Genomic DNA, 57671 nt, shown 5'->3' with positions numbered 1-57671 from the left:
ATCACCGACGATGCATTAAGTAGTAAATGTGCCGCATCTTCAGGGCAGCTTGTTTTTGCTATTTTATCGTCGTCTATATCCTTGTTAATTCCAGTAGGTGCAGGCAAAAACGCCCCAAAAATAACCTTAATTAATGAGCGATTCATCGCTTTGCACATTATATAGCTAAGTATAGCTCCGCTACTACCGACCAATGCCCCGGTAATAATAAGTAGGCTATTACTAAGCGTAAAGCCAATACCTGCTGCTGCAAAGCCTGAATATGAGTTTAGCATCGATACTATAACCGGCATATCTGCACCGCCTACCGGTATTATTAGTAATACTCCGATTAACAGCGATAAAAAAACTATTAGATTAAATAAAAATATATTTTCTGAACGAATAAATAATATAATCAGAAGAACTAATATTATTGCTGTTAATAGGCATATATATTGCTGACCGTAGAATTTTAGTGGGCTACTTTTCATTAAGCCTTGTAGTTTTAGGAAAGCTATTACCGAGCCGCTAAAAGTTAATGCTCCTATAGAAACTCCAAGCGATATTTCTATTAGCGAATTAATAGGTAAACTTCCTGCTATTCCTATAGAAAAATTTTCAGGAGCAAGTATCATAGCGTAAGCTACAAATACCGCAGCAAGACCAACGAAAGAGTGAAATCCAGCAACTAATTGAGGCATTGCCGTCATGGAGATTTTAAGTGCAATAATCCCTCCGATTATACCGCCTAATAATATAGTTGTTATAATGGGTAATTTATGAGTAAAATCCGGTAGGAAAAAAGTAATGCCGACTGCTATCGCCATCCCCAAAATACCTATGGTACTGCCTAAACGTGCTTGCTTTTGTGAGGATAAGAATTTGAGTGATAGAATAAAGCAAACAGCCGCAACTAAGTATAATAACTGGATAATTTGTAGGGACATAGGTGAATTTATTTAATAATTTGGAAACGTCATTGCGAGGAGGTTAGCCTGCGTGGCAATCTCATGAAATAATAACAAACTCCTGAGATTGCTTCGTCAATTACTTCGTAATTTCCTCGCAATGACGGCTCAGTTATCCATACAACAATGTCTCTTCGCAATGACGAGAGATTTTTAAAAAGTAAATCCTATACCTACGGAAACTATTAAAGGATTAAGTTTAACTTTAGAGATCACGGTTTTATTACCTACTAAATTCGGTTTATACTCAAGTTTAGGATTTAAGAAAAATTGTCTTACGTCAATATTGATTAAAGTATCATCTTTAGCATAAAAATCTACACCTATTTGTCCTACGGCACCGTGTCCGTTTCTAATTTTAAGACCGGTAGCTTGTGTAAGCATATAAGAACCGTGATAACCTATACCTATATATGGTCTTATTCCACCGTAAGGAGCTATATGAAATTGTCCGGTAACTGTTGCAGGAATCATATAAATAGGTTTGTTTTTTCCTATTTTGACATTATCCACGCCATAATTATGAGCAACGGCTGCAAGGGATGTATATTTAGTGTGTAAAACATTAAAGCCAAGCGATAATTCAGTAGCTAAATAATTATTAAAGAATATAGTAGTGGACGTATCACCTCCATAACCGTTTTTTGCAATTTCTCCTACTGAAACAGGTTGAGGAGAGGTAGGAGTAGGTAATCCTTTTTGCTTAGTACTTGAAAAAACACCACCTAGACGCATCTTGAAAACTAAACTTCCTTCATTTTCGTAATACGGTGTACTATCATAGTCAGGAGCAGAATCTACATCATCATACATGCTTTTAGCAAAACTATTAATACTTATGCTGGACACAAACAAAATTATCCCTAATTTTTTCACTATTCTTAACATATAATTATAACCTTTACTTGCTTAAAATTGATTACCGTATTATTATATAAAGTTTTTGTTTATATATTTATACCATTGTCATAAAAAATAGAATTCTTTTATGCTAAAAGTCAAGACATTTAAGTAAAATTATAGAAATTATTAGAGCATATTAATGAATGATGCATTAAAAACATATTTAACCGGTATAGGTTGGTTTTTACTTAGTTTAGTAAGTAGTAGTGCCAATGATGTAATGTCTAAATATCTTGGGACTCGTTTACATAGCTTTGAAGTAGCTTTTTTCCGCTTCTTTTTCAGTAGCATAGTGTTACTACCTTTTGTTGTTTATTACGGTAAAAATACCTTAAAAACAAGTTGTCCTTTTGTACATATATTAAGAGGGTTATTATTATTTTTTGGCATGACTTCTTGGACTTACGGTCTGACTATAGCTCCCGTTACTACTGCAACCGTTGTAAGTTTTTCTATTCCTTTATTTACTTTAATACTTGCCGTATTTTTTCTGAACGAAAATATTATTTGGCAAAGATGGGTAGTTACCGTAGTAGGATTTATAGGACTTGTTGTTACGCTTAAACCGCATGCCGAGGATTTTAACCCCGAAATTTTGTATTTTGTATTAGCGGCTATTTCATTTGCTATGCTTGACATTATTAATAAAAAATTCGTAATAAAAGAATCGATGATTAGCATGCTGTTTTATTCGGCAATAGTAACTGCTATAGTGTCGCTACCTGTAGCATCGCAGTATTGGCTAACTCCTAGTAGTTTTGAATTAGCTTTATTGTTTGTACTTGGTAGTAGTGGAAGCTTAATATTATTCTTCCTACTTAAAGCTTTTTCCATGGTAGATGCAACCGCTACCGCTCCTTATAGATATTTAGAGCTGGTGATTTCGGCAATAGCGGCATATTTCATATTTAACGAGTTTCCCGATAAAAGCACACTTCATGGAGCAGTAATAATAATTCCTGCCACCTTATTTATAATATACTCCGAAAAAAAAGCTATGAGTAAAAAACATGAATCGCAGTAAGCTAGTATTTTCAAGCGGTATCGCTAACACTTTTGAATGGTATGATTATGTATTATTCGGTTATTTTGCACCCATAATAGGAGCAAAATTTTTCCCGAATGATGATGCTAATACTTCTTTACTGCAAGCTTTTTTAGTCTTTGCTATAGGTTATTTGGCAAGACCGTTGGGTGGCATATTTTTTGGTGTTATCGGTGATAGATTTGGACGCAAAGTAGCCTTAACTAGTGCGTTATTTTGCATGTCTGCCCCAACCGTATTAATAGGAATATTACCAACTTACCATACTATCGGTATAACTGCGACTATATTAATGATTTGTGTACGAATTCTACAAGGATTATCAATGGGAGGAGCTTTGACCGGCTCTATTTCCTTTGTTATTGAGCATACTAGCCATAAACACCGAGGCTTCACCGGTAGTATTTCAATGTCTAGTATATGCTCCGGTTTATTGCTTGGTTCTTTTGTTTCTTATATAGTCAAGAATATTCTAACAGCTTCACAATTTGATAGTTTTAGCTGGAGAATACCTTTTTTACTTGGTTTTTTTATTCTTTTTGCAGCATTTTATATTAAAAAAAATACACACGAAACACCGAATTTTAAAAATCTAAGAGAGCAGAAAAAGATTTTACAATCACCGTTAAAAAAAGTCATTACCAATCATTGGTTTGATATATTAATCTCGATTTTTATCAATGCTCCCGGTTCAATAATATTCTATCTAACTACAATTTACTTGGTATCGTTTTTAAAAATCAGCCGCAACTTTACTGAAAATGAGGTAAATAGCCTCGCTAGCGTGTGTTACGTGATTATGATAGCCGTAACTTTATTAAGCGGTTATCTATCCGATATTATAGGTCGCAGGAAAATTTTCGTAATTAATCTGATAATAATTATTGTAACAACGCCGTTTTTACTTAATAATTTTGAGAACGGGGACTTCACAAGCGTAATTATCTCACAATTTATACTCGCTATACTTGCCGCTAGCTATATCGGTCCTGAACCGGCATTACAAGCAGAATTTTATCCTACAAATATACGTAACACTGCTCTCTCTATTTCATATAATACTGCTACAAGTATTTTTGGCGGTACTACGCCTCTTGTCTTTGAATATTTAGTACAAAAAACAGGGCATGTAACCTCGGCAGTTTATTATGTCATATTAAGCTGTATTTTTGCATTGATTGCCTTATCTTTTTACAAAAATAGAAGTTTAGATAAAATATGAAAAAAATTACAAAACCTGCAAACCTAGTTGAATTTAATGATAAAATTGTAGTCTTGACACCTAAGAGTTCTTACTATGGCAATGCTTACGAACACAAAATAACTAAAAAAGGATTAGTTTTTGCTAGTATCTCATAGGATAGCATAAATCACTCCAAAACTGTTGAAAAAATAGTAACGAGGCAATTTCAAGGATAGATATAGACTTATTCGGTACGTGCCATAGAGTTACTACGACTGTAACGACTGACCGACTACAGCAAGAAGAAAGCGGATCTTTAGAAATGAGACCTGCTTCTGCAAAAGAGATAGCCCAATTACAAAAGTTAGTACAAGATAATAAAATGATATTAGCATGCCAAACCAAAGAAAAAACACTAAAGATTTTAAGTAATTATTTACAGAAAGAATTTGGGATGCATGCTAATGAAACTACAGTAGCATCTTATGATGAGGTACATATAAGTGGAGCGAATGAAGAGCTAGAATAAGAGCTTTTTTGTAAATAGTAAACGAATTTCCAAAATTCTTCTTGATTTAATAACAAATATATGACAAAAAGAGTTTGAAATAATCTTGCTACTATAGCTCAGGGGTGGAGCACTTCATTGGTAATGAAGAGGTCGGGGGTTCAATTCCCCCTAGTAGCACCACCACACATCCTAAGCTTTGTGAGTTTTTAACCTTTCTTGAAAAGCTCATATGCTGATTTTAGTCTAGTTTCTGTCAGATACTATTAGTATTACGTTTATTTTATAAAGCTAAGTTGCAAATAATATAAAACTAATGTATGATTTACATTTAAAATACGGTAACGATTATTTTATTATATGATAGACATCCTTCTTTTTGTACATATTACTATTGCAATATTGCTAATTATAGTTATTCTGATGCAGCGTAGCGGATCGGATGGAATTAGTAGTATAAGCGGCGGTAATAATATGGGAGTAGTCAGTGCTAAAACAGTCGGTAATTTTCTTACTAAAAGCACTATAATACTTACAACATTATTTTTAATAAACGCAATAGTACTTGCTAACCTTTCCTCAAAAAAGAAATCTGATTTAGTTTCTAAGATTAATGCAATTGAAGAAAATCAAGCAGAAAATAGTTTACCTATAGCTAAATAGTTACAGCTGTAGTAATATCTCTAGTACTTGTCATTGTCTACCTTTGTTGGCATTGTTGCGTGGATCGGTAAAATACACTGTGTCACCCCGTGGCTTGACCCAATGGCATTCGGTTAAGCAAATTTACGTCTACTACGAGATGTAACCCACCTATTAATAGATTTACGCGATATTTTAGGATAGTGTCTATTTAACCTTACCTTTTGCCGTACTTTAGCTATAGAACTTATAATTTTTTGTAATGTATTATTAGTTAAAATACACCCTGTCATCACTAGATTTTCTAACTGCCTCGTTACGATTAGTAAACAGTTTTTAAAATTGATTTTTATCATTGAGATAGGATCAAAAGTATTGGTTATGTATTTATTATCTTCACTTTTGTTAGATGGAATTAATTTTTCTGCTTCAAACTCAAAAAACCTAGATAAATTGATTAATAATATATGAGCGTATAAAGCGTATAATTCTTGTTTAATACCTCTAGCTGATTTTGCATGAAAATCTTCTATTTCTATAAACCTCTTTGAGATTTTATAAAGTTCTTTTATACTCCATCTAGAGTGATAAATTTCATAAAAACATTCTTTGGGAAAAATATACTTATCTGTTAGAGTTGTAGCATATATATAAGTTGTATCATTTATTTTATGTTTAATTAAGCGTACCTTTAGCGGTCTAAATTTTAAATTATAACCATCCTTCTTTAGATCATGCATAACAGTTGTAGATGGCATATAATCTATAGTACTATCTTCTTGATCTGTTTCTATAAAATTCATAATCTCATTATTGGTATTATTTCTAATACCAAAAGGTATTCTAAAAATAACATGACAATTTTGTTCTATGATTTTATAAAGCATTAAGTAACTAAAATATCCCCTATCCAGTACTACAATATCTTTACTACCTAACTGTTGAATGTGTTCTAGAGCAGATAATCTTTCATTCAAATGTGCTTGCAAACTAAAGTCATATACCACCTTTTCTTGTATGTTATAAAGACAACTCATTAAACCTGGTGGATAGTAATTACCTTGATCTGCTGAACACACTATAAATCCTTCATTAATTAATTCTCTTGGTAAACTTACCCTTGATCCATCTATTGTAAATATTCTATAACCCTTTCAATTTGGTAAATCTTGAATCTTGTGCCAAAGAACCAATAAATTTTGATTCAATTCTATAAAAACATCTTCTGGTAATTTTTGTCTTGCCTCACATAATGAAGATGCAGCTACTGTTTTAGTTTAGGGTAATATAATATTTTTATCTAAACATGACTCCCAAAATTGAATAAGACTACTATACCATACCCTTGTTTATTATAACTTTGTACTAGTTTAAATAAAAATGTTACTAATATTTGTGTATTTAATACTCGTTTTCTTGTTTGCCACTTAGAATCAAATTTATCACTTACTTTTTTAAATATTTCGTTGACTTCAGACCAAAAAATTAATGATTTTGCTACCTCCATCTCAATATTCCTCTCTTTGTTATTACAATGAAAGTCATTATATCATATTTTTTATCTTAACCGAATGCCATTGGAGGAAAGATTGCTCCTAACATGTATGGTTGGTCTGCTATTCACTAGCAATAAAAATCGGTAATGTGTAGAAATGGTAGAATATTTATATGAGAATACGGAATTTCAAAAGTACGATAAATATGGCTATACTTTACATGATTGGGCAAGAGCAATAGGGAATGGTAAAATAGTACAATTTTTTCAGGATAAAAATCATAATAATAAAACGCCTCTAGAGCTAGCCGTAGAATCGAAAAATATCTCGTCAGTAAAAGCGTTAATTAGCAAAGGTGCTAAATTTGATATTAAAAGCGAACTCTGTTATAAGATTTTTGAACTTGCTATTGATTCTGAAGATTTGAGATTAATAGAGTATCTAGTAAATCATACGCTAGTCGGTAAAAACACGGGGCAGCAAACACTTTTAGAAAAAGTAACTCAATTTTATGACAAGAATATAAACACCTCAAAACTAGTAAAAATTTTGATTAAAGATTACGCCGAATTTGATAAAGCTTTAGGACAAAAGCTTTTACAAAAAGCAATATATGCCGGTGATTTAGAGTTAGTAGAAACTTTATATAGTAAAGGTGTTGATGCTCAGTACAAAGACCAATTAGGACGTCTAGCTCTGCATCATGCTATAAAAGCTAATTGCGGTGAAGAATTAATACAGTTTTTAATTGAACACACTACGGATATTAATTATCGTGATAAATCAGGCTTAAATCCTCTAGGTTTAGCAAAGAGTAATAATTATACAGTAGCTACAAAATTATCACTCGAAGCCGGTGCTTATGAAGGTTATATGTATGATGATGTTATTAAGGTATTAGGAGAGTACGGATACTAAATCGTCATTGCAAGAGGTATTGCCTGTGGTGGATACCGAGTCGTCATTGCGAGGAAATTGCATAGCAATTGACGAAGCAATCTCAGGATATTTGACAAGATTGCCACGCTCTCTACGTTCGCTCGCAATGACGATTCGGTCCACGCAACAAGGTCTGCTCGTAATGACGAAGGCCGGTCCACGCAGGCAACGCCGTTATGAAATGACATATAATCTATACAAATGCCACATATTCATACTAAATTTGTAAAAATATCATCTAAATAAATAGACATATTTAAAAAATTGTATTAAAATTATGACACTTTACTAAGTTATTTAATTTTTTTATTAAGGTTTACATATGGCGAATATTTCTCCAAAATTATTTCAAAAGGCAATTCACAAAGGTCTTAAAACCGCTTTATTCACCACCTCAACCGCAGCATTAATGCTGAGTAGTAGTGGGGTGTTGGGTGTTGCTGCGGGTGTTATTTCTAATAATAATGCAGCATTTAGTGATCTTGCTGCTGATGGTAATTGGCATGAGATAATGGCTGAAGGAGTAGCTAATGGTATTCCTGCTGACGGTCCTCAAGACAATAAGGCATTTACTTACGGTGGTAATCATAATATCACTGCAGATAAAGTCGGTCGTATTATTACGGCTATAAATGTTGCGGCTACTAATCCTGGAGGTCTAAATATTACTGAAGATACCAGCGTCGGTTCTATTGTTACAGGGGGTAACTTGTTGCCTGTTACTATTATTGCCGGCAAAAATTTAACTTTAACTGGTACTGCTGCGGTTGTTGCAAATCATGGTTTTGATGCTGCTGCTGATACTTATACGGGTTTAGGAAATATAACTTTAAAGGGAGCGAATGCTGGATTAATTATACAATCTGCAACTCCGGCAAAGATAACACTTACAGGAAATATAGATGCAGGAGGTATAATAACTGTCAATACAGATGCTGCCATTAACGGAACAATAGGTAATGTTAATCCAGCAGCTCAAATAAGCATTGGGGCAAGTACCCTTTCTCTTGGAGGGGCGGTTATTAAAGCCACTACGACTAACTTAACAAATGCTGCGTCAGTATTAACCCTTACAAATGCAAATGCAGTATTAACAGGTGCTATTGATAACACCACAGGCGGTGATAATGTAGGTGTCTTAAATTTAAATGGTGTATTGAGTCAAGTCACCGGGAATATAGGTAATACAAACTCATTAGCCACAATAAGTGTAGGAGCAGGTACGGCTACGTTAGGGGGAGCGGTTATTAAAGCTACTACGATTAAATTAACAAATGATGCGTCAGCATTGACATTTACAAATCCTGTAGTGGTGACCGGAGCAATAGATAATAAGGGTAATGCAAATAACGGTGTGGTAACGTTTACCGGAGCAAGTACGGTAACTGGTAATATCGGTAATACAGAGGCATTAGCAGAGTTAAGTGTAGGAGCAGGTTTGTTACAAGTAAGAGGCGGTGTAGTAAAAGCGAATGCAATAAACTTAACGAATAATGCGTCAGCATTGACATTTACAAATCCTGTAGTGGTGACCGGAGCAATAGATAATAAGGGTAATGCAAATAACGGTGTGGTAACGTTTACCGGAGCAAGTACAGTAACTGGTAATATCGGTAATACAGAGGCATTAGCAGAGTTAAGTGTAGGAGCAGGTTTGCTACAAGTAAGAGGCGGTGTAGTAAAAGCGAATGCAATAAACTTAATGAATAATGCGTCAGCATTGACATTTATGGATCCAGTAATAGTAACCGGAGCAATAGATAATAAGGGTAATGCAAATAACGGTGTGGTAACGTTTACCGGAGCAAGTACGGTAACTGGTAATATCGGTAATACAGAGGCATTAGCAGAGTTAAGTGTAGGAGCAGGTTTGCTACAAGTAAGAGGCGGTGTAGTAAAAGCGAATGCAATAAACTTAACGAATAATGCGTCAGCATTGACATTTACAAATCCTGTAGTGGTGACCGGAGCAATAGATAATAAGGGTAATGCAAATAACGGTGTGGTAACGTTTACCGGAGCAAGTACGGTAACTGGTAATATCGGTAATACAGAGGCATTAGCAGAGTTAAGTGTAGGAGCAGGTTTGCTACAAGTAAGAGGCGGTGTAGTAAAAGCGAATGCAATAAACTTAACGAATAATGCGTCAGCATTGACATTTATGGATCCAGTAATAGTAACCGGAGCAATAGATAATAAGGGTAATGCAAATAACGGTGTGGTAACGTTTACCGGAGCAAGTACGGTAACTGGTAATATCGGTAATACAGAGGCATTAGCAGAGTTAAGTGTAGGAGCAGGTTTGCTACAAGTAAGAGGCGGTGTAGTAAAAGCGAATGCAATAAACTTAACGAATAATGCGTCAGCATTGACATTTACAAATCCTGTAGTGGTGACCGGAGCAATAGATAATAAGGGTAATGCAAATAACGGTGTGGTAACGTTTACCGGAGCAAGTACAGTAACTGGTAATATCGGTAATACAGAGGCATTAGCAGAGTTAAGTGTAGGAGCAGGTTTGCTACAAGTAAGAGGCGGTGTAGTAAAAGCGAATGCAATAAACTTAATGAATAATGCGTCAGCATTGACATTTACAAATCCTGTAGTGGTGACCGGAGCAATAGATAATAAGGGTAATGCAAATAACGGTGTGGTAACGTTTACCGGAGCAAGTACGGTAACTGGTAATATCGGTAATACAGAGGCATTAGCAGAGTTAAGTGTAGGAGCAGGTTTGCTACAAGTAAGAGGTGGTGTAGTAAAAGCGAATGCAATAAACTTAACGAATAATGTGTCAGCATTGACATTTACAAATCCTGTAGTGGTGACCGGAGCAATAGATAATAAGGGTAATGCAAATAACGGTGTGGTAACGTTTACCGGAGCAAGTACGGTAACTGGTAATATCGGTAATACAGAGGCATTAGCAGAGTTAAGTGTAGGAGCAGGTTTGCTACAAGTAAGAGGCGGCGTAGTAAAAGCGAATGCAATAAACTTAACGAATAATGCATCAGCATTGACATTTACAAATCCTGTAGTGGTGACCGGAGCAATAGATAATAAGGGTAATGCAAATAACGGTGTGGTAACGTTTACCGGAGCAAGTACAGTAACTGGTAATATCGGTAATACAGAGGCATTAGCAGAGTTAAGTGTAGGAGCAGGTTTGCTACAAGTAAGAGGCGGTGTAGTAAAAGCGAATGCAATAAACTTAATGAATAATGCGTCAGCATTGACATTTATGGATCCAGTAATAGTAACCGGAGCAATAGATAATAAGGGTAATGCAAATAACGGTGTGGTAACGTTTACCGGAGCAAGTACGGTAACTGGTAATATCGGTAATACAGAGGCATTAGCAGAGTTAAGTGTAGGAGCAGGTTTGCTACAAGTAAGAGGCGGTGTAGTAAAAGCGAATGCAATAAACTTAATGAATAATGCGTCAGCATTGACATTTATGGATCCAGTAATAGTAACCGGAGCAATAGATAATAAGGGTAATGCAAATAACGGTGTGGTAACGTTTACCGGAGCAAGTACGGTAACTGGTAATATCGGTAATACAGAGGCATTAGCAGAGTTAAGTGTAGGAGCAGGTTTGCTACAAGTAAGAGGTGGTGTAGTAAAAGCGAATGCAATAAACTTAACGAATAATGCGTCAACATTGACATTTATGGATCCAGTAATAGTAACCGGAGCAATAGATAATAAGGGTAATGCAAATAACGGTGTAGCAACATTTACCGGTGATAGTACAGTAACCGGCAATATAGGTAATACAGCAGCATTAGCAACAGTGAATGTAGAAGCAGGAATAACATTACAAGTCGGAGGAAACTTAATTACAAATAATATAAATTTTGGAGCAGGCAGTACGTTAGAGTTTAACGGTCCTCTTGATGGTGGTGGTAACATAATTACTTATGGGTTTAAAGGAGCTATAGTAAAAGGTAATAATGCTACATTAAATGTTAATACAAAGTTACTTGTAGCATATGATCCAACTGCGGGAACAATCGCAACAATCAATATTAAAGCCGATAATAATTTTGCATTTGATGCAAGTGCCGGTGATGTTACTATATTAGATGGTCAAGCGATTGTTTTTGAAGATGCAAATTCTATTTTAACTCTTTCTAACCTAACCGGAGGCGGAGTAAATAATATATTATTAGCAGCTGATTTAGCGGCACCTGGTGCCAATGAAGGTCATTTAATCTTTGATGGTGGGGTTAATGGACTGAATATCGGAAGTAATGTAGCAGGTACTGTTAGAAATATTGGTGATGCAGGCGGTGATAAATTTGAAAATTTACTTATTAAGCATGTGGTTACAATAACCGACGATATAAATTTAGGTATACATGACTTGGTTATTAACGATAATGCAGATTTTACTAGTAGTACAGCATTTAATGCTGATGCTATACAAATAAACAATGCTACTTATAGGATTGATGCAAATGGCGGTGATTTAAATGTACCGGCAGCAAATATTGAATTTGCCCATGCAGATGCAGAGTTAGTATTACAAAATAGTTCAAATGCAAATGACCGTACAATCACATTAGGTGCAGATATAGATCCTGATAATGATGATGAAGGTATAGTAACCTTAAATTCCGTAAACGCAGGAAGAAAATTAACAATAGACGGAGGGGTTACATTCGGTGGAGCTAAGAGGTTACAAGCTATAAAATTTCAAGGAGCAGGAAATTTGGGTACAGTAGGTATCACTTTCAATACAACAAATATAGAGCTTGATACTACAGGTGTGCTAGAGCTTGGAGCTACTACGGCGAATGTAACATTAATTAATGATGCCGTTCAGTTAACTCAAACCGGTAATATTGGCGGTTTCTTAGATTTTAATGCAAAAAACTGTACGGTAACATTAAATAACAATGTAAATGTTGCGGGAGCAGTCCAAAATATCGGTGGTACTAATAAGGGTACGTTAATAGCTTTAGGTGCAAGTAATCTTAATAGCGTAAACGGGATTGCTATGTTAAAAGTCGGTGCAGGAGCTGTAAGCATAACCAAAGGCGGTAATACTAGCATCACCGAGATCCAAGGTAACGGTACTGCACTCTTAACATTACCTGCAAACTTTAACTTAACAGGCAGCATAAATAAAACCGGCGGTCAGGCTCTGAAGCTAAACTTCACAAATGGTGGCAGTGTTAGTGGTGTTGTAGGGACTGCAGCTAATTCGGTTGGTGATATCACAACGGCAGGTGCTACAAGTTTTTCAAGTAGTGTTAACGCAAAAGGTACGGCGACGCTCAGTGGTACTACAAGTTTTACCGATACATTTACTCATATAGGTGCTGTTACTTTAACCAAAGGTTCTATCACTAATTTTGTTAAAAATGTAACGGCTACCAGCTTTGCAGCTAACAGTGCTACTATTAGTTTCGGCAATAGCCTAGCCTTTAATAGTAATATAACAGGTAGCGGTACTACGCTTACTTTAGGTGCAAATCAAGTAACATATACCGGCACCGGTAGCTTTACCGATACGCTAACCTTAAATACTACCTTTGACGGAGCAGCTAAGTCAGGCGGTAATATCTTAATTAAATCAGGCAGTACTCTTGATTTATCAGGGGTTTCAACTTTAGCACTTGTTGTTACTGCTACTAATTTCGACATTAATAATATAGATCCAAATACCAAATATACGGTAATATCTGCAGAAACAGCAGGTGGTTTAAAGCCTACTCCCGCAGATAATGTTAAAGTAACCATTAATAATGACAACCGCTTTGTCAACTTTACTTTTGATGCATCAACTTTAACGCTATTTGCTAAGGATGTATCTCAAGAAGTGATAGATAACAACTTCAAACCGGGCGGACCACTTGCAAATATCCCAAATGCTGCAAATGTAAAGGAATCGCTTGAGTTAATGGAGCAAGCACCAATCGGTTCGGATGCACGTTTAGCTTTTGGTAACTGGGGAAAACTGACTCCAATCCAAGGAGCAGATGCTGTAACTCACCTCATGCAAGATGTTGTAAAACCTAGCGATACTATAGCTGCTATTAATAATCAAGTTATACTAAGTAATATCTCAAGTAGCTTAATTAATCTAAATGCTAGAATGGATGCAATACAGCCGGCTGCTGTAGCTGCCGGTGATGAGGACAGAGATGCTAAGTTTGGTGCATGGATAAGTCCGTTTGTCGGTAATGCAACGCAGAAGATGCGTAACAATATAAGCGGTTATAAGTCTGATACAACTGGTGGCACTATAGGTTTTGACGGCTTAGTTAACGATGATCTAGCACTCGGGCTTGCATATACAAGAGCCAATACTGATATCAAACTGAAAAATAATAAGACGGGCGATAATAAGGTAGAGAGTAACATCTATTCCGTATACGGTTTATATAATGTACCTTATGAAAATCTTTTCGTTGAAGCTATAGCATCTTACTCGGATAATAAGATAAGAAGCAAATCAAGACGTGTTATTGCAACGGCATTAGCGACTACTGCTTATCAAACTGCAAACGGTAAGTATAAATCCGAAAGCTATACAGGTCAGTTAATGGCTGGTTATACTTATGCAATGCCTGAGAACATTAACTTAACACCGCTAGCTGGGCTTAGATATTCGACTATCAAAGATAAGGGCTATAAAGAAACGGGTACTACTTACCAAAATCTTACTGTTAAAGGCAAGAACTATAACACTTTCGATGGTTTACTCGGTGCTAAAGTATCAAGTAATATCAATGTAGGTGAAGTAGTACTAACACCTGAGCTTTACGCAATGGTTGATTATGCATTCAAGAATAAAGTTCCGGCGATTGATGCAAGATTACAAGGTATGACTGCTCCTTTCCCAACCAACAGCTTTAAGCAAAACAAAACAAGCTTTGATGTCGGCATTGGTGTTACTGCTAAGCACAAAATGATGGAATACGGTATTAACTACGATACAAATATTGGAAGTAAGTATTTCGCTCAGCAAGGTAGTGTAAAAGTTCGTGTGAATTTCTAATATGCTTGGTGTCATCCTGTGGCTTGTCCACGGTATCCAGTCTTTTTTTATGGATCCCGTGGTCAAGCCATAGGGTGACACTGAGGATCTTAAATAAAATTATGTTAGATAATATTAGAAAAACTGCCGATAGTTTTATAATGCGGGTTTTATTCGTAATGATAGCTTTTGCTTTTGTCGGCTTTGGTATTAAAGATGTATTACACGGAAGAAGAAGCGGTGATATTGTTACTTTTTCTCATGTGAAAAATATCTCCCAGGAAGATTTTTTGAGAGCAAAATCTTTAGAAATTAATGCTATAAGTAAGCAAATGGGAACAAGTTTAACCGATGAAGAAATAGCACAGTTAAATATTGATAACCGAATCCTAAAAAGGCTTGTTTATGATAATGTCTTAGATTATCTAGTTAGCTATTATGACTTAGATCTAAGTGATGATACAGTTAAAATTTTAGTTAAAGAATCACCGGTTTTTAAAAATGAGCAAGGTGTTTTCGATATAAAAATTTTTAAAACTTATTTTAGAAATTCTTATATGGATGAAGAAAAATATTTATTAAACTTCAAAGAAAAAGCTCTAAAAAATATTTTTGTCGATACTTTTGTAGAAAGTTTCTATGTTCCTAAAGCTATGACTGACAATATAGTAGATTATATGGCTGAAAAAAGAGAGGTAGAATTAATACAAATAGATTTACAAAATAAACCAAAAGATTTACAAATCCCTACTCCTACCGATCAGCAATTAAAGGATTTTTACCAAGATAATAAAACCTCGTTTGAGGTACCTGAGAAACGCAGCTTTTCTTATATTAAAGCTAATATTAAGGATTTAAAAGTCTCAGTTACTCAAGATGAGTTGCTAGAATTTTATAATGAAAATAAAGATGAGTTTGGGAATCAAAGTTTTGAATCGGTACAAAAACAATTACATGATTTATTAAAGGCTCAAAAAATCGACATACTTAATATGGAGTTTGCTAAAAAGCTGGAAGATGAGACGGCAGCTGGTTCTAGCTTAGTTGAAATTGCCGAAAAATATAAGCTACCGATACAAAACGTTAACTATGTCAGTTATGCAGAACTTATTGAAGATAAAATAATTGCCGAAAATGCCGATAGTATTTTTGAGCTTTCGGAAGGAGAATTATCTTATCCTATAGAAGCAGAAGATAAAAGTTATCTTATATTGGTAGAATTAAAATCTATTCAGCCAGCAAAAATACCTGAATTTGATGCTATTAAAGAACAGGTAAATAAAGTTTGGATAAAGCAGAATATCGTAGATGTAAACTTAAAGATTATCAAGGATTTAGCAAAGGAATATAATTCAGAGCAAGAGAATATAAAAGAGCTTAAAGCTAACGGAATAAAAATAAGCAAAAAAAATTATATTAGATCCGAAATGGAAAATGATTTAACACTAACTCCTGAAATATTATTATCAATTTTTAATACTAAAATAGGAAGTAATACGCCTGTATTCCAAGTAGGTGATGAAGTATATTTTGCACATATTAAATCTAGAAGTATAGATGAATTAACGGCTAAAAATATTCATGTCGATTCAGAAAAAAATATAATATATAATATTAAAAATTCTGTAATTGACGAACTAATTAACTACACAATTATTCAGAATGATATGCAGGTAAAGGCTAATTTTAGTAAGTAGGGAAACCCATAGAGTCATACCGTATCGTCATTACGAGGAAATTACGAAGGAATTGACGAAGCAATCTCAGGATATTTGATGAAATTGCCATGCAGCCTACGGCTGCTCGCAAGGCATTGTTGCGTGGACCGGTAAAATCCACTGTGTCACCCCGTGGTTTGACCACGGGTCCATAAAAACAATAAAAAATACTAATAATTTTAGTATTTTTAACTGGATCCCGCGATCAAGTTGCGGGATGACAATTAGGAAACTGGTCCACGCAACAATGCCTGCTCGCAATGACGATAAAATAAGCCGCACATTATAAACAAAAAAATAGAACTATGAGCTTTAAAGATTTACCGGAGTTTTTAAAATTTTTAGAAAAAAACGGTGAGTTAAAGCGTATTTCTGTTGAAGTTAAAACTGACCTAGAAATTACTGAAATTAGTAGAAGAGTATTAGCACAAGGCGGACCTGCATTACTTTTTGAAAATGTTATAAAAGCCGACGGCATTAAGTCCGACATACCTATTCTAACTAATCTTTATGCTAGTATAAATCGTATTTGTATGGGGCTTAAACTTAAGTCACCCAAAGAATTAAGAGAGCTTGGTGTTTTACTAGCATTCCTTAAACAGCCGCAACCTCCCGCATCTTTTAAAGAAACATTGTCAATGCTACCGCTAGCTAAGCGTATATTTGCTATGTCTCCTAAAACCGTATCAAAAGCAGCTTGTCATGAAATCGTCATTGACAAACCGAATATCAATATATTGCCGATTCAAAGATGTTGGCCTGATGATATTTCGCCTTTAATTACTTGGGGGATAGTAGTTACTAAAGGACCAACAAAAGATAAAATCGATAATTACAACCTTGGCATATATAGAATGCAGGTTATTTCAGAAAATAAGCTATTGATGCGTTGGTTAAAGTTACGAGGTGGAGCAGAGCATCATAAAAGTTGGAAAGAAGCAAAAAAAGAACCGTTTCCTGCTGTTATCGTTATTGGGGCAAATCCAGCGGTAACTTTGGCAGCGGTTACGCCGATACCTGAGAATATCTCAGAGTATAATTTTGCAGGTTTACTCGGTAATGAAAAAGTAGAGCTGGTGCAATGCAAAACTATTGACCTCAAAGTACCTGCACATAGTGAAATAGTGCTGGAAGGCTATGTAAGTTTAGAGGAGTATTTGCCTGAAGGTCCTTTTGGAGATCACACCGGATATTATAATGATGTTGAGGAGTTTCCGGTATTTACCGTAACGGCAATAACGATGAAGAAAAATCCCGTATATTTAAGTACCTATACTGGAAAACCGCCTGATGAGCCGTCAATCTTAGGTGAAGCATTAAATGAAATTTTTATTCCTATCTTGCAGCAACAATTTCCGGAAATAGTCGATTTTTGGCTTCCACCTGAAGGTTGTTCATATAGAGTTGTAGTAGTATCGATTAAAAAATCCTATCCTGGTCATGCTAAAAGAATAATGCTTGGGATTTGGTCTTACTTACGGCAATTTATGTATAGTAAATTTATTATCGTTGTAGATGACGATATTGATGTTCGTAATTGGCAAGAAGTAATTTGGGCAATAGCAACAAGAAGCGATCCAAGGCGTGATACGAGCTTTATAGATAATTCTCCGATAGATTATTTGGATTTTGCATCACCTGATTCAGGGCTTGGTAGTAAAATGGGAATAGATGCAACCGATAAAATATACCCTGAGACAAATAGAAAATGGGGTAAAAAAATAGAAATGAGTCAGGAAGTTATCGACAAGGTTGATAGTATATGGAATAGTTTAATGACATAAGGTATACTCGTTTAATTTGAAAAATTGGCGTTGTTGTTTTATATTTTTTGATCCTCACGTACTAGTATGTACGCTGCGGTCAAAAAATATAAAACGCCTTGCTTTTTTCCAAATTAAACTTCGTCTACGTTTATATTAATTGTTAACTTTTTAGAAGTATCTTGGAACTAACATCCCGCACGAGACGATAATTAATAATTTTAAAAAAATTGCCGATAAATATCAAGAGCTTATTTTACATTTCATGCAAGGTAGGGGGAGTATGATCCCTAGGAGCCTAATTGATAGTGATAAAAACAGAATTATAGCTTCTTTAATGGTAGAACAGTTTTGGGCAAATCCTAAAAAATTTTGCTTAATATTGAATATATTGATAAGTTAAGAGAGCTTACAGCAAGTAGCTTTGCAAAATTTGTCGGTAGTCCGGCAAAAGCTGTATTTTCTCCAGATAATAGAGATAAAAGATTTAAAGATTCTTCATAAGAGGGTAATGCTTATTTTGACTTTGTTAAACAATATTATTTACTATCTAGTGAGTGGCTTAAGAAGAATATAGAACAGTATGAGCTATCAAATGATCTCAAGCAACATTTAGAGTTTGTAACTAAACATTTTATCGATGCTTTTTCACCTTCAAATTTTGCTTTTTGTAATCCAAAAGTTTTACGTGAGACATTAGAAAGCGGCGGTCAAAATCTAGTACAAGGATTAGAAAATTGCTTAAGAGATATAAAAAGTTCTGGTGATATATTAAATATCAAAACTACTGATAAATCTGCTTTTAAACTCGGTAAGAATATTGCTGCAACAAAAGGAAAATTCATAAGATTCCGATATTTATTATTCCGCCATGCATAAATAAATATTATATACTCGATTTATCTCCGCATAATTCTTTAGTATCTTTTTTGGTAGAAAATAATTTTCAAGTTTTTCTTATTTCATGGGTTAACCCTGATATCTCTCTATCGGAAAAAGGCTTCGAGGATTACTTAAAAGACAGTATTTTAGCACCTTTTGAGTATGTGAGAAATCTTGGTTTTAAAAAAATTGATTTTGTCGGATATTGCATGGGAGGTACATTCCTTGCTATAATTATCGCATACTTCAAAGCAAAGAAAATAGATTCCGTTCATAGTGCTACTTTCTTTACTACTTTGCTTGATTATACTCATCCCGGTGAGCTTGGAATATTTTTTAATGAAGCTACGATTAACTACATTAAGGAAGGTATAAAACTAAAAGGCTATTTTGATGGGCAGTATTTATCAAATAGTTTTAGTTTGCTAAGGGCTAATGATTTAATTTGGACATTTTTTGTCAATAATTAGTTACTCGGTAAAAAACCGATGCCTTTTGATTTACTATATTGGAATGCGGATTCTACTAACTTGCCGGCAAAAATGTATGAGGAATATTTACAAAATACATATTGCAATAACTTGCTAAAAGAGTCTAATAATTTAGAGGTGCTCGGAACAAAAATAGATCTTAGAAAAGTTGATTGTAACTCTTTTTTTGTAGCTGCAAAAGAAGATCATATAGCTCCATGGCGTTCAATATATGATGAAACGGACATAAGATTTTTTGTCTCACGGATTCAAGGCATGTAGCAGGTGTAGTTAATCCTCCTACGATTGCTAAATATAATTATCGGCTTAATGACGACTTAAATTTAAGTAGTCATGAGTGGCTTATAAAGGCTACGGAATATGAAGGCTCATGGTGGAAATTGGCTTATAAAAAATAATGATAATAAGCTAGTAGATTCTTTAGATTATCAGAATCTAAAGGCTATTGAAGAAGTACCGGGAAGTTAAGAAGATAGGTGTTGGATCTTTTTATTGTCATACCGCGACTTGATCGCGGTATCAAGTCTTCTTCTTTATTTTTTTATGGATACCGTGGTCAAGCCACGGTATGACATAGCGGAATGCAAACCATGCAGATAACGCCTAAAATATAAATAAGTCATGAAGAGAAAAAATAATAAATTTATAGAAACATCTATTGCCTTTATCTTGGGAGTTGCTTTAGGTATTTATGGACAGAATCCGGATTATTTTACTAATCTAATAAATCAAAAATCATTAGCTTTATCTGCACCTCAAATAAAGCATTACAATATTTCAGAGCTTTCAAGGAGTAAAGTTAGTACATGTTTTACTCCGCCTGCTGGTTGTACTAAGTTTATAGCCAATCAGATAGATAAAGCTGAAGAATCTATTTATATGCAGGCATACGGTATGAGCGATGCGTTAATTACTACTGCACTTATTAATGCACAGATGCGAGGAGTAAAAGTTAGAATATTACTTGATCGTAGTAATTTAAAGCAAAAATTTTCTAAATTACACAAATTACAACGAGCAAAAATTGATGTAGGTATAGATAAAGTACCCGGAATCGCTCATAATAAAGTTATAATTATCGATAAAAAGAAAGTAATAACCGGTTCGTTTAATTTCACGGCTGCTGCCGATAAACGTAATGCTGAAAATGTGATTGTTATAGAAGATCAAGAATTAGCAGAGTCTTATTTACAAAATTGGCTAAACAGAAAGGCGAGCAACTGAGAGGAGATTTCCACGATGTCATTCCTGCGAAAGCAGGAATCCAGTAACTAAAAGATATAAATATATTTAATTTTTTATATTAAAAGCTCAAATAATTTCGCTTTTTTCTGGATTCCTGCTTTCGCGGGAATGACATCAAACGCATTTTTCGATCCATGCAACAACGCCTTCAGTCATTCGCAATGACGTTGAAAATTAAGCAGATTTCTTATTGAAGTTTTTTTGTACTTGTTCTGCCATATTCTGCATATTATTAGAAGCATGATGAACATTCTCGGCAATATGCTTATTTGCGGCTTCTAATATTTGGGTTGAAGACTCATAAGCAATACTTGCTAATTTCTTAGCATTATCCATAGATGTTTCATAAATAGATTTTAAACATTTTTGATGATATTCACTAGCTTGTTTGAAATCTTTAGCATTTGCTGCTTCTTTAGTAGTATTCAAAATTAGTATTAACATTATTTTGTATAATCTCGGAATTTTTCTTAAGCAAAGATTGCATGCTTTCTGTAGCAATTTGGTTAGTTATTAAAAGAATATTCATAGCTCTTTTCATTGTATTTGTGATAGATGAAAGATCTACACTGGGGATATTTTTCATAGAACTCATATAAAATGCCGGATTCATATAGGATTTCATTAAATCTAAAAATTGTGTATTATTTAACATTATTCATTCTCCTAAAATAAATTAAAATTTTTGCTTAAAAAATTTTTTTGTGTTTTATAGGTTACGTATATGTAAACATAAACCCTCAATTTATGCTAACATTTATAAAATTATGAGTCAATAATTGTTAGCATTAAGAATAATATTAAAAATAGTTAAGTTTTTATAAATGTTAGATTTATCAATTCAAGAATTAATAAATAAGTGGCAAAAATACCTCGTTTTGCAAAGAAATTACTCTAATCATACAGTAATTTCTTATAATAATGACCTTAAGCATTTCCTTGAGTTTATGAATTATTATAATTCAGAGCTTGTAACGATAAATCATATTAAAACCGCAGATATAAGATTAATCCGAAGTTGGCTTGCAAAACGTAACTATGATAATTTTACCACTTCTTCAATTTCACGTGGTTTATCTGCAGTAAAAAATTTTTATAGGTTTTTAGAGAAAACAACACAATTAAATAGTCATATAATTTTTTCTATAAAATCTCCTAAAAAAACTAAATTGTTACCAAAAGCTTTATCGGAGGATGATGTAGTAATATCACTTGAACATATTGAAGAATATGGGAATGTTAAGTGGGTAGAACTTAGAAATAAAGCCCTACTTGTTCTTATATATGCTTCAGGTCTACGTATATCGGAGGCATTATCAATTACAAAACTTCATCTACAAAATCTAGAATTTATAAGAATAATAGGTAAAGGTAGTAAAGAAAGAATAATTCCGTGGTTACCGATTGCTAAAAATTTAATTACCAAATATTTAGAAATATTGCCGTATAAGCTAGGGGATAATGAACCGATATTTAGAGGAAAGCAGGGTAAGAAATTGCAGCCACCGGTATTTAATCGTGAATTAATTAAATTAAAGCATTTTTATGGTTTACCGCAGCATTTAACTGCTCATTCATTTAGACATAGTTTTGCTTCACATTTGCTTGAGCATGGTGCAGATTTACGCTCTATTCAAGAGCTATTAGGTCATAAAAGTTTATCTACTACACAAAATTATACTAAAACAAGTATAAAGCATTTAGAGGCTGTATATACTACCGCATATCCAATTAAAAAATAAAATATATTAATATTCATAATCTTCTTGCGTTAATTTTAAGTTATATATATATATTATTTTAAAAACCTTATAAACATAATATATTGAAGCTAATATTGAGATATTAATATGCTAGAAACACCTAAATTACCTATGGGATATAAACCTTCTAAAGATGAAGAATATATGTGTCCTAATCACCTAGAATATTTTAGACAAAAACTTTTAAGGTGGAAAGAGAATTTATTAAAGGAATCTCAAGAGACTTTAGATCATTTAAAGGAAGAAAATTTAAAAGAATCCGATCTTAACGATTGTGCTACTCATGAAACAGAAAGAGCTTTTGAGCTTCGTAGTAGAAATAGATATTGTAAATTAATGAGTAAAATAGAAGAAGCATTATCACGTATTAAAAATGGGGAATATGGTTACTGTGAAGAAACAGGCGACCCAATAGGTATAAAAAGATTAGAAGCACGACCTATTGCTGCATTATGTATTGAAGCTCAAGAGCGTCATGAAAATTATGAAAGAAGTCATTTGGATGAGCCTGGAAACTGAGTAGCTAAGTAATTTATGTAGTGGATACTGAGTCGTCATTGCGAGAAGAAACTATAAGTTTCGACGAAGCAATCCACTAAAATGCGTAGCATTTTTATTATTTTTCTAGATTGCCACGCGGTCTTTGACCACTCGCAATGACGATTGTGTCTCCACGCAACAATGTTCACGACTATTAGCGTTTATATACCTTAAAACCTAAAGAAGTTAGAGCATTTACCGTTTCGAATAAAGGTAATCCCATAACATTTGAATATGAGCCGGAAATAAATGAGATAAAAGCTTCTGCATAACCGGAAATTTTGCACCCGCCGGCTTTATCTATTCCTTCATCCAAAGAACAATAAAAATTAATCTCTTCATCACTTAATTTTTTGAACTTAACAATAGTCTGAACTATTTTTTGTCTAACTGTAAGCTGATCATTCTCTTTTTTGATAATACATAAACCGGTATGGACACGATGACGACGTCCGGATAACATCTTAATACAATTCTTGACTTCTTCGTAAGTAGTAGCTTTCGGCAATATTCTTCTACCTACTGCCGCTACGGTATCGGCAGCTATAATTATAGCTGATTCCTCTATTTGAGATGCAACTTTTATAGCTTTTTCGTAAGCAAGTCTTATGGCTAAGGGAGCGGGTAATTCACGCAAATTAGGTGTTTCGTCTATATCTGCTGGAATAATTTGTGAAGGAGTAATTCTTATTTGGTGTAGTAATTCAATTCTTGCAGGAGAGCTTGATGCTAATATAATCGGTAGGTTTTGTTTGTTCTGCTTCATACTTATAAAGACTAGTGACGATGAATCACACGCCCTTTAGTTAAATCATAAGGAGTCATTTCTACCATAACTTTATCTCCTAGTAATATTCTGATACGATTTTTACGCATCCTACCGGAAGTATGAGCAATAATTACATGATCATTCTCAAGCTTTACTCTGAAAGTAGCATTAGGTAAAAGTTCAAGTACTGTACCTGTAAACTGAATGAGGTCGTCTTTTGACATTAGGTTTAAATTTATATTTATGGTCGGGGCGGAGAGATTCGAACTCCCGACCCTCTGGTCCCAAACCAGATGCGCTACCAGGCTGCGCTACGCCCCGAGAATTAATTATGTCTATACTATATACTCTATTATTCGTAGCAAATCAATTTGTTTATGTAAAAATTTATAGATTTTGCTCAATAAAGAAAGATATCGTCATTGCGAGCAGACATTGTTGCGTGGATCGAAAAACGCATGTCATACCGTGGCTTGACCACGGTATGACACCGAGCGTGCTTTATGGTCCATGTGTATTTCTTAAGTTTTATATACGATTTACCGAATTTCTATAAAAAATACATAAAGTTTAATTTATTTTAAACAAGAAAAAGTAACTTATGACTACTTTCTATATGTAGAAAATACTTTATTTTATAGGTATTTTTATAGATATTTTAGTATTTAATTAATGTTTTTTAACTAAAAGTAACGTGTTATTTATATAACAAAATCATAAGTTAGAAAATTTTTTGTTCTTTTAATAATTATTAATCATTTCTTCTTACTCTCTTTTATTATTTAATATTAATTAAAGACCTGAATAAAAATTTAATTTTATTATTAACTTTTTTTAAAAGTGCAACATAACAAAAATGTTAAGAATTTTTATCTTAATATCATTTTACTAAAGATTTTTAAAAATCTTCCAAAAATACATAAAATTTATATTTGTTAATGAATACTAGTCTCGAATTTATAATTTAGAAAATTAAGTCCAAATTTAGGAGATGTTATGTCAAGTCAACGAAAAAATACTCTAAAAAATTTAATAAAAAAAGCATGTTCGCATCAACTGCGGCAGTGATGTTTGCTAGCACAAGTGCACTCGGGGTTTGAACCGTCATAGGTCCAAATGTTGTGTTATCCACAGGCTTTAACCTTGATGGTGGAACGCCTTTTGCCCCAGGGGATGATTTAGCACTTGGATGAGTATTTAATTTCACTGCTAATGTTTCAATTGGCTCTTTAAATATAGGTGCCAATAATAACGCAGTTATGACTGTACCGGCCAATACCGCAATAAATCTCGGTAATGTTACATCTAATGGTGTCGGAAGTGGACTAAATATCGATTGTCCTAATAACGGGGCGGCTTTAACTTTAACAGGTAACACTTATTACGTTAATAATATGAATTTTAACAACACTGTTAGTACGTTGACTATTGCTTCTACAGTTGTTGCTCCTGCTGATCCTACCGTTTACTTGGATGAACACACTATTATAACTGATGTTCAGGGTCAAAATAATCTTACAATAGCTACTAATACGCCATTCGTTGTTAAAAATCCAAATTGGAATAAAGCGAATGCTATTAATATTGGTAACCTTAATGGATCAAGATATAATCTTGCAACCGATACTTCAGTTTACTCCCCAGGAAATGAAGTTGTAGATATACAACCTACAAAAAATATCAATTTTTCCGGCTCAAATTCTAGTTATATAGTAAGTAATGAATCAAAAAATGAAGCAAAATTTATAGTTACTGTGAAACTAATTCCGGCACAGGATTTATGGGGTCAATTAGGAGTACACGTGGCTTCTGGTAAACGAGAAATTGCACTTGATGCAGGTAGTGGCAACGGAACAGGGGGAACAAAAAGGCTTAGCATATTTAGTACCGATGGGATAGCCGATGAGCCGGGACAACTTCTAAATCAAAATCTGGTTACAATTACAGGAACTATCTTTGCACAAACTATTCAGATAGGAAACTAGTATCAGCCTCTTGTTGGAGGTGACACCCCTTATGGTTTAGATTGGGAAACGGGAATTGATACAGGAAATGTAGGGTTAGTACAATTTACGCACAACTCGTTAACACGCTTTCAAAAAAGCGTAATTTCTGATATAGATTTTAAAGGTACTGCCGCACAAGTAACAATAGCTGCCGGTGGGAATATAATTAATTCCGTAGCCGGAGGAAATAATACATTAAATTTTGCTGGTGGTAGTACGGTTACCGGAAATATAGGAGCCAATAATGCGATTAATATATTAAATATTTAAGGCGATAATACTACAGCTGTTGATTTGGGAGGTAATGTTACAGTTAATAACTTTAATTTTACTAGTGATGGGATAGCTGTAGTAGGAGGAACATTAACTGCAACAGCAGGAGTTGATTATAACAATGCAGCAGCTAGACTTCAATTTAACGGTGCTGTAGGCATAAATCCTTATACTTTTGTAAGTCCGGTTCTTCAGGCTAATAATGGTATATTAGACGTTTATACTAACCTTCTTGCTACTAATGCGAGTATCGGAACACTTGCAACAATTAATATAGGTAATGTTGTAGGTCCGGTCGACGGAGAGTTTACGGTTACCGTTCCAGGAAATTTTGCCTTAGGAGGTACGGTTAATATACTCACAATTGATTATAGAAGCACCAGCTGGAGGACAAACAGTGAACTCGATGAAGGTAACGCTAATAATTCCGTTTACGGAGTATGGGTTAGCCCATATTACGGCAAAGCGGTACAAAAAGCCTTTAACGGACTTAGCGGTTATAAAGCTAAATCTACCGGTGGTTCAATCGGGGTCGATACCGTTATAAACGATAATATAGTTCTTGGTGCTGCTTATACTAGAGTCGATACGAAGTTACGTTACCAAAATGCTAAAGCCGGTAATACTACTAAGGTCGGAACTAACATGGGTTCTATATACAGTTTATATAACTTTATAAATAACTGGTTTGTAGAAGGCGTAACTACCTATTCACGAAGCGATATTAAAACTAATGAACTACGTAATATTATAGTATAGGTGGTTATGAAACGGCACACGGTAAGTATCATTCAACTTCTTATAGCGGTCAAGTAGTTGGGGGTTATAATTATCTATGGAAAGAAACTTCATTTGCACCGATGGCAGGTTTAAGACTTACTAAGATTAAAGATTCCGGTTATCAGGAATACGGTACTTCTTTCCAAAATCTAACTATTCAGAAGCGTCAATATAATAAGGTTGAGGGTATACTCGGCGGTGAAATTAAAACAACTTTCTATAAGGATGAGTTCATAATTAGACCGCAAGTTCTCATGCCTTTATTAATTACGACTTTAAAGGTAAAACACCGGCAATCATTGCAGATCTTAACGGTCTTAATGAGCCTCTACCGGTACCGTCACCTAAACCTACTAAAATAAATGCTGTATGATTTAGGAGCAGGGGTAGTACTTAAGAAAGGCAGAATGGAGTACGGAGTACATTACAGGTTGAACTTAGCTAAAAAATACCATGCTCAATCTGGTACGCTAAGACTTAAAGTAAACTTCTAAAAATCCACTTACTAATAGCAAATTACATAAGTAATTTGCTATTAGTAATAATTTAATGAACTATAACATATCTAAATCAACATTTAGAACGGTACTTAGTTTTTTTAATGTATCTATTGTGCCTTTTCGTAATCCTTTTTCAATAGATGATATATATTGCTTAGTTTTATCAATTTTAATAGCTAATTGTTCTTGAGATAACCCTCTATATTCACGATAAACTTTAATAGGATTTTCACCGTCCAGGATTTTTTGTACTAATTCTTCAGGAAAATATTCCTCATTTTTGGCTATAGCTTCAGTGTATAATGTTTCATCGGTAATACATTGTTTTTTATTGATAAGTTCCTGATATTCATTAAAAGGTATAACAACAAAAGCAGGCTTTCCTTGATATTCTATTATATGTTTATTACTCATTTATATACCTCTCCTCTAACATCAACATTAATTCCTAGAATTTCTAACTTTCCTTTATTTATTCTATATATAATTCTATAGTCCCCAATCCTTAATCTATAACCATCGTGTCCTATTAATTTCTTGATATTATTATTTTCCTTATAAGGATTTAGCTTTAGTTGTTCTAATTTTTCTAATATAGCTTTTCTTTTGTTTGTAGAAATTTTGAGTAAATTTTTTAAAGCTGTTTTAGAAAAGCTGAGTTTATATTGCATTTAGAAATGAGAATAGATTAAATTATAATATACTCTATGTAAGAATAGAAGTCAACATATTGTTGACCAATGCAAAAGTTAATTTAAAATTTGGTTTTATCAGAAAAATTATAATCTTAATGCTAAGTAAGTATAAAACTTAATTAAATAATAAGTTGAATTTATGTAAAATTTATTATATTAGTATTTGTAATTATTTTTCAGGAACTGCGATAGTTTTTATGGTAATTGCATGTAGTTTTGTATTTAATATTTCAGATAAGGCATTTTTTACTAATTTATGTTGATTAATTAAAGAAAGTCCATTAAATTGAACATCTAATATTTCTAATGCATAATGGTCTTGATCTCCTACTAAATCAGTAATTTTTATTATACTGTTTGGGAAGGATTCCTTAAGTATTTTTTTTAGCTCTTCTGCAGATATTGCCATTATTTTATCACTTTTTAGATATAAAAGTCTAAATATTAATTAAAGTTTTTTTGGGTTAAAGTAAAGCTTTATATGAATTTTTATTATAGAATTTTAAACATTCATTGATAAACTCTACTCTTATGCATATAATAATTAATATTATTATGTCATTTATTAATTATTATGAAAAAAGAAGCTGAAGAATTAAAATTATTTATCTTAGAATGTTTGAGTGAGAAAAAAGCAGAAGATATTGAGGTAATTGATTTAACAGGAAAACATAAATTAGCCGATTATATTATATTTGCTAGCGGTCGTTCGACTAAAAATGTTGGAGCAATTGCCGAATATGTAGCTTTAGAATTAAAAAATAATGCCGGTGTAAATAGTAATATTGAGGGGCTTGGTAAATCAGAGTGGGTACTAATAGATGCAGGTACTATTTTAATTAATATTTTTTATCCTGAAGTACGGGAGCATTTTAAGCTAGAAGAAATTTGGAAAAAATGAACGATCATATTCTTATTAACGTTATAATTTTACTCGGTACTGCGGTTTTTATCGTGGCTATACTTAAGCGTCTTAGATTAAGTCCAGTACTTGGTTACTTAATTGCGGGAGCTGCAATAGGTGATCACGGTTTAAAAATCGTAACATATGACCAAACTAAGTTACTAGGTGAACTTGGTGTAGTATTTCTATTATTTGCAATAGGTCTTGAGTTATCCTTCGAGCGATTAAAAGCTATGAGACGATATGTCTTTGGTCTCGGTAGTTTGCAAGTTTTAACGACTGCTATAGTAATTGCCGGTGCAATGGTACTTATAGACGGTAATAGTAGTGCGGCTATCATTACCGGCGGTGGTCTGGCCCTTTCATCTACGGCACTTGTTATGCAGGTTATTGAGGAAAATCGTAGTCAATCAACGCAAATAGGAAGAGTTTCTTTAGCTATTCTATTACTGCAAGATTTGGCCGTAGTTCCATTGCTTGTGATAGTTCCGTTACTTGCCGGTAACAATAAAGCCTCGCTTGCAGCGGCTCTTGGTATTGCACTCTTAAAAGCCGTAACGGCCTTACTTACAATATTTATTGTTGGTCGTGTTTTTCTTCGTCCTGTATTTTCATTCATTTCATCAGAAAGTAATAATGCAAGCGAGTTACCTATTTCGATGACTTTGTTAATAGTACTTTCTGCTGCTTGGGCTACTGAAACATTTGGTTTGTCTTTAGCTCTAGGAGCATTTGTTGCCGGAGTATTAGTTGCGGAAACTGAATTTAGATTGCAGGCAGAAGAAAGTATTTATCCTTTTAAAAGTTTATTTTTAGGATTGTTTTTCATGACCGTCGGTATGAATATCGATGCCCTAGAAATGTATGAAAAAATATCTCATATTCTTACTTTATCTATTGCTTTAATAGGTATAAAAACCTTAATCATAACGGCTTTTTGTATTTTATTTGGTTTTAATAAAGGAGTTGCTTTTTATTCAGGCTTATTATTATCGCAAGGCGGAGAGTTTGCTTTTATATTATTCAGTTTAGGTAAAGATAGCGGAGTATTAGAAGAAAGTACTGCCGATATATTATTACTCGTAGTTACTTTTACTATGGCACTTACTCCATTACTCGCAGCTTTAGGGAAAAAGATTGCCGAGAAAGTTGATAAAGGACTAGGTAAAACTCCGACTCAAATGATTGAGCTTGGTGCAAGAGATTTAACAAACCATATTATTATTGCCGGACTCGGTAATACCGGTAAAATGGTAGCAAGAGTTTTGGAAGCAGAAGGTATAAGTTACGTAATACTTGATTTAGATGATGATAGAGTCAAAGAAGAGCTATCAAACGGTTTACCGGTTTTTAAAGGTGATGTATCGCAAGCCGATACTCTAAAGGCATTAGGTACGGAAAGAGCATTTGCTATAATACTTACTATGAATAATCAAGTAACTATTAAGAAATCGCTTAAAACAATTAGCGGTAATTATCAGGATATACCGGTTGTCGTTAAGTTAAAAAATTTAAAAAATGCTAGAGAGTTTTATGATTTAGGCGCCACAACTATTATTCCGGAAAGTTATGAGACTGGATTACAAATCGGTGGAACAGTCCTAAAAAATATAGGTATTAGCGAGCAGGAAGTTAATAGAATAAAAGTACAATTTAGGCTTGGTAATTATATAATAGCAAAAAAAGAAGATGCTTTATCTGAAGCGGAATATAATGATTAAAATTCTTATTACTTTAATTATTGTAATATTATCAACAACAATTAACGCCGATAATAAAAAATTGCCTATTCCGAGATTTGTTTCAATAAAATCTAATGAAGTAAATGCAAGAAGCGGACCAACTACTAAATCTGCCGTAGAATGGGTTTTTGTTAAAAAAGGCGAACCGGTAGAAATAACTGCAGAATACGAGCAATGGCGACAAGTACGTGACATTAACGGCGAAGGCGGTTGGATACATTCAAGCGTCTTATCAGGTAAAAGATCAGTAGTTATTACTTCTGATAAGAAAATAGAACTTACCAAATCCGCAGACCCTAAAAGCCGAGTTATAGCAAAATTAATGCCCAAGGTTCGCTGCGGTTTAAAAAAATGTAAAGAACAATTCTGCCAAATTACATGTAAGGATTACACAGGTTGGATTTCCAAGAAAGTAATTTGGGGAGTATATGATGATAATGATAGGTATTAATTTACTATAACATTTAATAATAAAATTGCTTACTACTTGAGACTAAATTTGCTATATATAAAAACTTACTAAAGATATAATTATTTATGCAAAGATATTTAGACGGTACAAATGATGTCGCATTTAAAAAATTATTTAGTGATAAAGTAAAATTAATAAATTTACTGAACTCTCTTCTTAGGTTATCGAAAGGAAATAGAATCATAGGTTTAAGCTATATAACTACTGAACAATTGCCTTTATTTCTTGAAGGGAAAAGAAGTTTATTCGATCTAAAAGTTAAAGATGAAACTGGTAGATGGTATATAATCGAGATGCAGCGAAAATGGAGAAAGATTATCTTAATAGAACGCAGCTTTACGGTTGTTATACCTACATTAATCAAATTAAGAAAGGTATGAAACATAGGGATTTATTGCCGGTAGTAATAATAATTTCTATCATAGGAACAAAAGCTTTGCCTGATGATGCTGTATATTAGATATCATCATATAAAAGAAAGCAATACTCATAAACAATATTTGTTTTCATTAACTTATGTATTTATTGAACTAGGAAAATTTAAAAAAATGATTTTAAAGATGATACAGATGAATGGTTGCATTTATTAAAATATGCTTTGCAAGAACAAGAACCGCCAAAAGAGATTAAAAATGAAATTGTGTTATCGGCATATGCAAGTTTAGAGCAATATAAATGGACAGAACAGGAGTATGATGATTATTTTAGAGCTGCAATGGCTATACAACAAGAAATAGACAAGTTTGAAGAAAAATTTAAAGAGGGCGAAGTTAAGGGTAAAGCTGCAGGAAAGGTTGAAGGAAAAGCTGAGGAAAAAATTGAAACAGCAAAAGAAATGCTAATAGAGAACGAACCTATAGAGAAAATAGCACGATATACTAAGCTTACAATAGAAGAAATAAAAAAGCTAAAATGTAGATATTTAAATGAAGACTGTATTCCCCGAACGTTCAGAGTTAGAGCAAAGATTAGTTATATTGTAGGCCAAATTTTAGGTGTCGCAAGAGATAAAATTGCTATGATTAGCTTATAGGGCTCTTTTGCTAGGGGTGACTGGGTGCGTGATCTACTCAATGGTTATCATGGTGATACTGATATTTTGGTAATTCTAAAAAAAGGTAAATATAAAGGGCAGGCTGCTTTAAGGCTAGAAGATGATATATATATAAGACTAGTAAAAGACTAGAAAAAATGGGAGTAGTAAAAGATTACATTATCCCATACGATTCAGAGATATCAATAATTCTTGAGTCAATAGAGGAGGTAAATAGGCAGTTAGAAAAAGGACGTTATTTTTTCACCGATATTAAAAAAAAAGGTATTCTTTTATACGATAGTGGTGAATTTACACTTAGTGAAGCTAAAGATTTGCCTTGGAGTGAAATGAAAGAAATTGCTAAAGATAATTATGATTATTGGTTTGGTAGAGGTAAAGGTTTTTTAAAAGGGGCAACTACTTATTTAAACGATTTGGAGTATGCTTTATCAGCCTTTTCACTTCATCAAGCTACCGAAAGTTTTTACAGTACTATTTTATTAGTTTTTTCTAACTATAAACCTAAATTGCATGATATAAAAAAGTAGAGTAAGAAAATATCATATTGAGCTATTGCAGGTATTTCCTATGGCAATGCCGGAGCAAGAGGAATGTTTTAAATTACTACAAAAAGCTTATGTTGACGCAAGATATGATAAAAATTATAAAATTACAAAAGAACAACTACTTTATCTTATTGAAAGAATAGAAAAATTAAAAGAAATCACCGAAAGAATCTGTACAGCAAGAATTAATCAGTAGTAGGCTAGGGTCATTCTTAGCTCAGCATTGCCTGCCTGGATACCGAGTCGTCATTGCGAGCGACTGCAAGGAGCGTGGCAATCCAGAAAAAATAACAAAAAAATTCTGTAAATCAGAATTTTTTACTGGATTGCTTCGTCAATTACTTACGTAAATTCCTCGCAATGACGGAAAAGACGATCCACGCAACAATGCCTCGCGGGAATGACATCGAGTGGGTTCTTCGAGCCATGCAACAAAACCTAAATTATGCAGCTATTACAGCTCTGTTTTTAATAGATCAAGAAGATAATGCAAAGGAACTACTTCAACTTGTGAATTAAGATAATATTTATCCTTTCCCGGGTATACTATATAAGCTTTCTTTGGTTTTAAATCTTGCAATGCATTATAGAAACCTTTTGATATAGAAGGAGTAAGGGATCTTTTAATTTCAATTGCCGTAAGATTATTTATGCTTGATTCTAGTATTAAATCTACCTCTGCCTTTCCGGCAGTTCTATAAAACCAACTATTCATTTTATTTTTAACTGTAGATAAAATATTTTCTATTACAAATCCTTCAAAACTTCCTCCGAGAATGTAATGTCCGAGTAGTTCATCATAAGACTTAATAATGCATGTAGGATACCGCTATCACGAATATATAGTTTGGGAGCTTTGACTAATCGCTTCTTTACGTTACTAGACCAAGGTCTTAGCAATCTTATAAGGAATAAATCCTCAAAGAGATCGATATATCTCATTATAGTAGGGACTGATATCCCAAGGCTTGCTGCTATTTTGCTAGCATTTAGTAAATTGCCTTGACAATGAGCAAATATAGTCCATGTTCTACGTAAAACTTCTGTAGATATATTATAGCCGAGTTGCGGTATTTCACGTTCTAAATAAGTCATGATAAAAGATTGCAACCAATTCATACTACTATTATCCGAAGCACTAAGAAAGCTATGCTGAAAACTCATTTAAAAAAGATTTAATATCTTTTGCTAAAAAACGCTCAATCATTATCCATGTAAATTTAACATTGGATGTTAAATTTACATGGATAAAATTAATACGTCAAGATGTTAGTTTAAAGCTTAACTGAATTTATAAATAAAAAATAATATGGTACTTTTATCCTTATTAAAAATAAGGTAAAAATAACATTCATTATACAAGTATTATTAATATGGTAAAAAAGAAAATAAAAGATAAGGCTCATAAAAAAGAAAGTATGATTTGTACTACTACTTCAAATCAAGCTTTAGCAAAATTACAAGCAAAAGTGCAAGATTATATAGATACTACAGGAGAAAAAATTTCTCTAGTAGATGAATTAATTAAGTTAAGAAAAGCAGATGGATAGTGCTTTCGGTTTATTTAAAATTTGATAAAATTATCTAAATATAGTATAGAACTTAATTTATAATATTAAAAATTTTATGAGTAAGAAGCTTTATATTAAGACCTACGGATGTCAGATGAATGTTTATGACTCCGTTAAGATGCAGGATTTGCTTTATCCCTTTGGCTATGAACCCACGGAAAATATTGAAGATGCTGATGTTATTATTTTAAATACCTGTCATATCAGAGAGAAAGCAGCCGAGAAAACTTATTCTGAACTCGGTCGTATTAAGAAAATACAAGATACCAGAAAAAAACAAGGCTTAAACTCTGCAATAATAGTTGTAGCCGGTTGTGTTGCACAGGCGGAAGGTGAAGAGATTTTCACAAGAACTCCTTATGTTGATATTGTTGTTGGTCCGCAATCTTATTATAACCTACCGGAATTAATCTCAAAAGTCGTTAGACACGAAAAGCGCTTAATCGATCTTGATTTTGTTGAAGAAGCAAAATTTGATCAGTTACCTGAGCAATTATATCCGCAAGGAACAAGTGCCTTTATATCGGTACAGGAAGGGTGCGATAAATTTTGTACTTTCTGTGTAGTGCCTTACACAAGAGGTGCTGAATTTTCAAGGAATGTAGAGCAAGTTTACAGAGAAGCACTAAAAGTGGTTAGTAGCGGTGCTAAAGAAATTATGTTACTTGGACAAAATGTCAATGCATATCACGGTAAAGGTCCTGCAGATAAAATATTTAGTCTAGCCGATTTACTCAAACATCTAGCACAAATTCCAAATTTAGAGAGATTACGTTATACCACCTCACACCCGATAGATATGAATGATGATCTAATAAAACTACACGGCACCGAACCTAAATTAATGCCGTTTCTACATCTACCGGTGCAGTCAGGTTCAAATAAAATATTAAAAGCCATGAACCGCAAACATGATCGGGAATATTATTTTGATATAATTAATCGCTTAAGAGAAGCAAGACCCGATATAGTTTTATCCTCTGATTTTATTGTCGGTTTTCCCGGTGAAACAGATGAAGATTTTGAGGATACTTTAGATTTGGTCCGCAGAGTAAAATACGGTCAGTGCTATTCGTTTAAATATAGCCCACGTCCCGGCACACCTGGTGCAACTAGAACCAATCAAATACCTGAACATATAAAATCAGAGAGATTAACTATATTGCAAAAAGAACTTATGGCTCAGCAACTAGCTTTTAATGAAAGTTGTGTTGGTAGTACTATGAAAGTTCTATTTGATCGCGATGGTAAATTCGACGACCAGATAATAGGTAAAACTCCATACATGCAGTCCGTATATATCCAAAACCCTAATAAATCTTTACTTGGTAAAATCATTGATGTAAAAATTACTAAGGCTTCACTTAATAGTTTAACCGGCGAAATATTATAAGTCATGTATAAATCTCTATTTTTTTGTTTAAAAATTTTTGCATTCCTTATTTTAGTAGGTTGTGGGATTACTGCTTATATAATATATCACTATTCACGTGATTTGCCTGATTACTCACGGCTTGCACGTTATTATCCACCGTCGGTAACGCGTATTTATTCCCGTGACGGCAAATTAATGGAGGAGTACGCTTTTGAACGTCGTGTATTTGTACCGATTAATAGCGTACCGAGTTCGCTAATAGAAAGTTTTATTGCAGCTGAGGATAAGAATTTCTATAACCATCCCGGTGTTGATTTGCTTGGAATAGTTAGAGCGGCATTTTTAAATATATCTAATTATTTACATCATAGGCGTATGGCAGGAGCATCTACCATTACTCAGCAAGTGGTTAAAAATTTTCTGCTAACTAACGAGGTTTCTCTTGAACGTAAGATTAAAGAAGCGATTCTTTCTTATATGATTTCAAGAGTATTTACTAAGGATCAAATCTTAGAATTATATCTTAATCAAACATTCTTTGGTCTCGGTGCATACGGTGTTGCGGCAGCTGCACAAAATTATTTTAATAAATCCGTAGAGGAACTTACCATTGCAGAATCAGCTTTTATTGCGGCACTGCCTAAAGCCCCTTCCAAACTTAATCCGGAGAGAAACTACGCTAGAGTAAAAGCTCGTCGTGATTACGTAATAATGCGTATGTTTGAAGATGGTTATATAACAAGAGATGCTGCGAAAGAAGCTATGGATAGCCCGATAGTTTTACGTAAACGAGCTAAAGAAGAAACTGTTACGGCTGATTATTATGCCGAGCAGGTGCGAGAAGAAGTAATTAAGATGCTAAATAGTAAAGAGGAATTTTATACAGGAGGTCTTACTATTATTACTTCTTTAGATGCAAAGATTCAGCAATTAGCCGAAAACTCTCTAAGAAAAGGACTTAGGGAGTTTGATAGGAAGCGTGGTTTTAGAAAACCTATTGCCAATATTTCTCTTGATAATTGGCAAGAAGAGTTTAAAAAATTACCTACACCTCAATCGCTTTTAGAGTATAAATTAGCTATAGTTCTAGATGTGACCAATAACCATGCAGAGATTGGACTTATAGACGGCAGCAAATCTAAAATTCCTATTGCTGAAATGAAATGGGCAAGAAGTAACCTTAAATCAGTTAAGGCTTTGCTTAAAAAAGGTGACGTGCTAGTGGTTGAGGCTATAAAAGAGGGGTATGCTCTTCGTCAGATTCCTGAAGTAAATGGGGCTATTATGGTTATGAACCCAAATACCGGACAGGTACTTGCAAGCGTCGGGGGGTATGATTTTTCCACAAGTAAATTTGATAGAGTAACTCAAGCACTTCGTCAACCGGGTTCTTTGAGTAAAACCTTTGTTTATTTAGCAGCCCTTGAAAACGGTGTTAAGCCGAATCAGATTTTTAACGATGGACCTATTGAGATTTTGCAAGGTCCGGGTATGCCTAGCTGGCGTCCTAAAAATTATGAAGGTAAGTTTTTAGGTGAAATCACTATGCGTACCGGGCTTGAAAAATCTCGTAATCTCATAACCGTAAGAGTTGCGACTGCTGTAGGGCTTACGAAAATCGTTGATATAATTAAGCGATTCGGTATTAATAATGAACCGAAAAAAGTTTACTCTATGGTACTTGGTTCAATTGAAACCACACTTAGCAGAATGACTAATGCTTATGCAATTATTGCTAACGGCGGTAAAAAAGTTGAGCCTCATTTTGTAGAATTAATTAAAGACCGTAACGGTAAAATTATTTATAGGCGAGATGATAGAGAATGTCTTTCTTGTAATGTTTCAGATAGCAATTTAGATACCGCAATATTAGAAATACCGAAAGAATATATCTATAGAGTTACGGATGAAGCTAGTGATTATCAAATTACTTCGTTTTTAACCGGAGCAATATATAGAGGTACCAGTTATGCTGCAAAGAAGCTAGGGAAAATTATCGGTGGAAAAACCGGTACTAGTAACGATAGTAAAGATACATGGTTTGTAGGTTTTACGCCCAAGATAGTAGTTGGTAGTTATGTTGGCTATGATACACCGAAAGAGCTTGGAAAAAGAGCAACAGGTTCAAACGTAGTATTGCCGATTTTTATTGATTTTATGAGTAATGCTTATAAGGATGAACCGTCGCTGCCTTTCAAAGTCCCTGATTCAATAAAATTATTAGCAGTAGATAGAGCAACCGGTAAAATTACGCCAAGCGGCACGGTTATAGAAGCATTTAAAGTCAATAATTTTCAGATGCTTGAGAATGAAGATATGATCGATAATAATGATATTTTTGATTATGTATCGAGTAAGGAAGATCAGTCTCAAGAAATTTATTAAATTGTATACACTTAGTTTAAGCGGATGTCATTCTCGTACAGCATTGTTGCGTGGATCAATATTTCCCTCTGTCATCCTGCAAGCTTGTAGCGGGATCCAGTTTAAAATACTAAAATTATTATTTTAAGTTGTTTTCTGGACCCCGTGGTCAAGCCACGGGATGACACTAAATACATTTTTTGATCCATACAACAAAGCTACCTACCTACTTATTCATTTATTTGGAATTTTAATTATATGAAAAAAATTATTTTACACCTAACTGCCCTAATATTAACTCAAGCGGATTGTTTTTTAGTTAAAGAAAATGATAAATTTATTAAACGGGAAGGTAATTGCGAGTCTCGTTATGCTCCATGCTCAACATTTAAAATTGCTATAAGTTTAATGGGTTATGATGATGGGTTTTTAATTGATGAAACTCATCCAAAATTACCTTTTAAAGAAGGATATGCTGACTATCTTGAAGTTGGAAACAATCCCAAACACCTAAAGATTGGATGAAGAATAGCTGTGTTTGGTATTCTCAGGTTATTACCAAAGAATTAGGTATTGAAAAATTCCGTGATTATGTAACAAAATTTGATTATGGTAATCGTGATATTTCAGAAGATAAAGGAAAGAATAACGGTTTAACTAATGCATGGCTTTTTAGTTCTTTAGAAATTTCACCGGAAGAACAATTAGCTTTTCTTCAAAAACTAGCAGAGAATAAATTGCCTGTAAGTGTTAAAGCCCAAGAAATGACTAAAAATATTTTGTTTATTGAAGATTTTGTATATGGTTGGAAGCTTTACGGTAAAACAGGCAGCGGTAATAAACTTAGCCAAGATAGAACTGTAAAATTAAAGGATCGTAAAATCGGATGGTTTATAGGTTGGCTACAAAAAAATGACAGAACAGTTTTCTTTATACATTTCATTGCAGATAATAAAACTTATGATTCCTTATGCAGGACGACGTTCTAAAGAAAGAAGCAGCGAAAGAAAAGCTAAAAGAATTGAACTAAATCTCAATTTTTATTTTCGAGGAACAACCAACAGTGAATTTGCTATTGGTTGTTGATTAAAAAGCAATACTCTAAGTTATCTATACTAAAGTACCTTCTTCTTAATAGGAGATTCCGGTCATATCTACCACAGTATGATCATTATCAAGTAGAGTGTTATTTTCAGTAGTAACATCTTCATTAATTTCAGCAGCAAGTTTTTCAGCTTCAATTTCATCAATATATTGTTTTAATTTAGCTTTTTTTTGCGTTTTTATTTCTAACATACCAAGTTATTCCTGCACCTATTATAACAGCGATGGAGGCAACTACAGCTGTGCCAATGCTTATATATGGAGCAACTAAGGAATTATCGTTATCACTCTAATCAAACATATTTTCTTGAGAGTTGTAAGTTGTATTGAAATCAGTATTAGTAAGGTTTGCTACGGTGTTATTAATTAAATTTATTCCCGTTTCAGTCCAACTTTCAGTGTTATTGGAAAAGATTGATTCAGAAATTTTGGCAGTAGGGCTTGTTATTGTGTTATTAATCATATTTTAGATGCTATTTCAGGTAAGTCTTTTGTTATGAGTTCTACTAAGTTTTCTATTGTGCTAGTACCTTAGAAGTGCTAGATATCGGGTTAGCTATTAAATCCTTTATTTCTGAAGAAATTCCATTCAAATTATTTCCTTTAAGTACCTCAAATATTTCGCATCCTTTACCCTATAGTAATAGAGTTATTAGTTGCTGCAGTATTAAGTATATACTCAATAGTAGGGTTTAAAATTTTAGTATAATTTTGTGGATCAGAATAATAACGAAAATTTTCTTGACATATTTTCATCAATGCTTCCTCATACACAAAAGTATTATCACCTTGTTTTTTAAATATATAATCTCGTATACCATCTCCATTATCATTAACTGCAGTAATAATAGCCTCGTCTATAGTTAGCGCTTTCTTTACTTTGAAAAACCCTCTAAATATTAGGTTCATGATATCGCTAGTTAATAATTCAATTCCTTTGCTACACTCCATCGTTGCCATATTGTTTTTAGGACAATTCGATACAATTAAATTTTTTGTAGTAGAATCTTATAATAATTTTCTCCGTTATATCCTATTTGAAGCATATTCTTGGTCTCCAATTGTTGCTCTTGCTGTAGTAATTCTTGCCACAGTGGTTAAAAATGAAGTTAATTGATGTATCATTTTGCTATTCTTTTGGATTTTTAAAATTGAAGGGCATAATAAGCAGTACTTAATTTGATAGTCAAGAAATTATTAACAAAAATTAATAATTAATATATAATCATTGCAATTAGGTGAAATTATATAAATTTCAATATCGCTTGAAGTATCTAAAGAAATGTTATAAAATCAAAAAGTTCATAGAAATTTGAGGGTATTATGCAAGTAGTAAAAGCTTTAGAACAAATTTTAGCAGATAGTTATGCTTTATATTTTAAAACACAAAATTATCATTGGAATGTAGAAGGAGCAGAGTTTAGAAGTCTACATTTATTATTTGAGGGGCAGTATGAAGATTTAGCTGAAAGCTTAGATGAGCTTGCTGAAAGAATAAGAAGTTTAGGTGCTAAAGTCCCCGCATTATCAGATTTAATAAAACTTGCATCTATAGATGAGGCAAATCCAAACGCAACAGCAAATGAAATGCTTAAAAGTCTAACAAAAGATCAAGATATTATTAGAGATACATTATATAATGGACTCAAAGTAGCACAAGCAGAGGGCGATGAGGGTACAGCCGATATGATTATTGGACGAATTAAAGTGCATGAAAAAAACAGATGGATGCTGAAGAGTAGTATACTCTAGTGTCATTTCCTTCGTCATTGCGAGCGACTGAAAGGAGCGTGGCAATCTCAGGAGATAGTGTATGATTCCTGAGATTGCTGAGTCGATGCTACGCATCTCCTCGCAATGACGTTAATGCTCATAACAAACAAACTAACAAAATAAAAATAAAATGGAACAATACGATGTAGTCGTTATAGGCGGTGGTCCAGGTGGATATGTTGCAGCAATTAGAGCAGCACAATTAAAGAAAAAAGTTGTATTAATAGAAAAAGAACATTTAGGAGGGGTGTGCCTTAATTGGGGATGTATACCGACTAAATCCCTGCTTAAATCTGCTGAGGTTTTTGAATATATAAAACATGCTAAAGATTATGGAATTGATGCTAAAGGTGCTGAAATCAACATTAAGAAAATAGTCGAACACTCAAGAGAGATTTCAAATAAGCTTGCAGGCGGTGTTAAGTTACTACTGAAAAAAAACAAAGTTACCGTGATAGACGGAGTAGCAAGTCTTGCAGGAAATAAGGTAATAAATATAAATGATAAACCTACAGTAAAAGCAGAAAATATTATTATAGCTACCGGAGCAAGATCTAGGGTTTTAAAAGGCTTTGAGCCTGACGGTAAACAAATTTGGACGTCTAAGGAAGCTATGATACCACACCATGTGCCGAAATCTATGATTATTGTCGGCTCAGGTGCAATAGGTATAGAATTCGCTTCATTTTATAATAGTATCGGTGTGGATGTTACCGTAATTGAGGTACATAATAGAATATTGCCGGCTGAAGATACGGAAATTGCCGGAATCGCTCATAAGAGCTTTGAGAAGAAAGGTATAAAAATTATTACAAATGCTAAGTTAATTAAGCAAACAAAAACAAAAGATACGATAGAAGTTGAGTTAGAGTTAGCAGGTAAAATACAAAAATTACAAGCTGAAATTTTACTTATGGCAGTAGGTATTACAGCTAATACGGAAAATTTAGGTCTTGAGAAAACAAAAATTAAAGTAGAAAACGGCTATATAACTACTAACGGGTTAATGCAAACTGCGGAATCAGGAATTTATGCTATAGGCGATGTAGCAGGAGTGCCTTGTTTAGCTCATAAAGCAAGCCATGAAGGTATTATTGCAGCGGAAAGCATAGCGGGCTTAAAACCGCATGTTATTAATAAACATAATATTCCCGGTTGCACTTATTCTTCGCCGCAAATAGCAAGCGTCGGTTTGACTGAAGAAGCAGCAAAAACCTTAGGTTATGAGCTTAAAATAGGCAGATTTCCTTTTATAGCTAACGGTAAGGCTTTAGTAAGCGGTGATAGTGATGGTTTAATTAAAACTATATTTGATGCTAAGACGGGAGAGTTGTTCGGAGCTCATATGATAGGTTCAGAAGTTACAGAATTAATACAAGGATATGTGGTTTCAAAAAATTTAGAAGGAACGGAGTTGGATTTAATTAACACTATCTTCCCGCATCCGACTTTATCGGAAATGATGCATGAATCAGTACTCGCCGCTTATGATAGAGCAATACATATTTAAATATAATTAAAAAAATGAACAAAGGTAATTTAATCGAGAATTATGCAGTAGCGTTATTTAATAACGCTATGGTTGATAATATACAAGATAAGATCTTTGAAGAAATTACTTCTATAAACCGTATAATTACCGATAATTTTGATATTAGAGAGTTCCTATTTTCTCCTATAGTAAATAAGAACGACAAAATTAACGTAGTCAATTCGTTAGCAAAAAATATTAAAATTAGCACAATAGTACAAAATTTTTTATTGTTATTGGTAAAAAATTCTCGTACTGCTATTTTATCTAATATAGTAGATGCTTATAATACTTTACTATATGGAAGTAAAAATATAAAGATAGTTCAGGTTATTTCTGCAAATAAGTTACAACCTAAAGAGCAGGAGTGGATTAAATCTCGTATAGAAAAAGCATTAAATCAAAAAACAGAAATATTATTTGATATAGATAGTACTATTATTGGAGGTATTGTAATTAAATATGATAGTATGTTGCAAGATTACTCAATAAAAGGTAGTTTAGAGAAAATAACGAAAGCTTTAAAGAAAGTTAATATTGCTGCATAGATATTTATATAGTCATTGTGAGGAAATTACGAAGTAATTGACGAAGCAATCTCAGGATATTTTATGAGATTACCACGCAGCCTACGGCTGCTCGCAATGACGACTTAGTATCCACATGGGTAATGCTCGTTCGCAATGACAAGAAAATTAGGAGACGTAAACCACATGAAACTAAAGCCTATTGAAGTAGCTGAAATATTACAAAAGGAAATAGCTAATATTAATTGCTTAAGTGAGCTTGAGGAAATAGGGCAGGTAATAACCGTCGGTGATGGTATAGCCAAAATTTACGGTCTTGCTAATGTAAAATCCGGTGAAGTGGTAGAATTTAAATCCGGTGTTAAGGGTCTTGTTTTAAATTTGGAGAATGATAGAGTCGGTGCTGTAATTATGGGGGATGATAACCAAGTACAGCAAGGCGATAATGTCAAAAGAACTAAAGAAGTTTTAGAAGTACCGGTAGGAAAAGCTTTGCTTGGTCGTGTTGTTGATGCTCTAGGTAATCCTATTGACGGCAAAGGCGATATTGCAAGTAAAGAGTACAGACATATCGAGATGAAGGCTCCGGGAATAATAGAAAGAACGAGCGTAAGCGAACCCGTACAAACCGGAATAAAGGCTATAGATTCGTTAATCCCAATAGGTAGAGGGCAAAGAGAGTTAATAATCGGTGATAGGCAAACCGGAAAAACAGCTGTAGCCGTCGATACTATTATCAATCAAAAACAAGCCCATCCACTTACTAATGAAAGTGATAAAATTTATTGTATTTATGTAGCTATTGGGCAGAAAAGATCAAGTGTTGCACAGATAGTAAAGAAATTAGAAGATGCCGGAGCCATGGACTATACAATCGTTGTTTCGGCTACTGCATCAGAAGCTGCGGCTCTTCAATTCATTGCCCCTTATTCTGCCTGTAGCATGGGTGAATATTTTCGTGATAACGGCATGCACGCACTTATTATTTATGATGATTTAAGTAAGCATGCCATTGCATATAGACAAATCTCATTATTACTTAGAAGACCTCCCGGGCGAGAAGCGTATCCCGGTGACGTGTTCTACCTGCATTCAAGATTGCTTGAGCGAGCTGCTAAAATGTCAGAGGAAAAAGGCAGCGGTTCACTTACTGCTCTTCCTATAATTGAGACGCAAGCAGGTGACGTATCCGCATATATCCCAACAAATGTTATTTCAATTACCGACGGTCAAATTTTCTTAGAAAGCGAGCTATTTTATAAAGGCGTAAGACCTGCCGTTAATGTCGGCATTTCGGTAAGCCGTGTTGGTTCTGCGGCACAAATAAAGGCTATGAAGCAGGTAGCAGGTTCGGTAAAGCTAGAACTTGCTCAATTTAGAGAGCTTGAGTCTTTCTCGCAATTTGGATCAGATCTAGACCCTGCCACTAAAGCACAAATCGATCACGGTAAAAGATTAGTTGAGATATTAAAACAAGCTCAATATCATCCTTTTCCGGTAGAAGAACAAATAGTAAGTATTTATGTCGGGACTAAGAAATATTTAAATGATGTACCGCTTCAGAAAGTAAAAGAATTTGAAGATAAAATGCTTACGGAGATAAGGTTAAATAAAAAAGATATTTTGGAATCAATAAAAAATGAGCAACGTATAACCGAAGAAACCGAGCAGAAACTAAAAGCATTTTTAGAAAATTTCGTAAAAGCCTACTGTGTCATGCCGTGACTTGATCACGGCATCCAGTAAAATAAGTTAAAAATACTGGACCCCGTGGTCAAGCCACGGGGTGACAATGGAAAAACCAAAAAACTATTATGTTAAATTTAAAGCAGTTAAGAACTAGAATTAAAAGCGTTAAATCTACACAAAAGATTACTAAAGCAATGCAACTAGTATCAGCTTCTAAAATGGCAAAAATAAAAAGTCAAATAGCCAATTCAAATTTTTATATTGAGGCTATTAGTAAAATGATGTCTGCTATATTATCAATTGATATGTATGAGTTATCTATAGAAGAGCAGAAATTTTTTAATACCGTGCCGAATAAAGCAAATTTATTGATAGTTATGACATCACAGCGTGGGTTATGCGGAACGTTTAATTACAGTATAATTAAACAAGTTAAGAATGATATTAAAGAGTTAGAAAATAAAGGCGAACAAATAAAACTTATCATTATTGGAAAAAAAGGTTACGAAGCACTAAACAGGCAATATGTAAATTATATTGATAGTTATTTTGAGTTACCCAAAATTCATGATGAAAATCTGATGCTACAAGTAAAACAAAAAATTATGTCGGCAGTAGAAAATCTAGAAGTTAGTAATTGTGTTATATATTTTAATACATTTAAGAACGCAATGACTCAAATTATGACTAAGCAGCAGATTTTACCGGTAGAAAAATATCAAGATGATTCTGCAGTAGAAAATGATCATTATGAATATGAGGGGGAGAATCTAATTTCTAATCTAATTAATTTATATGTGAATTCCCAAATAAATTATGCTTTACTACAAAGTAGAGTAAGTGAGGAGGGAGCTAGAATGACCGCTATGGAAAATGCAACAAATAATGCTAATGATTTAATAAGCAAGTTAGTTTTAAAGTTGAATAGATCAAGACAGGCTATTATTACTACGGAGTTGATAGAGATTATAGCTGGTTCTGAGGCGGTTTAGGTATAAGGCTGTGTCATCCCGTGGCTTTGAACCACGGGATCCATTAAAAAGTAAAGAGAAGCCTGGATCCCGCAATCAAGTCGCGGGATAATAAATTATAACAAAAGAAAAAATTATGATAAAAAATATCGGTAAAATTACTCAGATTATTTCAGCGGTGGTGGATGTAAAATTTACGAATAACGGTGAGTTACCGGAAATTTTAAATGCTCTAGAGTGCTATAACGATAAACAAAGGATAGTACTGGAAGTAGCACAACATATAGGCGATGATACGGTACGTTGTATTGCTATGGATTCTACTGAAGGATTAGTGCGGGGCGTAGAAGTAATAGATACAGACAGTCCTATTCGTATTCCTGTAGGTACTGAGACGCTTGGGCGTATTATGAATGTTGTAGGTGAGCCAATTGACGGTAAAGGAGACATTAAAAGCTCAAATATTTCTTCTATATATAAGCCTGCTCCTGATTTTACCAATCAGTCAACCGAGCGTAATATATTAGTAACCGGTATTAAAGTTATTGATTTACTTGCTCCTTATACTAAAGGCGGTAAAATAGGACTATTCGGTGGTGCAGGAGTCGGTAAAACCGTGTTAATTATGGAGCTTATTAATAACGTAGCTAAGGCCCACGGCGGTTATACGGTATTTGCAGGAGTCGGTGAGAGAACTAGAGAAGGTAATGATCTTTACCATGAAATGATTGACTCGGGTGTTATTAACCTTGAAGAGCCTGAAAAGTCAAAAGTAGCTTTAGTTTACGGGCAAATGAACGAGCCGCCTGGAGCAAGAGCAAGAGTTGCGTTAAGCGGCCTGACCATTGCAGAAAGTTTTAGAGATATGAATGAGGGGCAAGATGTTTTATTCTTTGTAGATAATATTTTCCGTTTTACTCAAGCAGGTTCTGAAGTATCGGCGTTGCTTGGTAGAATTCCGTCAGCGGTAGGGTATCAGCCTACTCTTGCTACTGATATGGGAGAGCTACAGGAGCGTATCACCTCTACTAAGCACGGCTCAATAACTTCCGTGCAGGCTATATATGTACCGGCAGATGATTTAACCGATCCTGCTCCTGCTACTTCTTTCGCACATTTAGATGCTACAACAGTACTTAGTCGTCAGATAGCCGAGCTTGGAATTTATCCGGCAGTTGACCCGTTAGATAGTAATTCTCAGGTACTTGATCCGATGATTGTTGGCGAAGAACATTATAGCGTAGCAAGACAAGTGCAGCAAGTTTTACAAACTTATAAATCGTTGCAGGATATCATCGCTATTTTAGGTATGGATGAGCTATCCGAAGAAGATAAACTAACCGTGTCGCGTGCTAGAAAAATACAGCGTTTCTTATCGCAGCCTTTCCATGTCGCCGAAGTATTTACCGGAGCTGAAGGCAAATTTGTTAACTTAGCTGATACTATCGCAGGCTTTAAAGGACTTGTAGAGGGTAAATACGATGATTTACCGGAAGCTGCTTTTTATATGGTCGGAACTATGGACGAGGCTATTGAGAAGGCAAAGACGTTGAAGATGTAGACATTGTCATCCCGTGGCTTGACCACGGGATCCAGTGAAAGTAGCAATATAGCAAGTCGTTTTTCTGGACCCCGTGGTCAAGCCACGGGATGACATTAAGGATAAACCAAAATATGAACGAAACAATTCTAGTCAAAATAATTACTCCTTTAAGTATTGCATTTGAAAAGCAAGCTAAAATGGTAACAATGCCGGGTGAGGAGGGTATGTTTGGAGTGCTACCGGGTCACGCTCCGATGATTGTTAGTTTAAAAGCCGGTTTAGTGCAGGTTTATATAGATGATATGCATAAATCTGAAAACACTTATCTTATTTCCGGCGGTGTAACCGAAGTAACGGCAAATTATATTAATATAGCTACGGAAACGGCTATTAACGTTACGAATTTAAGTGAAGCAGAAATAGCAACTAAGCTTCTAGAACTTCAAAAACCTTTATCAGATCAACATTAATTTGTTTGAAAAATCTACGTTTTGGGATAAGGTTATTTTGATGTCATTGCGAGGAGAATTACATAGTAATTCGACGAAGCAATCTCAGGATATTTAATGAGATTGCCACGCAGCCTACGGCTGCTCGCAATGACGATATTCATTCCACATAATCAAGTGAGAAACAAATGTCAAAAGTGCATAATTCAGAATATCTTAAAGAATTATCAGTCGATAATACTTCATACAAAATTTACGATATAAATAAAGCGGCAAGCGATATCGAACTTCCCTTAAAAAAGCTTCCATATAGTTTAAGAGTGTTATTTGAGAATGTATTACGTTCTAATGGTTCAAAGCAAAACTTACTTGTATTTAAAGAATGGCTAAAAACTAAAAAATCTAATGCGGAAATAGATTTTATGCCGGCAAGAGTTTTGATGCAGGATTTTACTGGTGTGCCTGCTATTGTGGACTTGGCTGCTATGCGTGATGCGATGAAGAAAATAAGAGGCGATCCGTTAAAAATTAATCCGCTTATTCCTGTTGATTTGGTAATAGACCATTCCGTAAGCGTTGATTCTTACGCAGCTAAGGATTCATTCGATAAAAATGTTCAAATAGAAATGAAACGTAATATAGAGCGTTATGCATTTCTTAAATGGGGGCAGCAAGCATTTAATAATTTTAAAGTAGTGCCGCCAGGTACGGGTATTTGCCATCAAGTAAATTTAGAATATTTAGCAAAAGTCGTGTGGCATAAGGACGGATTTGCTTATCCTGATAGTTTAGTTGGAACGGATAGCCATACAACTATGGTAAACGGATTATCGGTGCTTGGTTGGGGAGTCGGCGGAATAGAGGCGGAAGCTGCAATGCTTGGACAACCTCTTACTATGATTCTACCGGAAGTAATCGGTGTAAAACTAACAGGAAAATTAACAGGTATAGCTACCGCAACCGATTTAGTTTTAACCGTTACTGAAATGCTACGTAAAAAGAGAGTAGTAGGTAAATTTGTTGAGTTTTTCGGTGAGGGGCTAAAAAATCTAACGATTGCCGATCGTGCGACCATTTCTAATATGTCGCCTGAATACGGTGCTACTTGCGGCTTTTTCCCGATTGATCAAGAAACTATAAAATATCTAGAGCTAACAGGTAGAGAAAAAACGCAAATCAAATTAGTAGAGAAATACGCAACCGAGCAGAATCTTTGGTATGATTTTGAGCATGAGGCAGAATATACTGAGGTTTTAGAGTTAGATTTATCTACGGTACATAGTTCACTTGCCGGTCCAAAACGTCCGCAAGATCGAGTAAACTTAAACGATGTAGCAAGTAATTTTAAACATGAATTACCGAATTTTGCTTTAGAAAATAAAAACATTGATAAAAAATATGCCGTAGCAAATCAGAATTACGAAATCGGTAACGGCGATGTAGTAATTGCAGCAATTACTAGCTGTACTAATACTTCTAATCCTTCGGTTATGATTGGTGCAGCACTTCTTGCTAAAAAAGCACTAGAACACGGGTTAAAGGTAAAACCTTGGGTTAAAACTTCTCTTGCTCCTGGTTCAAAAGTCGTAACGGAATATTTGAATCTTAGCGGTCTTGATAAATATTTAGATGAATTAGGGTTTAATCTAGTAGGTTACGGCTGCACTACTTGCATCGGTAATTCCGGACCTCTAAATCCGGAAATAGAGGAAACTATTAACAAAAACGGGCTAGTTGTTGCTTCTGTTTTATCTGGTAATAGGAATTTTGAAGGGCGAATTAATCCACTTACTAAAGCAAGCTATCTCGGCTCGCCTATTTTAGTCGTAGCATATGCACTTAGTGGCACTCTTAATATAGATCTAACAAATATGCCTATAGGAGAAAATATTTATTTAAAAGATATTTGGCCAAGCAAAGAAGAGATAGATGAAGTTATTGCAAATTCAATTAATTCCTCTATGTTTATAGAAAAATATTCTGATATATTTAGCGGAACAAAAGAGTGGAAAGATTTACAGGTTACTACTAGCTCTAATTATAATTGGGATAAGAATAGTACCTATATTAATAATCCGCCTTATTTTGAGGATATAGGCAGCGAGAATAGTATAAAAGATATAAAATCTGCAAAAATTTTAGCAATTTTCGGCGATTCTATTACTACCGATCATATTTCGCCGGCAGGCAGTATTAGTAAAACCAGCCCTGCTGCTAAATATTTAACGGACCATCATATAGAGCCTCTAGATTTCAACTCTTACGGATCACGTAGAGGAAATCATAAAGTGATGATGCGTGGCACATTTTCTAATATCCGTATAAAAAATGAGATGTGTAAAGGTGTAGAAGGCGGTTTTACTATAAATCAATTAAGCGGCACGCAGCAAACTATCTACGATGCAGCTATGGACTACAAAGCTCATGATGTACCGGTAGTGATTTTTGCAGGTAAAGAATATGGTAGCGGCTCATCTAGAGACTGGGCAGCAAAAGGACCTGGGTTGCTTGGTGTAAAGGCAGTGATTGCCGAGAGCTTTGAACGAATACATCGCTCAAATTTAGTAGGTATGGGTATTTTACCGCTAACTTTTACCGGCAATAATACAAGATTAGATTTAAAGTTAGACGGTTCAGAAACTATGGACATTATAGGCTTAAGCGAGAATATAAGACCTTATAATCCTGTTAAATGTGTGATAAAAAAACAAACCGGTGAAATAAGAACAATCGATTTAATATTGCAAATATTTACGGATAATGAGATAAATTATATAAATCACGGCAGTATTATGCATTTTGTGGTAGAGAGTTTGAAGGGGTAGTTTGCTGGTATCGTCATTGCGAGGAAATTGCGTAGCAATTGACGAAGCAATCTAGGGAGTTTGTTTTATTTCATGAGATTGCCACGCAGCCTACGGCTGCTTGCAATGACGACTCAGATATCCATGCAACAACGCCACACGGGAACGACATAAAGAGGTAAAAATATGGACAAGCATCTTAAAGAATATACCGAGAGCGGTAAGAAAAATTTAATAGTGGTATATATATTATATCTATGTGGGATAGTAGCACCGATATTACCGTTAATTGGAGTATTTTTTGCATATCTCAATAAAGATAAAGGTGATAACTTTGCTACTAGTCATTACGTGTTTTTATTTCGTACTTTTTGTCTTGGAGTTCTTGGGTGGATTGTATGTTTCATATTTACGTTTATCATTATTGGAGTAGTATTGTATTTTGCACTCGCTGTTTGGTATATACTTCGTGTTGCTATCGGTTTTAAATATATGATAGAGGATCAAGCTTATCCGAACCCTATGACTTATTGGATAAAATAAAAGATGATAAAACTTACTATAGACGGTTCTGAAATAGAAGTATCAGAAGGCAGCACCGTTTATCAATCCTGTACACAAGCAGGTAAAGAAATTCCTCATTTTTGTTATCATGAGCGTCTAAAAATCGCCGGTAATTGCCGTATGTGCTTGGTTGAAATGGAAAAATCACCAAAGCCTATAGCTTCTTGTGCAATGCCTGCCGGTAACGGTATGGTTATTCATACCGATACGCCTATGATAAAAAAAGCACGTGAAGGGGTGATGGAGTTTTTACTTATTAACCATCCTCTAGATTGCCCTATTTGTGACCAAGGTGGGGAGTGCGACCTGCAAGATCAGGCTTTTAGATACGGCAAAGGTACTAGTAGATTTCATGAAAATAAGAGATCTATTAAAGATCAATATATGGGTCCGCTGATTAAAACAGCAATGACTAGATGTATAAAATGCACTAGATGCATTAGATTTGCGAGTGACATAGCGGGAATAGAAGAAATGGGAGCTATTCATCGAGGCGAGCATATGGAGGTAACTTCATATTTAGAGCAAACTTTAGACTCTGAAATTGCCGGTAATATGATAGATATTTGTCCGGTCGGTGCTTTAAATTCCAAACCTTATGCTTTTAAAGCCCGTAAATGGGAACTAAAACATACCGCTAGTATTGGAGTGCATGATGCTGAAGGCTCTAATATTCGCATTGATAGCAGAGGCGATGAGGTAATGAGAATATTACCTCGTGTTAATGAAGAAATAAATGAGGAGTGGCTTTCTGATAAAAATCGCTTTAGTTATGACGGTTTGAAATATCAGCGTTTAGATCGCCCTTATATCAGAAAAAACGGTAAGTTAGTAGAAGCTAGCTGGAGCGAAGCTTTAAAAATTATAGCGGATAAAATTAAATCCGTAAAACCTGAGAAAATTGCCGCTATTGCCGGCTCTCTTGCTTCTGTCGAAGCAATGTTTATGCTAAAAGCATTACTGCAAAAGCTTGGCTCTAATAACTATAGTGTTAATCAGTTTAACTATAAAATAGATACAAGCGAACGAGGAAACTATTTATTTAATACAACTATTGCCGGCGTAGAAAAAGCTGATTTATGTTTACTAATCGGAGCGAATCCAAGACAAATAGCACCTATATTAAATAGCAGAATAGGCATGCGAGTACGTGCCGACTCATTAAAAATAGCAAAAATAGGCGAAGGACATAATCAAACTTATAGAATTCAGGATTTAGGAAGCAACCCTAAAATAATTGAGGAGTTAGCTAGCGGTAAACATGAATTTGCAAAAGCCTTTAAAGCAGCAAAATATCCGATAATTATACTAGGTGACGGCGTATATGCAAGAGATGACGGATATGCTATATTGTCGCTTATTTATAAGATAGTGGCTGAATATAATATTATGCGTGATGATTGGAAAGGCTTTAATATATTGCATAATCAAGCTTCTATAGTTGGCGGTCTTGATATCGGTTTTAATACTCCTATTAAGCTCGAAGAGTTGGAACTTGCTTACCTGCTTGGAGCTGATGAAGTCCCGTTTGATAAGCTGAAATCGGCTTTTATAATATATCAAGGACATCACGGGGATTCAGGTGCTGCGAGTGCTGACGTAATTTTACCTGCGGCTGCTTATACCGAGCAGAGCGGAATTTATGTTAATTTAGAAGGAAGACCGCAAATAGCAGGAAAAGCAGTATCGCCTGTAGGAATAGCTAAAGAAGATATAGAAATTATTAAAGAGCTTGCCAGTTCTCTAAAAATAGATATCGGAATGGATAATTTGCAAGAAGTAAGAGCCAAGCTTGCTAAAGAATATAAGATATTTGCTAGTATTGATAAAATTACAGAGAATAAATTTACTAAATTTAGCTCTAAAGATAAGTTATCAAAAGAGCCTATAACTGCGGAACCTATTAATTATTATATGACAGACGTAATTAGTAAAAACTCAGTCACTATGGCTAAATGCGTTGAGGCTAAGGAAGCAAGAGACGAGGAGGCAGTATGATACCGAGGTACTCTCATGACAGAACTCTTTTTTGAATATATTTTTCCGTTAATTATCATCGCTCTAAAGGTAGTTGCAATCACTATACCTTTAATAGTGTGCGTTGCGTATTTAACATATGCAGAGCGTCGTGTTATTGGATTAATGCAGCTCCGACGAGGACCTAACGTTGTCGGTCCGTTTGGATTACTTCAGCCTATTGCCGATGCGTTTAAGCTCTTATTCAAAGAGCCGATCATTCCAACCAATTCCGATAAAATATTATTTATTTTAGCACCGATGATAACTTTTGTATTAAGTTTAATCGGTTGGGCAGTTATACCTTTTGCAAAGGGCGTAGTTCTTGCAGATATTAATGTCGGTGTTTTATATATCCTTGCTATATCTTCATTAAGCGTTTACGGCATTATTATTGCCGGTTGGGCTAGTAACTCAAAATATGCATTCCTTGGTGCTATACGCTCATCTGCTCAAATGATTTCTTATGAAGTGTCGATGGGGCTGGTTATTATTACTGTGCTACTTACTACCGGTACTCTCAATTTAAGTGGGATCATTGAAGCACAAAGAACAATGCCGTGGTGGATTGATTTAATGCTACTACCTATGGGCGTCGTGTTTTTTATCTCAGTGCTTGCTGAAACAAATAGATTACCTTTTGATTTACCTGAAGCAGAATCGGAGCTAGTCGCCGGCTATAATGTTGAATATTCCTCTATGGGATTTGCTTTATTTTTCCTAGGGGAATATGCTAATATGATATTAGTTAGTGCAATGACTACGACTTTCTTTTTAGGAGGTTACTTGCCGCCCTTTAATATATCGTGGTTAGATTGTATTCCGGGGTTCTTTTGGTTTGTATTTAAGGTCGGATTCTTATTGTTCTGCTTTTTATGGATTAGAGCGACCTTGCCAAGATATCGTTATGATCAATTAATGCGACTTGGCTGGAAAGTATTTTTACCTCTAACTTTATTTTGGGTGGTGTTAGTGTCAAGCGTGCTTATGTATACCAATAATTTACCGAGTATTTAGAGGGGGAGAGTATCATTGCTCTCCATTGTCATCCCGTGGCTTGACCACGGGATCCAGGAAAAATATACGAATTAAAAGCACTATAAATTATTTTACTAGATCCTGTGGTCAAGCCACGGGATGACAGGTATTTTTTTAATATTATGATAAACTATTTAAAATCGTTTTTTCTATATGAGATAGTACGAGGGATGGCTGTGACTTTAAAGTATTTCTTTAAGCCCAAAGTTACCATAAATTATCCTTATGAAAAAAGTCCTGTTAGCCCTAGATTTAAGGGTGAGCATGCACTGCGTCGCTATGAAAACGGCGAAGAGCGTTGTATTGCTTGTAAGCTCTGTGAGGCGATTTGTCCGGCACAAGCGATAGTGATTGAAGCGGACGAACGAGATGACGGCAGTAGACGTACTACTCGTTATGATATCGATATGACAAAATGTATTTATTGCGGGTTGTGTCAAGAAGCTTGCCCTGTAGATGCGATAGTTGAAGGACCTAATTTTGAGTTTGCAAGTCTAACTCATACCGCACTTATTTACGATAAAGAAAGATTACTGCAAAACGGCGACAAATGGGAGCAGGCACTTGCTAGTAAACTACACAAAGATTACGAGTATAGGTAATATACTCGTTTAATTATTCTTCATTTATTCGGAATATATACGTATTATGCTATTGTGATTCTGTTAATAGGTTCATTTCAAAAAAGTTAAATTAAAAAAATATATCATGAAAATTTGAACCTTGCATTCGAGATTTCATAAACCTTTGTAATTTAATTATTGCTTTTCTTTTTTTGATTTTTATTTTCTTAATTGTAAATAATTATAAAAACTAAAAAATTATGTTTATAAAACAGATTTATAGTATGGTAGTTTGTTTTGTTACTACTATAGTTTTATTGATAACGCTCTCTATTATATTTAATGCATTCATTACATTATTTTTGCCGGAATATACTCATAAGAGGAACTTATAAAATAATAGTACTAATGAGCAATATTTAAAGCTAAAATCATATGATAAGGATTTATATGAACAATTAAAAGGGTTGCCTCCAAAAAAAGAGCTAGAAGAAAAGAGAATTAGTTATAAGAATGAATATATAGAAGTTACTAAAGCACGTGCTGTAAGTACAATAATTAATTATTCAATTTGGATTATAGTTAGCCTTATATTTTTTATTGTACATTGGAAGATTTATAAAAATACGCAAAACAATAATAATTAATCAAGTTGTAATATCTGTGCAGATTTTATAGAGCTTTCTAGATGAGAGGATAGAAGAACAATACCACCGCTATTTGCTTTCATAACAATTAAATTATTTAGTAAATCCCTATTTTCTTTGCTTAAATTAGTTTCAACTTCATCAAGTAGCCATAAGTCAGATTGGCAAGCAATAAGCCTTGCTACGGCTACGATTTTCTGCATCCCGCTAGACAGACTATAGCATTTTTCATCTAATAAATCGTGTAGTTTGAAGTAATGAATAGCAGCGTATAGGGTTTCAGCGGAATTATAAATTTCCGACCAAAATTTTAGATTCTCAAAAACAGTCATTTCGAGTTTTAGACCTAAATTATGACCGATATAAGTACAATAGGGTTTAGCGATATTGTTAATATTACAGTTTCTATAGTAGATATTACCGCTACTAGGTTGCATAATTCCCGCTATCATTCGTAGCAGTGAGCTTTTACCGCAACCGTTAGCTCCTTTTATATAGGTGATAGAAGAAGGAAGAAAAGTAATATTTAGATCAAATAAATTTCTTTGTGCCAAGTTAAATTGTAATTGATGAAGTGATAGCATGTCCTTGTCATACCGTGGTCCCGCCACGGTATCCATAAAAGCAATTTAAAATACTAATAATTTTACTAGATACCGTGGCGGGACCACGGTATGATCTGTTGCTTTTCAATAAATTTAATTTTCATGATGCTCTTCTGGTGTGGTCCCAGTTAATTCTGTATTATCTTGTTGATTATTATGACCAATTCCAAGTTTGTCACGAGCACCTCTTAAAGCTTCTTTATGATCTGATGTATCAGGATTTACCACATGACTTATATCTATGCCTGTTACCTTATTAGCGTCTTGGCCTAGTTTTTTAGTTGCGTTGTCTAATTCATGAGTTACTTTTTTAGCTTCTTTCTCTATTCTTTTTTTTCATATAGACCTCACTTTTAAGTTCTATAATTAGAGTAGCATTTATATTTTTTGTAAGCAATTAAAATTTTACTAGCAAATTCTCCACCGATAAACGAAATACGTTTAAAATAGAACTCGGCATTAGACCAAAGTAAATAATTAGTAGTATTAAAGGAGTTATTGAGATTATTTCATATTTATATAAATCTCTGAAATACATAATTTCTTTATTGATAATCTCACCGAGCATTACTTCTTTATATAATTTCAGCATATAAACCGCCCCAAGGATTATGCCGAGAGCTGCTATAAAGGTTGCTATTACGTTCACCTTATAAATCCCAAGTAGGCTTAAAAATTCACCGATAAATCCGCTAGTTCCGGGTAGCCCGACAGAGCCGAGCATAGCAATCATAAAAAATGTGGCAAGTACAGGCATTTTACTTGCTACACCACCATATTTAGCTATTTCTTTAGTATGCAATCTTTCATATAAAGTACCAACTATTAAGAATAAGCATGAAGAAATCACGCCATGGCTAAGCATCTGAAATATTGCTCCGCTAACTCCGGCTTCAGTAAAGCTAAAAATACCTATCGTAACATATCCCATATGTGCAATTGATGAATAGGCTATCATCTTTTTCATATCTTTTTGAGCAAAAGCAACAAGGGACGCATATATTATAGCAATAACGCTAAGGTAAATTACGTAAATTGCAAATTCTTGTGATACACTCGGAAATAGCGGTAGTAATACTCTTAAAAAACCATAACCACCGAGTTTGAGCAAAATACCGGCAAGAATAACCGAGCCGCTAGTTGGAGCTTGTACGTGTCCATCGGGTAGCCAAGTATGAAACGGAATCATAGGAATTTTAACGGCAAAAGCAATAAAGATAGCCCACCATAAAATTTGCTGAGCAAATAACGGGATGTTATAGGTAAGTTCAGAAATATAGGTTAAATCAAAACTATGAATTTTGCTGTAAATATAAATTAATGAAAGTAGAAAAAATACTGAACCAAAGAAAGTATATAAGAAGAATTTAAGAGCTGCATATATTCTATTCTCACCACCCCAGATGCCTATAATGATATACATCGGCACTAATATTACTTCAAAAAAGAGATAGAATAATAATAAATTTACAGAGGTAAATGCCCCTATACAAAAAGATTCCATTAATAAAAAACATACTAAATATTCTTTAATATATTTTTTAACGGTAAATAAGCTTCCGATTATACAAATAAGAGTAAGCAAGGAAGTTAGAGCCACGAAAAATATTGATATACCGTCAACGCCAACATGAAATTCAAGCCCGATTTTATCAAGCCAAGCGTAGCGTTCAACAAATTGATAAGCGGGGTTTGAGGAGTCAAACTCTATTAAAATATGAATAGTTGAGATGAA

General features: G+C 34.2%; 63 protein-coding genes, 2 tRNA genes and 7 pseudogenes (2 of these 72 cut by a window edge). 49 read left to right on the top strand and 23 right to left on the bottom strand.

The features are described 5' to 3' along the window. Together D6968_RS04810 and D6968_RS04800 are read right to left on the bottom strand one after the other, a co-directional pair. Window positions 1-929 carry the 5' portion of an NAD(P)(+) transhydrogenase (Re/Si-specific) subunit beta gene (locus D6968_RS04810; protein ID WP_121543791.1) on the bottom strand. 469 nt of this gene lie to the left of the window's left edge, so only the first 929 of its 1398 coding nucleotides appear in the window; the start codon lies at window positions 927-929; its stop codon lies beyond the left edge, outside the window. A gap of 174 nt (window positions 930-1103) precedes the next feature. Beyond that, the gene (locus tag D6968_RS04800) at window positions 1104-1838 is read right to left on the bottom strand and encodes an OmpW family outer membrane protein (protein ID WP_121543789.1); all 735 of its coding nucleotides are present in this window, start codon (window positions 1836-1838) and stop codon (window positions 1104-1106) included. 154 nt (window positions 1839-1992) lie between these two features. Here D6968_RS04800 and D6968_RS04795 point away from each other — a divergent pair, with 154 nt between their 5' ends. The 5 genes from D6968_RS04795 to secG all read left to right on the top strand — a co-directional run bounded on the left by D6968_RS04795 (window position 1993) and on the right by secG (window position 5252). Then, the gene (locus D6968_RS04795) at window positions 1993-2877 is read left to right on the top strand and encodes a DMT family transporter (RefSeq protein WP_121543787.1); all 885 of its coding nucleotides are present in this window, start codon (window positions 1993-1995) and stop codon (window positions 2875-2877) included. After that, a complete protein-coding gene (locus tag D6968_RS04790; RefSeq protein ID WP_121543785.1) occupies window positions 2864-4120 on the top strand; it encodes an MFS transporter in 1257 nt (418 codons plus the stop codon). The genes D6968_RS04795 and D6968_RS04790 overlap by 14 nt, the downstream gene beginning before the upstream one ends. 283 nt (window positions 4121-4403) lie before the next feature. Further along, window positions 4404-4610: a hypothetical protein gene (locus D6968_RS04785; protein WP_121543783.1), complete on the top strand. Its 207-nt coding sequence runs from the start codon at window positions 4404-4406 to the stop codon at window positions 4608-4610. An 87-nt stretch (window positions 4611-4697) separates the two neighbouring features. Further along, a tRNA-Thr gene (locus D6968_RS04780) sits at window positions 4698-4772 on the top strand. A 177-nt stretch (window positions 4773-4949) separates the two neighbouring features. Next, a complete protein-coding gene (gene secG, locus D6968_RS04775; RefSeq protein ID WP_121543781.1) occupies window positions 4950-5252 on the top strand; it encodes a preprotein translocase subunit SecG in 303 nt (100 codons plus the stop codon). A 113-nt stretch (window positions 5253-5365) separates the two neighbouring features. On the opposite strand, the gene D6968_RS04770 is transcribed toward secG, so the two are convergent. Then, a complete protein-coding gene (locus D6968_RS04770) occupies window positions 5366-6373 on the bottom strand; it encodes a transposase (RefSeq protein WP_121543779.1) in 1008 nt (335 codons plus the stop codon). A 158-nt stretch (window positions 6374-6531) separates the two neighbouring features. Next, a complete protein-coding gene (locus tag D6968_RS04765; RefSeq protein ID WP_121543016.1) occupies window positions 6532-6738 on the bottom strand; it encodes a hypothetical protein in 207 nt (68 codons plus the stop codon). Window positions 6739-6810: 72 nt separating this feature from the next. On the opposite strand from D6968_RS04765, the pseudogene D6968_RS06150 reads away from it, so the two are divergent. From D6968_RS06150 to D6968_RS04745, 4 genes and pseudogenes are all read left to right on the top strand, one after another. Next, window positions 6811-7042: pseudogene (locus tag D6968_RS06150) on the top strand (ankyrin repeat domain-containing protein); the annotation flags it as partial. Between the two features lie 9 nt (window positions 7043-7051). Continuing rightward, window positions 7052-7645, top strand: coding sequence for an ankyrin repeat domain-containing protein (locus tag D6968_RS05375; protein WP_410519446.1), 594 nt, complete (start codon window positions 7052-7054; stop codon window positions 7643-7645). Window positions 7646-7988: 343 nt separating this feature from the next. After that, entirely contained in the window at window positions 7989-14678 is a 6690-nt protein-coding gene (locus tag D6968_RS04750; RefSeq protein WP_121543775.1) for an autotransporter outer membrane beta-barrel domain-containing protein, read from the top strand. Window positions 14679-14779: 101 nt separating this feature from the next. Next, the gene (locus D6968_RS04745) at window positions 14780-16354 is read left to right on the top strand and encodes a SurA N-terminal domain-containing protein (protein WP_121543773.1); all 1575 of its coding nucleotides are present in this window, start codon (window positions 14780-14782) and stop codon (window positions 16352-16354) included. A gap of 96 nt (window positions 16355-16450) precedes the next feature. Here D6968_RS04745 and D6968_RS05370 read toward each other — a convergent pair whose 3' ends face one another. Continuing rightward, window positions 16451-16657: a hypothetical protein gene (locus tag D6968_RS05370; RefSeq protein ID WP_177717348.1), complete on the bottom strand. Its 207-nt coding sequence runs from the start codon at window positions 16655-16657 to the stop codon at window positions 16451-16453. Between the two features lie 23 nt (window positions 16658-16680). Between D6968_RS05370 and D6968_RS04735 the strand changes: the two genes are divergently transcribed. The 6 genes and pseudogenes from D6968_RS04735 to pld all read left to right on the top strand — a co-directional run bounded on the left by D6968_RS04735 (window position 16681) and on the right by pld (window position 20735). Next, window positions 16681-18159 carry a UbiD family decarboxylase gene (locus D6968_RS04735; protein ID WP_121543771.1) on the top strand — a complete coding sequence of 493 codons (1479 nt, stop codon included), beginning with the start codon at window positions 16681-16683 and terminating at the stop codon, window positions 18157-18159. Window positions 18160-18510: 351 nt separating this feature from the next. Further along, on the top strand, window positions 18511-18642 hold the full coding sequence (locus tag D6968_RS06340; RefSeq protein WP_281269453.1) for a hypothetical protein: 132 nt from the start codon (window positions 18511-18513) through the stop codon (window positions 18640-18642). 66 nt (window positions 18643-18708) lie between these two features. Continuing rightward, window positions 18709-19010: pseudogene (locus tag D6968_RS06145) on the top strand (PHA/PHB synthase family protein); the annotation flags it as partial. Continuing rightward, window positions 18987-19490 carry an alpha/beta fold hydrolase gene (locus D6968_RS06140; RefSeq protein ID WP_342767367.1) on the top strand — a complete coding sequence of 168 codons (504 nt, stop codon included), beginning with the start codon at window positions 18987-18989 and terminating at the stop codon, window positions 19488-19490. The pseudogene D6968_RS06145 and the gene D6968_RS06140, both read left to right, overlap by 24 nt. 18 nt (window positions 19491-19508) lie before the next feature. After that, entirely contained in the window at window positions 19509-19772 is a 264-nt protein-coding gene (locus tag D6968_RS06135) for a hypothetical protein (RefSeq protein WP_245969334.1), read from the top strand. Window positions 19773-20132: 360 nt separating this feature from the next. Continuing rightward, window positions 20133-20735 (top strand): phospholipase D, encoded by a 603-nt coding sequence (pld, locus tag D6968_RS04720; RefSeq protein WP_121543769.1) that lies wholly within the window; start codon window positions 20133-20135, stop codon window positions 20733-20735. 195 nt (window positions 20736-20930) lie between these two features. Here the strand turns inward: pld and D6968_RS04710 are convergent. Beyond that, window positions 20931-21411: pseudogene (locus D6968_RS04710) on the bottom strand (phasin family protein). 169 nt (window positions 21412-21580) lie between these two features. Here D6968_RS04710 and D6968_RS04705 point away from each other — a divergent pair. After that, window positions 21581-22498 (top strand): tyrosine recombinase XerC, encoded by a 918-nt coding sequence (locus D6968_RS04705; protein ID WP_121543767.1) that lies wholly within the window; start codon window positions 21581-21583, stop codon window positions 22496-22498. A gap of 108 nt (window positions 22499-22606) precedes the next feature. Further along, complete coding sequence (gene dksA, locus D6968_RS04700) at window positions 22607-23038, top strand: RNA polymerase-binding protein DksA (RefSeq protein WP_121543765.1); 432 nt, start codon at window positions 22607-22609, stop codon at window positions 23036-23038. Window positions 23039-23213: 175 nt separating this feature from the next. On the opposite strand, the gene D6968_RS04695 is transcribed toward dksA, so the two are convergent. The 3 genes from D6968_RS04695 to D6968_RS04685 all read right to left on the bottom strand — a co-directional run bounded on the left by D6968_RS04695 (window position 23214) and on the right by D6968_RS04685 (window position 24149). After that, window positions 23214-23825, bottom strand: a complete 612-nt coding sequence (locus D6968_RS04695; RefSeq protein ID WP_121543763.1) for a Maf family protein — start codon at window positions 23823-23825, stop codon at window positions 23214-23216. A gap of 11 nt (window positions 23826-23836) precedes the next feature. After that, window positions 23837-24052, bottom strand: coding sequence for a translation initiation factor IF-1 (gene infA / locus D6968_RS04690; RefSeq protein WP_010977828.1), 216 nt, complete (start codon window positions 24050-24052; stop codon window positions 23837-23839). Between the two features lie 20 nt (window positions 24053-24072). After that, window positions 24073-24149: transfer RNA gene (locus D6968_RS04685), tRNA-Pro, on the bottom strand. A 10-nt stretch (window positions 24150-24159) separates the two neighbouring features. On the opposite strand from D6968_RS04685, the gene D6968_RS04980 reads away from it, so the two are divergent. Next, a complete protein-coding gene (locus D6968_RS04980; protein WP_146624404.1) occupies window positions 24160-24384 on the top strand; it encodes a hypothetical protein in 225 nt (74 codons plus the stop codon). A 438-nt stretch (window positions 24385-24822) separates the two neighbouring features. Here D6968_RS04980 and D6968_RS04680 read toward each other — a convergent pair whose 3' ends face one another. After that, a complete protein-coding gene (locus tag D6968_RS04680) occupies window positions 24823-25074 on the bottom strand; it encodes a hypothetical protein (RefSeq protein ID WP_121543761.1) in 252 nt (83 codons plus the stop codon). A gap of 13 nt (window positions 25075-25087) precedes the next feature. Here D6968_RS04680 and D6968_RS06130 point away from each other — a divergent pair, with 13 nt between their 5' ends. Continuing rightward, complete coding sequence (locus tag D6968_RS06130) at window positions 25088-25813, top strand: hypothetical protein (RefSeq protein WP_245969333.1); 726 nt, start codon at window positions 25088-25090, stop codon at window positions 25811-25813. Window positions 25814-25923: 110 nt separating this feature from the next. On the opposite strand, the gene D6968_RS05365 is transcribed toward D6968_RS06130, so the two are convergent. Then, on the bottom strand, window positions 25924-26076 hold the full coding sequence (locus tag D6968_RS05365; protein ID WP_177717346.1) for a hypothetical protein: 153 nt from the start codon (window positions 26074-26076) through the stop codon (window positions 25924-25926). 52 nt (window positions 26077-26128) lie between these two features. Here D6968_RS05365 and D6968_RS06125 point away from each other — a divergent pair, with 52 nt between their 5' ends. From D6968_RS06125 to D6968_RS06330, 3 genes are read left to right on the top strand one after another with little or no spacing between them, the layout of a single operon-like run. After that, entirely contained in the window at window positions 26129-26866 is a 738-nt protein-coding gene (locus tag D6968_RS06125; RefSeq protein ID WP_121543759.1) for an autotransporter outer membrane beta-barrel domain-containing protein, read from the top strand. Further along, the gene (locus D6968_RS06335) at window positions 26863-27249 is read left to right on the top strand and encodes an autotransporter outer membrane beta-barrel domain-containing protein (RefSeq protein ID WP_121543757.1); all 387 of its coding nucleotides are present in this window, start codon (window positions 26863-26865) and stop codon (window positions 27247-27249) included. The genes D6968_RS06125 and D6968_RS06335 overlap by 4 nt, the downstream gene beginning before the upstream one ends. After that, window positions 27250-27381: a hypothetical protein gene (locus tag D6968_RS06330; RefSeq protein ID WP_281269452.1), complete on the top strand. Its 132-nt coding sequence runs from the start codon at window positions 27250-27252 to the stop codon at window positions 27379-27381. Between the two features lie 60 nt (window positions 27382-27441). On the opposite strand, the gene D6968_RS04655 is transcribed toward D6968_RS06330, so the two are convergent. From D6968_RS04655 to D6968_RS04645, 3 genes are all read right to left on the bottom strand, one after another. Further along, window positions 27442-27801: a helix-turn-helix domain-containing protein gene (locus tag D6968_RS04655; protein ID WP_121543755.1), complete on the bottom strand. Its 360-nt coding sequence runs from the start codon at window positions 27799-27801 to the stop codon at window positions 27442-27444. Continuing rightward, window positions 27798-28058 (bottom strand): type II toxin-antitoxin system RelE family toxin, encoded by a 261-nt coding sequence (locus D6968_RS04650; RefSeq protein ID WP_121543753.1) that lies wholly within the window; start codon window positions 28056-28058, stop codon window positions 27798-27800. The genes D6968_RS04655 and D6968_RS04650 overlap by 4 nt, the downstream gene beginning before the upstream one ends. Before the next feature lie 193 nt (window positions 28059-28251). Continuing rightward, window positions 28252-28491: a BolA/IbaG family iron-sulfur metabolism protein gene (locus D6968_RS04645; RefSeq protein WP_121543751.1), complete on the bottom strand. Its 240-nt coding sequence runs from the start codon at window positions 28489-28491 to the stop codon at window positions 28252-28254. 165 nt (window positions 28492-28656) lie between these two features. Between D6968_RS04645 and rsfS the strand changes: the two genes are divergently transcribed. From rsfS to D6968_RS04615, 9 genes and pseudogenes are all read left to right on the top strand, one after another. Beyond that, window positions 28657-28983, top strand: coding sequence for a ribosome silencing factor (rsfS, locus tag D6968_RS04640; RefSeq protein WP_121543749.1), 327 nt, complete (start codon window positions 28657-28659; stop codon window positions 28981-28983). Beyond that, on the top strand, window positions 28980-30707 hold the full coding sequence (locus tag D6968_RS04635) for a monovalent cation:proton antiporter-2 (CPA2) family protein (protein WP_121543747.1): 1728 nt from the start codon (window positions 28980-28982) through the stop codon (window positions 30705-30707). The genes rsfS and D6968_RS04635 overlap by 4 nt, the downstream gene beginning before the upstream one ends. Further along, a complete protein-coding gene (locus tag D6968_RS04630) occupies window positions 30700-31179 on the top strand; it encodes an SH3 domain-containing protein (RefSeq protein ID WP_121543745.1) in 480 nt (159 codons plus the stop codon). Before D6968_RS04635 ends, D6968_RS04630 begins: the two co-directional genes overlap by 8 nt. 86 nt (window positions 31180-31265) lie before the next feature. After that, on the top strand, window positions 31266-31580 hold the full coding sequence (locus D6968_RS04625) for an Rpn family recombination-promoting nuclease/putative transposase (protein ID WP_245969332.1): 315 nt from the start codon (window positions 31266-31268) through the stop codon (window positions 31578-31580). A 197-nt stretch (window positions 31581-31777) separates the two neighbouring features. Next, window positions 31778-32233, top strand: coding sequence for a hypothetical protein (locus D6968_RS05360; protein WP_177717317.1), 456 nt, complete (start codon window positions 31778-31780; stop codon window positions 32231-32233). Window positions 32234-32257: 24 nt separating this feature from the next. Next, window positions 32258-32386: a hypothetical protein gene (locus D6968_RS06325; RefSeq protein ID WP_281269451.1), complete on the top strand. Its 129-nt coding sequence runs from the start codon at window positions 32258-32260 to the stop codon at window positions 32384-32386. Window positions 32387-32391: 5 nt separating this feature from the next. Beyond that, window positions 32392-32784 carry a HEPN domain-containing protein gene (locus D6968_RS06120; protein WP_245969331.1) on the top strand — a complete coding sequence of 131 codons (393 nt, stop codon included), beginning with the start codon at window positions 32392-32394 and terminating at the stop codon, window positions 32782-32784. A 25-nt stretch (window positions 32785-32809) separates the two neighbouring features. Next, window positions 32810-32998: a HEPN domain-containing protein gene (locus D6968_RS06115; protein WP_245969330.1), complete on the top strand. Its 189-nt coding sequence runs from the start codon at window positions 32810-32812 to the stop codon at window positions 32996-32998. Between the two features lie 27 nt (window positions 32999-33025). After that, window positions 33026-33149: pseudogene (locus D6968_RS04615) on the top strand (zinc ABC transporter substrate-binding protein); the annotation flags it as partial. A 107-nt stretch (window positions 33150-33256) separates the two neighbouring features. Here D6968_RS04615 and D6968_RS06565 read toward each other — a convergent pair. Further along, a pseudogene (locus D6968_RS06565) lies at window positions 33257-33897 on the bottom strand (ATP-binding protein). Between the two features lie 278 nt (window positions 33898-34175). On the opposite strand from D6968_RS06565, the gene D6968_RS05355 reads away from it, so the two are divergent. From D6968_RS05355 to D6968_RS04595, 3 genes are all read left to right on the top strand, one after another. Continuing rightward, the gene (locus tag D6968_RS05355) at window positions 34176-34352 is read left to right on the top strand and encodes a hypothetical protein (RefSeq protein WP_177717343.1); all 177 of its coding nucleotides are present in this window, start codon (window positions 34176-34178) and stop codon (window positions 34350-34352) included. Between the two features lie 76 nt (window positions 34353-34428). Then, a complete protein-coding gene (gene miaB, locus D6968_RS04600) occupies window positions 34429-35766 on the top strand; it encodes a tRNA (N6-isopentenyl adenosine(37)-C2)-methylthiotransferase MiaB (RefSeq protein WP_121543739.1) in 1338 nt (445 codons plus the stop codon). A 3-nt stretch (window positions 35767-35769) separates the two neighbouring features. Next, window positions 35770-38133 carry a penicillin-binding protein 1A gene (locus D6968_RS04595; RefSeq protein ID WP_121543737.1) on the top strand — a complete coding sequence of 788 codons (2364 nt, stop codon included), beginning with the start codon at window positions 35770-35772 and terminating at the stop codon, window positions 38131-38133. Window positions 38134-38259: 126 nt separating this feature from the next. Here D6968_RS04595 and D6968_RS06695 read toward each other — a convergent pair. Then, window positions 38260-38325 (bottom strand): annotated as a pseudogene (locus D6968_RS06695) (permease); the annotation flags it as partial. Between the two features lie 45 nt (window positions 38326-38370). Between D6968_RS06695 and D6968_RS06310 the strand changes: the two are divergent. Together D6968_RS06310 and D6968_RS06105 are read left to right on the top strand one after the other, a co-directional pair. After that, window positions 38371-38637, top strand: coding sequence for a penicillin-binding transpeptidase domain-containing protein (locus D6968_RS06310; RefSeq protein ID WP_281269450.1), 267 nt, complete (start codon window positions 38371-38373; stop codon window positions 38635-38637). Next, window positions 38634-39142: pseudogene (locus D6968_RS06105) on the top strand (penicillin-binding transpeptidase domain-containing protein). Before D6968_RS06310 ends, D6968_RS06105 begins: the two are co-directional and overlap by 4 nt. Before the next feature lie 101 nt (window positions 39143-39243). Here the strand turns inward: D6968_RS06105 and D6968_RS05350 are convergent. From D6968_RS05350 to D6968_RS06095, 3 genes are all read right to left on the bottom strand, one after another. Beyond that, window positions 39244-39408, bottom strand: coding sequence for a hypothetical protein (locus D6968_RS05350; RefSeq protein WP_177717340.1), 165 nt, complete (start codon window positions 39406-39408; stop codon window positions 39244-39246). 97 nt (window positions 39409-39505) lie between these two features. Continuing rightward, on the bottom strand, window positions 39506-39679 hold the full coding sequence (locus tag D6968_RS06100) for a hypothetical protein (protein WP_245969329.1): 174 nt from the start codon (window positions 39677-39679) through the stop codon (window positions 39506-39508). Window positions 39680-39846: 167 nt separating this feature from the next. Further along, window positions 39847-40167 (bottom strand): hypothetical protein, encoded by a 321-nt coding sequence (locus D6968_RS06095; protein ID WP_245969328.1) that lies wholly within the window; start codon window positions 40165-40167, stop codon window positions 39847-39849. A gap of 372 nt (window positions 40168-40539) precedes the next feature. Between D6968_RS06095 and D6968_RS04575 the strand changes: the two genes are divergently transcribed. The 6 genes from D6968_RS04575 to atpD all read left to right on the top strand — a co-directional run bounded on the left by D6968_RS04575 (window position 40540) and on the right by atpD (window position 47268). Further along, entirely contained in the window at window positions 40540-40968 is a 429-nt protein-coding gene (locus D6968_RS04575; RefSeq protein ID WP_121543735.1) for a Dps family protein, read from the top strand. Window positions 40969-41119: 151 nt separating this feature from the next. Further along, window positions 41120-42499: a dihydrolipoyl dehydrogenase gene (lpdA, locus tag D6968_RS04565; RefSeq protein ID WP_121543733.1), complete on the top strand. Its 1380-nt coding sequence runs from the start codon at window positions 41120-41122 to the stop codon at window positions 42497-42499. Between the two features lie 14 nt (window positions 42500-42513). Further along, window positions 42514-43068 carry an ATP synthase F1 subunit delta gene (atpH, locus tag D6968_RS04560; RefSeq protein ID WP_121543731.1) on the top strand — a complete coding sequence of 185 codons (555 nt, stop codon included), beginning with the start codon at window positions 42514-42516 and terminating at the stop codon, window positions 43066-43068. A 165-nt stretch (window positions 43069-43233) separates the two neighbouring features. Continuing rightward, a complete protein-coding gene (atpA, locus tag D6968_RS04555) occupies window positions 43234-44772 on the top strand; it encodes a F0F1 ATP synthase subunit alpha (RefSeq protein WP_121543729.1) in 1539 nt (512 codons plus the stop codon). Between the two features lie 89 nt (window positions 44773-44861). Next, entirely contained in the window at window positions 44862-45728 is an 867-nt protein-coding gene (gene atpG / locus D6968_RS04550) for an ATP synthase F1 subunit gamma (protein ID WP_121543727.1), read from the top strand. Window positions 45729-45843: 115 nt separating this feature from the next. Then, window positions 45844-47268 (top strand): F0F1 ATP synthase subunit beta, encoded by a 1425-nt coding sequence (gene atpD, locus D6968_RS04545; RefSeq protein WP_121543725.1) that lies wholly within the window; start codon window positions 45844-45846, stop codon window positions 47266-47268. Here the strand turns inward: atpD and D6968_RS06090 are convergent. Then, on the bottom strand, window positions 47237-47404 hold the full coding sequence (locus D6968_RS06090) for a hypothetical protein (protein ID WP_245969327.1): 168 nt from the start codon (window positions 47402-47404) through the stop codon (window positions 47237-47239). The genes atpD and D6968_RS06090 overlap by 32 nt on opposite strands. On the opposite strand from D6968_RS06090, the gene D6968_RS04535 reads away from it, so the two are divergent. The 7 genes from D6968_RS04535 to D6968_RS04500 all read left to right on the top strand — a co-directional run bounded on the left by D6968_RS04535 (window position 47382) and on the right by D6968_RS04500 (window position 55331). Further along, the gene (locus tag D6968_RS04535) at window positions 47382-47720 is read left to right on the top strand and encodes a F0F1 ATP synthase subunit epsilon (protein WP_032139094.1); all 339 of its coding nucleotides are present in this window, start codon (window positions 47382-47384) and stop codon (window positions 47718-47720) included. The genes D6968_RS06090 and D6968_RS04535 overlap by 23 nt on opposite strands. 167 nt (window positions 47721-47887) lie before the next feature. Next, window positions 47888-50524, top strand: a complete 2637-nt coding sequence (gene acnA, locus D6968_RS04530) for an aconitate hydratase AcnA (protein WP_121543721.1) — start codon at window positions 47888-47890, stop codon at window positions 50522-50524. Window positions 50525-50689: 165 nt separating this feature from the next. Next, window positions 50690-51046: a DUF4870 family protein gene (locus D6968_RS04525; protein ID WP_032139092.1), complete on the top strand. Its 357-nt coding sequence runs from the start codon at window positions 50690-50692 to the stop codon at window positions 51044-51046. Window positions 51047-51049: 3 nt separating this feature from the next. After that, on the top strand, window positions 51050-53065 hold the full coding sequence (gene nuoG, locus D6968_RS04520; protein ID WP_121543719.1) for an NADH-quinone oxidoreductase subunit NuoG: 2016 nt from the start codon (window positions 51050-51052) through the stop codon (window positions 53063-53065). A 15-nt stretch (window positions 53066-53080) separates the two neighbouring features. Then, window positions 53081-54100: an NADH-quinone oxidoreductase subunit NuoH gene (gene nuoH / locus D6968_RS04515; protein WP_121543717.1), complete on the top strand. Its 1020-nt coding sequence runs from the start codon at window positions 53081-53083 to the stop codon at window positions 54098-54100. A gap of 143 nt (window positions 54101-54243) precedes the next feature. Further along, on the top strand, window positions 54244-54723 hold the full coding sequence (gene nuoI, locus D6968_RS04505; RefSeq protein ID WP_121543713.1) for an NADH-quinone oxidoreductase subunit NuoI: 480 nt from the start codon (window positions 54244-54246) through the stop codon (window positions 54721-54723). Window positions 54724-55151: 428 nt separating this feature from the next. Then, window positions 55152-55331 carry a hypothetical protein gene (locus D6968_RS04500; RefSeq protein ID WP_121543711.1) on the top strand — a complete coding sequence of 60 codons (180 nt, stop codon included), beginning with the start codon at window positions 55152-55154 and terminating at the stop codon, window positions 55329-55331. On the opposite strand, the gene ccmA is transcribed toward D6968_RS04500, so the two are convergent. The 3 genes from ccmA to D6968_RS04490 all read right to left on the bottom strand — a co-directional run. Further along, window positions 55328-55915, bottom strand: coding sequence for a heme ABC exporter ATP-binding protein CcmA (gene ccmA, locus D6968_RS04495; RefSeq protein WP_121543709.1), 588 nt, complete (start codon window positions 55913-55915; stop codon window positions 55328-55330). The genes D6968_RS04500 and ccmA overlap by 4 nt on opposite strands. A 114-nt stretch (window positions 55916-56029) precedes the next feature. After that, on the bottom strand, window positions 56030-56164 hold the full coding sequence (locus tag D6968_RS06305; protein ID WP_281269449.1) for a hypothetical protein: 135 nt from the start codon (window positions 56162-56164) through the stop codon (window positions 56030-56032). Window positions 56165-56333: 169 nt separating this feature from the next. After that, a protein-coding gene (locus tag D6968_RS04490; protein WP_121543707.1) for an NADH-quinone oxidoreductase subunit M crosses the window boundary here: on the bottom strand, window positions 56334-57671 show its 3' portion. 144 nt of this gene lie beyond the right edge of the window; the window shows 1338 of its 1482 coding nt (coding positions 145-1482); the start codon falls outside the window, past its right edge; its stop codon occupies window positions 56334-56336.

Origin of the sequence: Candidatus Rickettsia colombianensi, from assembly GCF_003664375.1 — a bacterium.
Lineage (GTDB): Bacteria > Pseudomonadota > Alphaproteobacteria > Rickettsiales > Rickettsiaceae > Rickettsia > Rickettsia tamurae.
This window is presented reverse-complemented; position numbering and strand designations above follow the sequence as displayed.

Excerpts from the sequence above, each read along its gene's own strand:
- D6968_RS04800 (WP_121543789.1), bottom strand. The coding sequence starts at position 1,838 with ATGTTAAGAATAGTGAAAAAATTAGGGATAATTTTGTTTGTGTCCAGC.
- D6968_RS04795 (WP_121543787.1), top strand. The coding sequence starts at position 1,993 with ATGAATGATGCATTAAAAACATATTTAACCGGTATAGGTTGGTTTTTA.
- D6968_RS04790 (WP_121543785.1), top strand. The coding sequence starts at position 2,864 with ATGAATCGCAGTAAGCTAGTATTTTCAAGCGGTATCGCTAACACTTTT.
- D6968_RS04785 (WP_121543783.1), top strand. The coding sequence starts at position 4,404 with ATGAGACCTGCTTCTGCAAAAGAGATAGCCCAATTACAAAAGTTAGTA.
- secG (WP_121543781.1), top strand. The coding sequence starts at position 4,950 with ATGATAGACATCCTTCTTTTTGTACATATTACTATTGCAATATTGCTA.
- D6968_RS04765 (WP_121543016.1), bottom strand. The coding sequence starts at position 6,738 with ATGGAGGTAGCAAAATCATTAATTTTTTGGTCTGAAGTCAACGAAATA.
- D6968_RS04750 (WP_121543775.1), top strand. The coding sequence starts at position 7,989 with ATGGCGAATATTTCTCCAAAATTATTTCAAAAGGCAATTCACAAAGGT.
- D6968_RS04745 (WP_121543773.1), top strand. The coding sequence starts at position 14,780 with ATGTTAGATAATATTAGAAAAACTGCCGATAGTTTTATAATGCGGGTT.
- D6968_RS04735 (WP_121543771.1), top strand. The coding sequence starts at position 16,681 with ATGAGCTTTAAAGATTTACCGGAGTTTTTAAAATTTTTAGAAAAAAAC.
- D6968_RS06135 (WP_245969334.1), top strand. The coding sequence starts at position 19,509 with ATGCCTTTTGATTTACTATATTGGAATGCGGATTCTACTAACTTGCCG.
- pld (WP_121543769.1), top strand. The coding sequence starts at position 20,133 with ATGAAGAGAAAAAATAATAAATTTATAGAAACATCTATTGCCTTTATC.
- D6968_RS04705 (WP_121543767.1), top strand. The coding sequence starts at position 21,581 with ATGTTAGATTTATCAATTCAAGAATTAATAAATAAGTGGCAAAAATAC.
- dksA (WP_121543765.1), top strand. The coding sequence starts at position 22,607 with ATGCTAGAAACACCTAAATTACCTATGGGATATAAACCTTCTAAAGAT.
- D6968_RS04695 (WP_121543763.1), bottom strand. The coding sequence starts at position 23,825 with ATGAAGCAGAACAAACAAAACCTACCGATTATATTAGCATCAAGCTCT.
- infA (WP_010977828.1), bottom strand. The coding sequence starts at position 24,052 with ATGTCAAAAGACGACCTCATTCAGTTTACAGGTACAGTACTTGAACTT.
- D6968_RS04980 (WP_146624404.1), top strand. The coding sequence starts at position 24,160 with ATGTCTATACTATATACTCTATTATTCGTAGCAAATCAATTTGTTTAT.
- D6968_RS06130 (WP_245969333.1), top strand. The coding sequence starts at position 25,088 with ATGACTGTACCGGCCAATACCGCAATAAATCTCGGTAATGTTACATCT.
- D6968_RS06330 (WP_281269452.1), top strand. The coding sequence starts at position 27,250 with ATGCTGTATGATTTAGGAGCAGGGGTAGTACTTAAGAAAGGCAGAATG.
- D6968_RS04655 (WP_121543755.1), bottom strand. The coding sequence starts at position 27,801 with ATGAGTAATAAACATATAATAGAATATCAAGGAAAGCCTGCTTTTGTT.
- D6968_RS04650 (WP_121543753.1), bottom strand. The coding sequence starts at position 28,058 with ATGCAATATAAACTCAGCTTTTCTAAAACAGCTTTAAAAAATTTACTC.
- D6968_RS04645 (WP_121543751.1), bottom strand. The coding sequence starts at position 28,491 with ATGGCAATATCTGCAGAAGAGCTAAAAAAAATACTTAAGGAATCCTTC.
- rsfS (WP_121543749.1), top strand. The coding sequence starts at position 28,657 with ATGAAAAAAGAAGCTGAAGAATTAAAATTATTTATCTTAGAATGTTTG.
- D6968_RS04635 (WP_121543747.1), top strand. The coding sequence starts at position 28,980 with ATGAACGATCATATTCTTATTAACGTTATAATTTTACTCGGTACTGCG.
- D6968_RS04630 (WP_121543745.1), top strand. The coding sequence starts at position 30,700 with ATGATTAAAATTCTTATTACTTTAATTATTGTAATATTATCAACAACA.
- D6968_RS04625 (WP_245969332.1), top strand. The coding sequence starts at position 31,266 with ATGCAAAGATATTTAGACGGTACAAATGATGTCGCATTTAAAAAATTA.
- D6968_RS06120 (WP_245969331.1), top strand. The coding sequence starts at position 32,392 with ATGGGAGTAGTAAAAGATTACATTATCCCATACGATTCAGAGATATCA.
- D6968_RS05355 (WP_177717343.1), top strand. The coding sequence starts at position 34,176 with ATGGTAAAAAAGAAAATAAAAGATAAGGCTCATAAAAAAGAAAGTATG.
- miaB (WP_121543739.1), top strand. The coding sequence starts at position 34,429 with ATGAGTAAGAAGCTTTATATTAAGACCTACGGATGTCAGATGAATGTT.
- D6968_RS04595 (WP_121543737.1), top strand. The coding sequence starts at position 35,770 with ATGTATAAATCTCTATTTTTTTGTTTAAAAATTTTTGCATTCCTTATT.
- D6968_RS06310 (WP_281269450.1), top strand. The coding sequence starts at position 38,371 with ATGAAAAAAATTATTTTACACCTAACTGCCCTAATATTAACTCAAGCG.
- D6968_RS05350 (WP_177717340.1), bottom strand. The coding sequence starts at position 39,408 with ATGTTAGAAATAAAAACGCAAAAAAAAGCTAAATTAAAACAATATATT.
- D6968_RS06100 (WP_245969329.1), bottom strand. The coding sequence starts at position 39,679 with ATGATTAATAACACAATAACAAGCCCTACTGCCAAAATTTCTGAATCA.
- D6968_RS06095 (WP_245969328.1), bottom strand. The coding sequence starts at position 40,167 with ATGGAGTGTAGCAAAGGAATTGAATTATTAACTAGCGATATCATGAAC.
- D6968_RS04575 (WP_121543735.1), top strand. The coding sequence starts at position 40,540 with ATGCAAGTAGTAAAAGCTTTAGAACAAATTTTAGCAGATAGTTATGCT.
- lpdA (WP_121543733.1), top strand. The coding sequence starts at position 41,120 with ATGGAACAATACGATGTAGTCGTTATAGGCGGTGGTCCAGGTGGATAT.
- atpH (WP_121543731.1), top strand. The coding sequence starts at position 42,514 with ATGAACAAAGGTAATTTAATCGAGAATTATGCAGTAGCGTTATTTAAT.
- atpA (WP_121543729.1), top strand. The coding sequence starts at position 43,234 with ATGAAACTAAAGCCTATTGAAGTAGCTGAAATATTACAAAAGGAAATA.
- atpG (WP_121543727.1), top strand. The coding sequence starts at position 44,862 with ATGTTAAATTTAAAGCAGTTAAGAACTAGAATTAAAAGCGTTAAATCT.
- atpD (WP_121543725.1), top strand. The coding sequence starts at position 45,844 with ATGATAAAAAATATCGGTAAAATTACTCAGATTATTTCAGCGGTGGTG.
- D6968_RS04535 (WP_032139094.1), top strand. The coding sequence starts at position 47,382 with ATGAACGAAACAATTCTAGTCAAAATAATTACTCCTTTAAGTATTGCA.
- acnA (WP_121543721.1), top strand. The coding sequence starts at position 47,888 with ATGTCAAAAGTGCATAATTCAGAATATCTTAAAGAATTATCAGTCGAT.
- D6968_RS04525 (WP_032139092.1), top strand. The coding sequence starts at position 50,690 with ATGGACAAGCATCTTAAAGAATATACCGAGAGCGGTAAGAAAAATTTA.
- nuoG (WP_121543719.1), top strand. The coding sequence starts at position 51,050 with ATGATAAAACTTACTATAGACGGTTCTGAAATAGAAGTATCAGAAGGC.
- nuoH (WP_121543717.1), top strand. The coding sequence starts at position 53,081 with ATGACAGAACTCTTTTTTGAATATATTTTTCCGTTAATTATCATCGCT.
- nuoI (WP_121543713.1), top strand. The coding sequence starts at position 54,244 with ATGATAAACTATTTAAAATCGTTTTTTCTATATGAGATAGTACGAGGG.
- ccmA (WP_121543709.1), bottom strand. The coding sequence starts at position 55,915 with ATGCTATCACTTCATCAATTACAATTTAACTTGGCACAAAGAAATTTA.